This window comes from Leptolyngbya sp. BC1307 (assembly GCF_002286735.1).
Classification (GTDB): Bacteria; Cyanobacteriota; Cyanobacteriia; order Phormidesmidales; family Phormidesmidaceae; genus Phormidesmis.
This window is the reverse complement of sequence record NZ_NRTA01000014.1, coordinates 56,630-101,198: the sequence shown is the minus strand read 5'-3', so window position 1 is coordinate 101,198 and position 44,569 is coordinate 56,630. Positions and strand designations below refer to the sequence as shown.

Sequence of the window (44,569 nt, the reverse complement as noted above, 5' to 3'; positions counted from 1 at the left end):
TATTTTAGAGAGATGGTGCTAGAGGTTCAATCCTGGGGCCTGAAGCCGTCGTGGGTGACCGGAGACAGTTGGTATTCGAGCCTAGAGAATCTGAAGTTTCTCAGAAACGAGAAAGTGGGTTTTCTATTTGGGGTAGCGAATAATCGGCTGGTCTCGGTAGAGCGTGGAACGTCAGTGCAGATAGGGACTCTAGAGATTACAGCTGATGGCTTGATGGTCTATCTCAAGGCATTTGGCTGGGTCAAAGTGTTTTGTGCGCCGTTCAAAAACGAGCAGCGATATTACATCTTGTATCGACCAGACTTAGAGGCTTTGAAACAGCTCTCACGAGAGACCTTTAAGCAAGTTCATAGTGAGCATTGGCAGATTGAATGTTTTCATAGAGTGATTAAACAGGTGTGTAATATCGAGCGCTTTTATGTGCGAGATGAACAGGCTATTCGTAATCACGTTTTTTGTGCACTACGTGCTTTTTGCAAGCTACAGACGATGTGCATCAAAGGGATCATCAACAACTGCTATGAGATATCGCGTCAGCTATTTGTGCCGGTCATTCGCCAGTTTATTCTAGAAAACGTGGAGGAAACTGCTTTCGCCTAGCATTGTCACACTGTATTTGTCAATGCGTAACTCCTATTAATATCTACCTAAAGCTCAAAACCTGTGCTGCGTGAGTCTGAGTGCATATGCGGTTATCTTATTGGCCTGTCAAAACCTATATTTTATTTGTTATCCGAGGTCTAAATCCTAATATGCAGTCATCAGAATTGTCGTCAGCTCAATCGAGGGTAAAGCTAACCCTTTGGAACGCTGAGGTAGAGAGCTTTAGTAGCCGAGACTTTTATATTTGGCTGCAAGAGATGGGACTCCCAGAAGCAGTAGTGACAAGGCTGCACGATTTAGCTGGTAAGACTATTCAGCTTGGAAAGAAACTCATCTCTATCGGAAAGGTTCTTTTATTCAGGATTATCAACTTTGTGAAGGAGAATCCTTGCCTTGTTGCTGGGTCTGGTATAGGAGCAGTAGTTGGAGCAGCGATCTACAGCCTCTTAAGTTCTTTGCCAATGGGGATCGGCAGGTTCCTAGAACCCCTCGCTAAGATTTTAGGATTAGGTGCCATTTCACTCGGTGCAAGCGTAGGACATTCTCTCGATAGAGAACTTAAAAGCTTCAGCCAAGATTTGCAGGAGGCTGCGAGTAGCTTCTTCAACCTTCTAGCAAGTGTACTGCGTTCGCTCTCTAATCAGTTCGTTCCTGCCTGAATACAATTATATTTGGCAAGTTAAAGCTAATCTATGTCTAAACAAAATCGCAGCAAAGAAGACCTCCTTAAAGCTATTAGCAAGCTTAAAGAAGGGGGCGATAGTTTTACATTTTTAACCGATATTGGAGTCGTCGGAGTTGGGGCTGTGGGTGCTGGTGCAGCAGCTTTCGCATTTGGAGGCGCTACAGCTTCTGTCCTATTTGGCTTAGTTGCTATTCCTGTCGCCGCTCCTCTTGCAGTCGTTGCTGGTGCTGCTGTTTTAGGTGGTGGTGCCTTACTTGGAGTGAAGAGGGCTTTGTTTGACGGCACTTACACAGAAGGTAAGAAAGCCGAACTCATTAGACAGATGGAAGACGAGTTGCGTGAGATGAAAGCAAAAGAACGAAAAGATAGAATCGGCAAAGAAGATAAAACGAAATTTCATCTTTTTCTAGAAGAACCTATCCAGTTCGATTTGATTACACCTGAAGATGCACGAAAACTTATGGAGCTAGTCGAAACTGGAAAACTTGAAATTAGCGAAGCATATAGAATGATTATTGATATGCTTGCAGAAATGAAAGCATTGCCATCAGCCTGAGTTACTTCTTGTTTCCCAACTGGCAGATCATCTTCAGTGTCTCGTCCCGGAGATGTTTGGGTTCACATGCCAAGGCAGTATCCTTCAACATGTGAACCCGGTAAGAGCCGTTTTTGCTCGGGCAGATACGATCTCGACCGCTTATACGAGGTTATTCAGAACCGTAACTTTCTGCTCGAATGCCTCTACTAATTTACTAAAAAGTACACCTCAATCCCCTGCAAAAATGAGCAAGCGGAACTGGGAAAGGCTAAAGAAGAGACTTTATCATTTCCCAGCAGGATGACCTAATAAATCTGACTACTCAACCCTCACGCTTTCACATCGAAGCGATCAAGGTTCATCACCTTGTTCCATGCGGCTACAAAGTCATTCACAAACTTCGGCTGCGAGTCTTCACAGCCATAGACTTCTGCGATCGCTCTCAGCCGCGAGTTCGACCCAAAGATGAGATCAACCCGGGTACCTGTCCATTTAAGGTTGCCGGTAGTGCGATCGCGCCCCTCAAACAGCTCATCAGCCTCAGAAGTCGCCTTCCAAGTCGTGCCGAGGTCAAGCAGGTTGACAAAGAAGTCATTGGTCAACGTCTCTGACTGATCAGTGAAGACGCCGTGTTTAGTCGCTTCGAAGTTTGTTCCTAAGACGCGCATGCCGCCCACCAGAACTGTCATCTCAGGGGCTGACAGGGTCAGCAATTGAGCCCGATCAATCAGCAGCTCTTCGGGAGATTCGCTGTGCTTGCCACTGGAGTAATTGCGGAACCCATCCGTGGTCGGCTCCAGAACCGCAAAAGATTCGACATCCGTTTTTTCTGGCGACGCATCCGTTCGACCTGGCGTGAAGGGGACCCTGACATCGTAGCCAGCGTTCTTCGCCGCCTGCTCGACCCCGACGCAGCCGCCCAGCACAATCAGGTCGGACAGAGAAACCTGCTTCCCGCCAGATTGCCCACCAGATTGCCCGCTAGCTTGGGAGTTGAACTCTTGTTGGATAGAGTCTAGCGTTTGCAGCACCGTTGCCAGTTGCTCTGGCTGGTTGACCTCCCAATCCTTCTGCGGTGCCAGCCGAATGTGCGCCCCGTTTGCCCCACCGCGCTTGTCAGAATTACGGAAGGTCACCGCCGCCGCCCAGGCTGTTGAAACCAGTTGCGAAACAGACAGCCCCGAGGCCAGGATCTTGCCCTTGAGGGCGGCAATGTCTTGCTCGTCAATCAGCTCATAGTTAACTTCGGGAATGGGATCTTGCCAGAGAAACTCTTCCTGCGGTACTTCTGGGCCGAGGTAGCGCGATCGCGGACCCATATCCCGATGGGTCAGCTTAAACCAAGCCTTGGCAAATTCGTGAGCGAACTCGTTCGGGTTCTCCTGGTAACGCCGCGAAATCGGCTCGTAAACGGGGTCCATTTTCATGGCCATGTCCGCCGTCGTCATCATCGGGGCATGCCGTTTAGAGGGATCGTGCGCGTCGGGTACCGTATCTGCGCCAGCGTCGCCCTTCGGCTTCCACTGCCACGCGCCAGCCGGGCTCTTCGTCAGCTCCCAGTCATACTTGAACAGCGTATCGAGATAGCTGTTGTCCCACTTGGTCGGCGTGGGCGTCCAGGCCCCTTCAATGCCACTGGTAATCGCATCGACGCCGACGCCAGAGTTGAAGGTGCTCTTCCAGCCGAGACCTTGATCCACGAGACTACTGCCCTCAGGCTCAGGGCCTACGTGAGCCGCATCGCCCGCCCCATGGCACTTGCCAAAGGTATGTCCACCAGCGGTAAGCGCCACCGTCTCCTCGTCGTTCATCGCCATGCGGCCAAAGGTCTCGCGAATGTCTTGCCCTGAGCCGACCGGATCAGGCTCGCCATCTGGCCCTTCTGGGTTCACATAGATCAGGCCCATCTGCACAGCAGCGAGAGGATTCAGGAGCACCCGATCATCCTCATACCGCTCATTGCCAAGCCAGGCTTTCTCAGAGCCCCAGTAAATGTCTTCTTCTGGCTCCCAAACGTCCTCGCGCCCGCCAGCAAAGCCCAGCGTTTTGAAGCCCATCGACTCTAGGGCGCAGTTACCAGCGAAGACCATGAGGTCGGCCCAGGAGATTTTCTTACCATATTTCTGTTTAATGGGCCAAAGCAACATGCGCGCCTTATCAAGGTTGGCATTGTCGGGCCAACTGTTGAGAGGTGCAAAGCGTTGTGAGCCGGAGGAGGCCCCGCCGCGACCGTCGCCGATGCGGTACGTGCCAGCACTGTGCCAGGCCATCCGAATGAAGAGCGGCCCATAGTGTCCGTAGTCGGCGGGCCACCAGTCCTGGGAGGTGGTCATCAGCTCAAAGATATCCGCCTTCAGGGCGGCGAAGTCAAGACTCTTGAACGCCTCCGCGTAGTTGAACGCCTCACCCATCGGATCCGCCTGGGGTGAATGCTGGTTAAGGACGCTTAGATTTAGCTGATTCGGCCACCAGTCTTGGTTAGCCGTCGCAGGCCGCGTCGTAAGCTTCTGACCGCCGCCCGAAAATGGGCATCCGCTTTCGCTACTCATGGGTATCTCCTAATTGGATTGAATTATGTATGCTGTGTTTTGCTTGCCTCTGTGTGTCGCTTTCCCTAAGTAGAAAGCATTGCCCGACACATCTGCATCAGCGTAGCCGTCTGTTCGGGTCTCTCAGCCGCCGGGTTAATATAGTTCAACAGGGTCTCGGCATTAGAGACAGCGGGCATTGCCTCAAAGCCGTTTCGTTCTACAAACATTTTGTCGATCACGCCGTTCTTGACCAGCATGGAATAGCGCCAGGAGCGCTGCCCCATCCCTTTATCAGAAAGGTTCACCAGCATCCCCATCGCGCGGGTAAAGTCGCCATTTACATCGGGGATAAAGCGTACCTGGTCGGCCTTTTCTTCTTTGGCCCAGTTCGCCAGCGAAAAGGGATCATTCACCGAAATGCAGATAATCTCATCGACGCCGTTCGCCCTGAAGACGCCTGCATACTCGTTATAGCCCAACAGCTGAAGGGGAGAATACGGGCAGGTAAAGGCACCCGTCACCGCAAACACCACCACTGTTTTGTGGTCAAAGAGATCCGCCGTCGAAAGGTTGTTACAACCCTCCTCTAAAAACATCCGAAAGGTTACGGCAGGGACACGCTGGCCCTCAAGATTGAACAACATTTTTCCAGCTCCTTACTCACAGTCAAAATCCGTTCCGTTCACTCAGAACGATAAGTCGCGACTCATCCGCTTGCGCATCGTGTTAGAAGAAGACGTGAAAAGTTAGAAATGCGCTCTCGGTTGAAGTACGCCAGCTTTGCCTTCAAACTTTACTTTCAAATGGAGGGGCTAAGCACGCAAGATGGATGCGCCCTTAGGGGGTTCTCTGGGGAAATTTCCTGCTTCTGAAGCAAGGTCTTAGCAAAGCTTCGGTCAAGTCGTAGTCATTACCAGTTTACTTATCTAGCATAGTGATTACTCTTTGGAATGCGGGCTAGCAACTTAGATTCTGTCGCAAAAGTTTACGCTCAATGGGTGGGTGGGAGAGAGGCGATCGCCCCTGCCTTGGTCGCTGCTGACAACCCGTATAAGACTATGGTAAAACTCACCCGGGTCACTAGGCTTAGCTGCTCTATAAAAGTTAGCCAAGCTAACAAGCGACTCACCACTGGCGCTAAGAACAAAAACAGCGCCAAAGTCACGCTAAGGTCAGGCACTACAGTCACTTTGCCCGTTGCAACATAAGGCTTTCAGCCGGAGTGATGGACCTCAGCAAAGTGACCAACGCTATCTCTAAAGTCACTTAGAAATTCGCGCCGCCGTGCGTAAGATTTGCCCCGCCAAAATCGCTGCGCCGAAGCCATTGTCAATATTCACAACACCAATGCCGGTCGCACAAGAATTTAGCATGGTCAACAGCGGCGCTAGCCCCTGAAAGCTCGCGCCATAGCCGATGCTCGTCGGCACGGCAATCACTGGGCACTGGGCCAATCCGGCCACGACACTCGGCAAAGCCCCTTCCATACCCGCCGCGACAATTAGCACATCAGCTTGATCGATGACATGACGATTGCTCAGCAGCCGATGAATGCCCGCGACGCCAACATCCCACAGGCGCGTTACCTGAAAGCCGCACAGCTCTGCCGTAACAGCCGCTTCTTCGGCAACGGGCAAGTCGGCAGTGCCCGCTGTGAGAATGCTGAGATTACCCGGTTGGACTGCTAAGGATGCTTGGGGTCTGATCGCGCAGATGCGGGCCGTGTCGAAATAAGTCGCCTGTGACAGAGCAGACTGCACATCAGCGCCTTTATGCGCATCTACCCGTGTTGCCATCACTACCGGATGCAGCGGCTCCATCGCCAGCATAATTTCGATGATCTGTCCGGCAGTTTTGTCTTGCCCCCAGATCACTTCAGGAAAGCCTGTGCGAATTGTCCGCTGATGGTCGATCTTGGCAAACCCGCCAACTTCTTCGTAGCCGGATACTTTCTCAGAGGCTTGCAGCTTATCAATAGCAGCTTCCGGGCTGAGGCGACCTGCGGCTACGGCTTGAAACAATTCACGAACGGCGTCAGGCTGAATCACGGCGATAATCGTTAGGGTGAAAGAAGTTCAACTGTAATAGGCTAACGTGATTTAGTTCGTCTTATTTTTAGTTTGTCAGGTTCTCTTGTTGGGGTTTATGACTACTGCGCCTACTGACATCGTGATTTTGTCCAATGGGCCAGGGGAGGTAGCTACCTGGGTAAAGCCAGTGGTGCGTTCACTTCACCAAAAAGCCGCTGACACCGGCAGTCTTCGCATCTCAGTCATCCTCTCCCCCTGCCCGCACGCCTCTGGCCAAGAGCCTACCATCTTGCAAAACTACCCCGAAGTAGACCGGGTTCAGAGTGCGCCGTACTTCTTTAAGTTTTTACTGACGGGCAAAACCGCCGATGATTGGGACTGGCATCCGCAGGGCGTCGTGGTCTTTCTCGGTGGTGATCAGGCGTTTACCTGGCTAGTCGCTAAGCGCCTGGGCTATCGCACGGTTATCTATGCCGAATGGGAGGCCCGCTGGTCTGGGTTGATCGACCGCTTTGGCATCATGCAGTCTGAAGTGGTCAAAAAAGCACCCGCTCGCCATCGAGACAAGTTTACTGAAGTAGGCGACCTGATGGCCGATGTGCAAACCACGGCTGACCGCACCGAAATTTCCGCTGCCTTAGACATCTCCCCCGACACCGATTTGATCGGCTTTCTGCCGGGATCAAAACCGACCAAGCTGGGGCCGGGTATCCCGCTATGTCTGGCGATCGCCCAAAGCCTTTACGCTCACAATCCCAACACTCAATACGTCATCGGCGTTGCCCCCAACCTCACCCTGGCAGACCTTGCCCGCTATACCGACCCCACTCACAATCCATTAGTGCCCATCATCGAAGGGCCAGAGACCACTCTAGTCACCCCACCCACAGGTCTACCCTATTTACAGATATTAGATGGCCCCAGGATCTTGCTCTGGCAGCGTTTTCCAGCTTTGGATCTGTTCTCTCAGTGCAAGCTGTGCCTGACAACGGTTGGGGCTAATACTGCCCAGCTTGGCGCACTGGCCGTCCCCATGATTGTGCTGCTGCCGACTCAGCAGTTTGACGGGCTTAAGCTGTGGGATGGGGTGCCTGGGCTATTAGCGCAGTTGCCGGGAGTGAGAGCGATCGCCCGCAAGTACATCAACCCGCTAATTATCAAAGGCGTTCAAAAATCAAACCGACTATTTGCCTGGCCCAATATCTGGGCGAAGCGCGAAGTCGTCCCTGAGCTGCTCGGCCCGATCACCGCTCAGCAAGCTAGCGAAGTCGTGCGAGACCATCTCGCCCATCCCGAAAAACTGACCGCCATGAGCCAAACCCTACGCGAGCTGCGGGGGCCTGCTGGCGCTGCTGATAAGATGGCCAACCTGATATTAGAAGTCGTTAACTATCCCGAACAAGGGCTGGCGGATACGACAAGCGATGAATGAAGTGGGCTCGTGAGATCACCGCTATATGCCCCATCTGGGTTTAAAAAGAAAAAAGGAGAGCCGTGCGGCTCTCCCTACCATCAGGGTGCATCTACATGTACACAGTATTGCACGCTCGGGGTGAGGGGTGTAACCCCCCTTTGTACTGATCCTAGAACCTTTGCGTTCGTATTCTAGAATTTGATGATTTAGCGGGTAACTGTCTGTGATCTGGAGCATACTTTGCTCACTTTTTACTCTAGCGTTGGGCGCTTTGATGAGGTTCATCACACCGGCTGAAAGCCTGATGTTACAACGGGATATTGCAAAGGGCAGAGTGGCTCGCGGTTCTCGAACGTATGCGGGAACCGCCATAAACGGTTAGCCGTTCAGCTTTTTCCCGAGGAGCTGATTGGTCAGCTTAGGGTCGGCGCGTCCGCCTGTGCGCTTCATCACCTGACCGACAAAAAAGCCTTTGAGCTTAGTTTTCCCAGCGCGAAACTTGGCTAACTCATCGGGGTTAGCGGCGAGCACTTCGTCGATCATCGCCTCAATCTCAGCCGGGTCAGAAATCTGGCTGAGCCCTTTACTCTCCACAATTTTCTTGGGCGATCCGCCATTATTTAGCAGATCGGGCAACAGGTCTTTACCGATCTTATTGCTGATGGTGCCATCTTCAATGAGCGCTACCATTTCGGCCAGGGCCGCTGGCGTTAGCTTGAGTTCGTCAATACTGATCTTCTCGGCATTGAGATAGGCAGCAATGTCGCTCATAATCCAGTTGGCAACGAGCTTGGCAGACACGCCAGAGGCGATCGCTGCTTCAAAATATTCGGCCACTGTGCGGTCGTCAGTGAGCACTGCCGCATCGTAGGCCGACAGCCCCAGCTCTGCCTCATAGCGCTGACGCTTTTGGGCGGGCAGTTCGGGCAGGTGCGATCGCCATTCACTGAGCTGATCGGCAGTGACCTCTATCGGCGGCAGGTCAGGTTCCGGAAAGTAGCGGTAGTCGCTCGCGCCTTCCTTCATGCGCATACTTTTGGTGCGCTGCGGGCCTTCTTCCCACAGCCGCGTTTCCTGATAGATCGGCTCACCCGCTTCAACCGCTGCAATCTGCCGCTCAATTTCGTAGTCAATGGCTTTGGCGATCGCGCTAAACGAATTCATATTCTTAATCTCTACCTTGGTGCCAAACTCAGCCTGGCCCACCGGTCTGACAGAGATATTCACATCGCAGCGCAGCGATCCTTCCTGCATATTGCCATCGCCTACGCCCAAGTAGCGGATGATCCGGCGAATCTCTTCAGCGTAAGCTGCCGCTTCTTCTCCAGAGCGAATGTCTGGCTCGGAGACAATTTCTACCAGGGGCACGCCCGCCCGGTTGTAGTCTACTAGAGAATACGAAGAGCCCGATAGACTATCGCTGCCCGCATGTACCAGCTTGCCCGCATCTTCCTCCATGTGGAGGCGCGTAATCCCAATGCGCTTACGCACTGGCTCACCGTCTTTTACCAGCTCAATTTCTAGCCAGCCATGCTCAGCGATCGGCAGGTCAAACTGAGAGATCTGATAGTTTTTAGGCAGGTCAGGGTAGAAATACTGCTTGCGGTCAAACTTGCTGTAGGGCGCAATCTGACAGTTCAGCGCCAGCCCCGCTTTCACTGCATACTCCAGCACTTTTTCATTGAGTACAGGCAGCACACCCGGCAGGCCCATCGTCACCGGGTCGATATAGGTGTTTGGGTCAGCGCCGAAAGCTGCCGAGCTAGTCGAGAAAATCTTAGTCTCTGTCCCTAGCTGACAGTGAGTTTCCAGGCCAATAACGGCTTCGTATTTAGCGTTTGCAGAAGATTTAGCAGGCGCGGCAGCAGTCATAAAAGCGTCGAGGTAGGTAGGTGAATTCTATAAAGCAGGGCAATTACACGGGTAATTGTAGCCCTATTATCCAGTGTGGGGAACGCCGGTAGCATCAATTGACAGACGCTAAAAACTCGCAAAAGTCATTGAGCTGTTGAATGAGAGAGTCGTAGCCGTTCTCTAATAGTTGGAAATTAGCATCAATTCTGGCAGGTTCGAGCCGGTAAGCATAGTTGCTGCGAACAACATAACGAAGGGCAAGTCCCATACGGCCAGGTCAATATCTGAACCCAGGTGAATGTCATTGACCGAAAGCATGGAGCCAAACAGCACCACCTGGGTAGCGCCAAACTCTGCTTTAAGAATATCGGCGAGAATTTTGGCTTGCTGTAGGCCAGCCTGATGACCGGCTTGCAGGCGCGATCGCATCTCAGCTTTGCGCCGCTGCCGCTGCGCCACATAAGGCTGAAGCTCAGATATTACAGAGTTACGCCAAGAAACTTCCATATCATCCATTATATAAGCGCTGATCAAGCGCCCATTGCGGAGAACCGTTCAACCTTCACCACTTGTTAAAACGAAGTCGTTACGAGTATGATATAGGAGTTCGGGCGAAGGTGCTAAATTTACAGTAGCGGTGACGACTGCTCTGGTTCGTCCTTTACAGTGCTTTGTATCAGTCCTTTCTCTAAAGACGTTTAGACCCTCTTTAATTCTGGAGACTCCTATGGTTTCAACAACTTCCAAAACTGCCTTTTATCCTACCCGGATTGACTTACCGCTAGATACCCGTCAGCCGGTAGTCGCTATGCTCAACGGCACGCTGGCTGCGACTACAGACTTGCGCACTCAGACCAAGCAAGCTCACTGGAATGTGAAAGGCAAAGACTTTTACCAGCTTCATCTGTTGTTTGATGAAATGGCGGGCGAGCTAGAAGAGTACAGCGATATGGTAGCCGAGCGCGTCACGGCCCTAGCTGGCACGGCGATGGGCACGGTGCGCATTGCTGCTAGCGAATCGATTTTGCCTGAGTACGACTTTGACGCCGTCGGTGGTATGGAGCACGTCGCGGCTCTGGCTGACCGCTATGCGGCCTATGCCAAGCACCTGCGTGAAAGTATCGACAAAGCCGACGAGCTAGGTGACCAAGACACCAATGATCTCTATGTTGAGATCTCTCGGACTATTGACAAGCGCCTCTGGTTCTTAGAAGCTCACCTGGTGGGCTAGTGCTGGCGTCATCTCTAGCGCGACCGTTTGAATGCCTGCCATAGCTGTCGTCGGCTGCATTCGCACGCTAGCTGGCCAAGTGACCAACGCTTAAAATGAGAAAACGAGGAAAGTTCTAAAGATAGCGTTACCCGGATGCATTCGGGCGACGCGAGTCACTTGGCCTGTTGTTATGCAAAGGTTTTGCCTGCGTTGCTGTATTCAAGCCAAGTGACCAACGCTATAAGACTTCCTCGTTTTCTCATAGGCGGCTATTCTGAGCCCGTATCGCCAACAGATGAGTCGGCTCCGCCGCCTGGCAGCAGCAACTCTTCAACACTATCGCCTTCGTTGGCTTCTCTGAGAATGGCAGGAGCGAGGGTATCTGGGGTATTAAAGATAGCCTGTAAGCTCTGCTCCAGAGTTTCGGCCATCGCGATCCTGTTCTTGTAGGCCACGATCACCCGAGCGAGAATCGGCAGTGGATTTTGCTCAGCTTCTAGATACAGCGGCTCTACGTATAGCAGCGATCGCTCAATCGGAATCACCAGCAAATTGCCCTGATTAGCCCGCGACCCTTGCGTGTCCCAGAGCGAGATGCGCTGAGAAATCTCTGGCTCCTGGTTAATTCGGGCCTCGATTTGTTCTGGGCCAAAGACCAGCTCCTGCTTAGAAAACTGGTAGAGTAGCTGACGGCCATACTGTTCGCCGTCGGAGCGGGCAGCTAGCCAGGCTACCAAGTTAATGCGCTGGGCGGGCGTAAAGGGGCGCAGCAGCACAAATTCGCCATCATCCTCACCCGGCAGTTCCATAATCAGATAGTAGGGTTCGACGACCTGTTCTTCGTTGGCGTAAATTTCATTGGGTGCGCGCCACTGGTCTTCGCGGTTGTAGAAAACCTGCGGGTCGGTCATGTGGTAGGTAAGCAGCTCGTCAGATTGAATACGTGAGAAGTCTAAGGGGTAGCGAATATGAGACACTAGCGCCGGCGGCATATCCGACAGTTGCTCGAACATGTTAGGAAATATTTGCGCCCAGGTGCGAATAATCGGGTCGCTTTGGTCGGCAATGTAGAAGTGAACCGAGCCGTTGTAAGCGTCAACGATGACCTTGATAGAGTTGCGAATATAGTTGAACTCATTATTGCCCGGATCGGCGTAGGGATAGCGATCGCTCGTCGTGTAGGCATCGATCATCCAGTACAGATAGTTTGTTCCTGATTCTGCGCCAGCGATCGCAAACTCATTGCCCGCATCGGCCACCACTAAGTACGGATCGCCATCAAACTGTAAAAAAGGCGCAATCCGGCGCACGCGCTGCTTAATATTACGCCGAAACATCAGCCGGGTATCAGCCGTAAAATCGCGGCTGAGCAGCATTTTCCAATCGCCCAAATGCTTAGCAAACAGCAGCCGCTTCCAGAAAGGGGCAAGGCTGAGCCCGCCCTGACCGTCATAGCGGTTGTAGATATTCTCGCTGCCGCTGGGAAAATCTAGCTCAGGCACTTGAGCGCCCGTCATCACGTAAGTATTAGTCAGCTCACCAAAATAAATGCGCGGCTTACCGACCGGAATCGAACGCTCTACAACCGGAGAACTAGGGACGTGATCAATGTCTTTGACAAAGTACGTCGGCAGACCGCTGGGCCCTGCTGTATTCACCGGGCTCATGGTGAAGCCATAGCCATGGGTGTAGGTAAGATGCTCGTTGACCCAGGTCTGAGCCTCAGCGGGTACCCGCTCATAGTTGAGTTCGCGAGCAGAAATCAGCACCTGCCTGCGATCTACTACTTGGTCAGTCTCATTCACCAGGTCGTAGCGATCTACATCGGCATCGGCAAATTCGTAGTACAGGCGAATCTGCTGGAGCTGCCGGTTGGATTCCAGCAGCGGGCGCGTATCCCACAGGCGAATATTCCGAATGGTCAGGTCATTTTCTTCTAGGTCAGCGGCGCTCAGGTCGCCTTGCGGGTCAAACTGGCGGGTTTCGATATCGGTCAGGCCAAAAGCGTCGCGGGTGAAGGCAATCGTGCGCTCGATATAGGGCAGCTCGCGCAGAAATTCGTTGGGCTGTACTACAATGCGCTGAACTAACCAGGGGGCCAGCGTGTTGCCGACGATGGCAAAGAGTAAGTAGATGGCGATCGCCCCGACCACAGGCCGGGCCCGCAGGGGCCGAGTAGACTGAGTCCATCCGACTTTGGGCTGCACAAAGGCTCGCCACATCAGTGTGAGTGCCAGCCCTAGCGAGATCAAGCTGAGGGCTCCATTCACCGGCAACCCTACTTGAATATCGGTGTAGCTAGCGCCGTAGGTGACTCCCTGCGGCGAGTAGAGCAATTCGTAGCGATTGAGCCAGTGCCCTAAAGCAGTGACCATCAGCAAACTAGCCGCGAGGGCATAGAGATGGCGCTGCTGCGGCAGAGAAAACCCGGCAAAGTGTCCCTGGCTCAAGGTATTGCCTGCCAGCAGATACCTTAGAGCCACCGCCATCAACATAAACAGCAGCAGCCCCGAAAGCCAGAATTCAAACAGCTCCCATACTGGTAGCTGGAAAATATAAAAGCTCAGATCCTGTTGAAAGAGCGGGTCTAGCTGGTCAAAGGTAACGAAGTTGAGCGCGGGTAATATTCGCACCCATTCCTGAGTCAGCACAATGCCAAAGCTCAGGCTTAATACCACCGCGCCCACTCGAATCAGCGTTTGCGGGGCGGCAGCCAAGGCGATCGCACAGCCAAGCACAATGCCGATGCCCACGGGCTGCGCCACTAGCTGCTGTACCAGACCCCAGTCAGCATTAAAGCCCAGCCCCAGCGGTATGGGAATAGACGGACGCGGCGTTAGCAGATCGGTGACTGCCAGATAGGTGTGGTAGAGCAGATCTGCCCCAATGCCGATGCCCAGCCCTAGCATTACCGGCAGCAGCCACTGCAAACCCAGCCCGGTGCGCAGATTGGCCTGATTGGGCAGCAGACAGTTTTGGTTGTACTGTAGCCGGGTAGCCAGGTTCAGGTTGAAAAAAGCAATGGCCAGGCTAGCGAATAGCGTAAAGAGACCGAGCACTAGCTGAGTGAGCGATCGCAGCCAAAATTCACCGAGGAAATTGAGTTCGTCAAACCACAGCCCTTCGGCCCAGTAGTAGGTGACAATGTAGGTAGCCGCCAAAAGCATCAAGCTAATGACGATCAGCTTTAAGCCCACAGGCGATCGCACCCGGCGCAGTAGGCGATCACCCGGGTAGCGACTCAGACGCTTTTGAGGAAGATTATCAGCCTTAGCCATGGCCTATCGGCCCCAGAAATCAATTGCGCGGTAGCCCAGCTCTGCCATCATCTGCCGCAGCATCGGAATGCTCAGGCCCACCACATTAGTATGGCAGCCCTCAATTTTTTCAACAAACATGCTGCCCTTACCGTCAGTAGCAAACGCGCCTGCGCATTGCATGGGTTCACCCGTAGCGATGTAGGCTTCTATCTCTTGGTCGGAGGCATTGGCAAAAAATACGCGCGTCATCCGGTAGTTCACTAAAGGATCGCGGCCTGGGGCGATCAGTGCGTAGCCAGTGTAGAGTTCACCTGTGCCGCCACGCATTTGCTGCCAGCGCGCTGTAGCCTCTTCCCGGCTTTCAGGCTTACCGTAGATCACCCCATCAATCGCCAGCACCGAGTCACAGCCCAGCACCAGCGCTTTGGGGAACTGAGGCGCTACCGCTGTGGCCTTGCCCTTAGCCAGCACCTGCACCAGCTGCTGCGGGTCGCGAATTTTTACCTGATCCTCGTCAAAATTACTAGGGCAGACAAAAGGCTGAATGCCTGCCTCTACCAGTAGCTTGCGCCGAGCAACCGAAGCCGAGGCCAGCACAAATTGAATATCGGCCATAGGGTTATGAAGTCAAAAAATCAAAAGATTAGTAAACCGAAAAAGAAGCGACTGTTTGCTTCACTGTATCTTTGAGCTTTTCCCATCTAAACTCAGAAATAGACGCATTGAACGTGTAAAGCTGACCGCGCCGCACAATCACGCTAGCCAGATCGTGGCGAGTTCCCGAAGGCAAATTAGCAATATATTCCAGAATGTAATACAGCTTATCGCCTGCTTCAAAAGACTGAGCGTTTACCAGCTCTACGTTACGATCATCTGTGCTCTGCGAGGTGATGCTTTTAGAGAGCTTATAGCCTACTTCAGAGGGCGTACCAATATCAGGCAAGGTTTTACCGCCCGACACGGGGCTAATTACCACGCTGACGTTTTCGCTGGCATTGATAATGTCGTGGAAAACAACATCTGGCCCACCCGGCACTTCGGCAGCGACCCAGCCCGTTGGATATTTGAACTCGTAGCCCTCATAGCTGTCATTGTACGACTGCAGGCTGGTACCCGCAGCGCAGCTTTGCAGTCCCAGCGTAATGACAACTAGTAAGAGCGCGGCAAATCGCTTCAACATCTCAAGATTCCTTTCATCCTCGGGCTGCTTCAATTGTGCCATGAGCCGGTGAATCCCAAAAATTCCGGTCGCAAAATTCCGGCATGTTCCAGGACGTGCCCGAAGCGTCACCTAGAATTGTACTCTGCGTTGAAACTTCGGTCACCCGTACGGGTCTAGCGGCCATGGCTACTTCAGACGCTGCTGACTAGTCATGCTGTAACAAACACAAAAAAGCGAAGCAGCCCCTAAAAAGAGCGCTTCGCCTACCAAAATATTTAGCTGACGCTTTGAGGGTACCTATCGAATAAGCTAAGCATGATCCAATAGATACACTTTAGATTCAGCTGCCAATCTAGCGATTGGTAACCACATCATTAGCGCCATCAATATCTAGCTCTTCACGGCGAATGGTTGCTTGCTCATTGACCATCTCTTCTTCGGTTTCCTTGCGCACGCTGACTTCCTCACGCACAAAGGCTTCTTTGCGAACGTTGGCTTTCTCTTCGTACACTTCTACGCGAGCAACTTCACCATCTTCGAAAGCGTGATTAACGTCTGTAGCAGCCGTCTTTCCGGTTGGCGTGGTTCGCTCTACGACAACTCGCTCCTTATTAACCGGTACAGAGACATTGGCTGTCTCTGTTTTGACGCGCTTACCAACCACTACATCGCCTGTCTTGCTCCGGGTCTTATCGGCGATTAAACGCTCTTCGTAAAGGCGAATAGGCTGAGTGCGATCTGCGGTATCTCTCATTTGATAGAGACCGGGATCGCGGTCGTAGGTGTAGTCGTCACGGCTGTAGTCACCGCTAGTTGCATAGGCAGCGGTTCCGCTTACTGGCGCAGACTGGCTAGCAGTCGGCTCGCGATACACACCGCGCACGTTCTCTTCGTAGTCATAGTCAACGTCTGCGGTACCGTTGTATTCAGGCAGATCTTCGACTTGCTTCTTGGTCAAGCCACTAACGTAGACGCGCTCTTTGCTATTGTCAAACTCAGCGCGACCAATAGGTAGCAGTACTTTCTTACCGAAGATCCACGGGCCGGTATCTACAATCAAATAGCGAAATTGACCACTGGTATCGTCAAACAGTCCGTCTTCTACAGACCCGACTTTGTTGTCAGCATCTACATAGACGCTGTAGTCATCAAGGTGACTCAGGCTATTGTCGCTGAATGTGTTTCGATAGTCGGGGTAGGTTTTTTTGAGGCTAACTAATGCCATATACTCTAAGGCTCCATTACTAAAATTTATCTGACAACTTAATGTCACTTTCTAGCTAAAGTGTATCGACTCTTACTAAGTCTTTCATTGAACAAGAGAGGGAGATTGAGACAGCTATCCTACCTAAATGGTCGGATCAAGAGAGCGCCAAAAGATGTGACTGGAAACTTGTTTGAGAGCGGCTATCAAGTCAACAGTTAGCAAGACAGCAAAGGGGGACTGCGATCGCTCACAGCCCCCACTAAACCGAAGACCCATTGATTTAATTAGCTTTCAGCTTGTTTAAGCGATCGCTCCTGGCAACCACATCCTATCGAACAACAGCTCTGGGCTTCTTGGCACCTACTGTAGAGCCAATCAGAGAAGCCGCTAAGCCCAACAGCGAACCCACTATAAAAGATAGTCCTGCCTTTGAAGCGTTGGCCGCATATTCAGCAGCCTGCTCGGGGCTCACATTCGGAATAGCCTGAGTCACTTCGTCTTGGCTAGGTAGCGATACACCGGCTGACTCCTGCACCTGATTGAGCACATCACCTGCATTGGCAGCGATGATGCCAAAGGTGCCAGAGACACCGCTCGCCAGCAGCCAGCCGCTGATCACCAGCGTCGTAGCCCACAGAATCGTGCCATTGAGCAGCGCCGTCTTATTGTTCATCGGGCCACAGGAAGCCGCCATCACCCATCCACCCAAGAAGAGAGAAATCAGCAGGCTAATAATTGCCCAAATGCCCAAGCTCGTACCAATGGTGCCAGGAGTTGCCTCACCTGCAGCAAAGCCACCGATGGCCGCGCCCAAAGCACTCAGCATTAGTTGGGCAACAATTGAGACGACAATACCTGCGAAGATAGGCCCCCAGCGAACCGTATCATGGTATTCCACAATCGGGCCCGTAGGGACTGGGGCCGGACGAACACCCACATTGGACACATCCGTTCTTTCTGTATACGCCATAGTTCGTGTTCCTTAACTAGAGATATTTCTTACGCTCAGCGTGGCTTAGTGTAGCCGCACAGAGATCGACATAGGCCACCCCGCTACCAGCCGTGGTCTGCTATGGCTGATGACGCTGTTAGCTGGGGCTTGTATAAGCACTATTTCCTAATAGATTACGGGGCGAATTGCTGTTGCGAACCTACCAAAAGATAGAGAGAAATCAAAACAAGAGATAGAGCTTTCGAAGCCGACAGTTCGTCATATCTTAGTTCTTAAAACTTTACACAAAAAGCTTTAGCTGTAGCGCCCAAGATTTTCCAAACATCTATAGCGTTTACCTCCTCCCTTGTGCGTCTCAAAGCTCTTTCCCTTGATGGAAGAAGTTTGCCTGTCAATTCGGTCATTATGGAGCAATCAGCAATTAAAAGTATATGTTTAAGGCTTGGCTGCTATGGCTCTGTATAAAATCGGCGATATTCATCCCAATTATCGAGAGACTTACTTTAATGGGCAAGATCTCAAGGGCAAACCTGTCTATAGCGCCGAAAGCCATAAGGTCGGTACAGTTAGCGACGTTCTGATTGACGAGGCTAGTCAGCCCCAATATCTAGTCGTAGAAGCGGGTTCGCGCAAAAAAGTGCTGTTGCCTGTCAGCCGCTGCGCAGATCTCTCTGGCACAGATCGCATCTATGTAGGCACGCTCAACCGGGACGAGTTCGGTACGCTGACTACATACGATGACCGGTTACAAGCAGAGCCAGGGCAAGCCTTCGAAACTTACCAGATGACATCGCTTGAGCAATCGGCGAATGTAGAGATGTCACCTCCGGTAGAGAGGGCAGGTGTCGTGGCCGTTCAGCCAGAAGCGATCGCGCCCCCACCTCACACTCTTCAGAGAACTGAATCCCCATCAATAGTTGAAGAAAGCGTTGCCATGCCGGAGCCGCAAGATCGGCCCATTCAGCTATACGAAGAACGCTTGTCTACCCAAAAGCATCGGGTAAAAACGGGCGAAGTGAGAATTTCTAAGCGGACGATAACAGAGTCAGCCAATACAGCCGTACCGGTTACTAAAGAGAAAGTCATCATTGAAATAGAGTCAGTTTACGGCGGTGAGACCCGAGTTGATTTTGGCGATGCTCAAGTCGGTGAAGATGGCTCTGTCCGCATGGATATCTACGAGGAGCAGGCAGAGGTCTGCCGCCGCGTGGAGCCCTACCAAAACGTGTCCGTTCGCAAAGAAGTGGTGCAAGACGTGGTGAGAATACAAGAACCGCTGCGCCGCGAAGAGTTAGCAGTCTCGTCTGACGGCAATCCTCAAATCGATTGGGTGAATGAAGCCGACTCTTCTACAGTCAACGTGGACAGAAACCGGGAAGATGAGATAGTCGATAATCAACGCTAGCCTGGCTAACACAAGCCTATCTAGTTTTAGGGTGCGATCGCCCCGCTCGAAAGATTATCTAGCGCGCCCGCAATTTGCTGAATTACCTGATTACCACAGTCGCCTAGCCGATGCCGACCGCCCAGATAGCGCGGATCGTTGTAGGCAATCTGCACTTGGCCCTGCTCATCCTCCCAGATCAGCATTTTCTGCGGCAGGTCAATGGCCACACTCTGCTCGCACTGCATTAGCGGCGTCCCCAGTTGAGGATTGCCAAAAATCATGACTCTGGTTGGCCGCAGGCCCAGCCCCGCGCCTTCAGCATTTTGAGCATGATCGACGACAGCAAACACGTTTAGCCCTTCCTCTTCTAATATGCTGACAAACCTTCGTTCGGTCTCTACCACGCTGTGAGGACTGGCCTTAATCACCAAACCCGTCGGCGTCGGTACCGGCAGTGACAGCCCCGGTCGCGATAGCCCCAGCGCCACCGTCAGCAGAATGATTGCCCCGCCTACCCCTAAAAGCTGTCGGGCAGACAACCGACTTCCGCGTAGTTTGTTCATAGCTACTCTAGTTTTTTACTCACACAGCCCTAAAACCATACCAATTTACAGCGGTTGCCGGATGCATTCGGCAACCGCGAGTCACTTTGCCCGTTGCAGCATAAGACTTTTAGCCGGTGTAATGGACCTTAGCAAAGTGACCAACGCTATAGGTTCAGTTAGCGCCGTGGATATGAAACGAACGTTGGCATAGCGCTATGCAATTGGATGAACTCAGACGCAAAAAGATCGGGTTAAAGAATGATTTTCTGACCGGAGAAAGGTTCCTACAGTGGGGAAAGTGTTTCGCCGTAGGCAGTATGAGTGTGCTAGATTTTGTGACTTCAACGTCTACAGATACAACTGTAGAGAGAGCTGTAGATGGACTGTATCTGTTCACCCGGTTTCCTCTGCCGGGGCAGACTAAGACCCGATTGATTCCGGCATTGGGCGCGGTTGGGGCGGCTGATTTGCAGCGGCAGATGACGGAGCATTTGCTCAGGCGCTTTCAAGGGTTTTGTCCTGAGCGATCGCTCTCGCTGGACGTTCACTTTACAGGCGGCACCTATGAGCAAATGTCAGGCTGGCTAGGCGATGAGGCTAAACTAACACATCAGTGCGAGGGGACTCTAGGAGAGCGGCTAACGTTTGCCTTGCAGAGCGGATTTGCCGCGGGCCTAGAGCGGATTGTCATTGTCGGCAGCGACTGCCCGGACGTTACTGAAGATCACATCGACCAGGCAATGACCTTATTACAGTCTCAAGACGTGGTGCTGGGGCCAGCCGTAGACGGCGGTTACTATCTTGTTGGGCTCAGCGGTCTATATCCGGCTCTGTTTGAAAATATTCCCTGGAGTACAAAGCGAGTGTTGGAAACGACGCTGGAGATCGCCCATCGTTGCGGGCTCTCAGTCGCACTGCTAAACTGGCTCTCAGACGTAGATCGCCCCGAGGATTTGCCGCTCTGGAACGACCGTAAGAGCGCTTACTCGGTCGGCTTTAACAGCAGTTGCCATAGAGGGCTGTAAGGATGAACCTGACGGGTGGGCTGACCAGCGGCGACGAGCGATCGCCCCTCATTTGCCCACTGAAAAAGAGAGCCTTCCAAATTGATTGCCCGGTAGCCCGCCGCCTGAAGCTTTTGCCCTAGCCGCGCTGAGCGATAGCCGACTGAGCAGTAGAGCACTATGGGCAACTCTTTAGCAATACCCGCCGCTTCAATCGCTTCTACGGTGCTGGCGTGGCGGGCCTGAGGCAGATGGCTGACGGCGTATTCGGCTTCTCGACGGGCGTCGATGAGCAACGGTGGATCATCCTGCGCTAGCCAGTCTGCTAAAGCCGCTGTAGAGATACTTTCTACCGATGGAAAGCTCTGGCCGACCCAGCGCTTCACCCCTTTCCAGACGAGCGGTCGTAGAGGACTCAAAATAAAAGACAGCCAGACCATAGAGAATTGTAGTAAGCGACTTGCAGGAGGTTTCAGCCTTGATAGACTTCGAGCCTTGGGACCAGATGTTACAGGAATATGTAGATGATGGCAGCGTAAACTATAGCCGCTGGCAAAGGGAGTCGGCGCAGGAATTAGATCAGTGGCTAGCTAGCGTGCAGTCAGTCGATCTGGAGACGCTGGATAGAGATAGTGCGATCGCCTTCCTAATCAATCTCTACAACGCCCTAGTGGTGCAGCAAGTCCTGCAAAAATACCCGATCGACTCCATTCGGCCCGAGATTTTAGGCATTCCCAACTGGGTGAGCTTTCTCCTATTTTTCAAGCGCAGACGCTATACGCTTAACGGTCGCTCTCTCAGTTTAGACGGGATTGAGAAGGGGATTTTGCGATCGCGCTACGACGAACCCCGCATTCACTTTGCCCTGGTTTGTGCCTCTCAGGGCTGTCCGCTGCTGCGAGCCAACGCCTACCGACCAGCACAATTGCCCACGCAGCTAGAAAAAGAGGCCGCTCGCTTTATTAATAACCCCGATAAAGTCCACTACAGCGCTGCCAATCGCACCCTCTCCCTCAGCAAAATCTTTAAGTGGTACCGATCTGACTTTCTCGCTCAGGCCGATTCGATTCCCGCCTACCTTCAGCCTTATTTAACCAACATCGAACTGCCCACAGACCTCGACATTGCCTACAAACCCTATAGCTGGCAGCTCAATCAGCGCACGTCTTCATAAAAGCGCTTGAGCGTAGCCGCCGAGACACCCATGCCCCAAAGAAAGCCAATGCCCAGGTAAATAGCGTTCGCCTTGAGCGGCCCCCAGCGGGCGACCCGGCGGTCAGAAGACTGCACAGTCCGGTTCACCTGCCGAATCCGTCCCCGCTGAGAGAGCTTCACGCACAAGTCGGCCTCTTCCATCAGCGTCAGATCGCTGTCAAAGCCGCCACAGTCAGCAAAATCTTGCCGCCGACAAAACATCACCTGATCGCCAAACAGCAGCCGCAGCCCGTTTTGGAAGAATAGCCGAGGTCGAAACAGCAGCGGCGCGTAGTAGGTCTTCAAGGCGTTGTGCAGCGAAGTGCCCCAGCGCGTAGTCAAGGGGCCTGCCATCAGAGAGATAAAGCCACCGCAGGCAATTTTGCGATCAGCTAGCGTCGCCGCAATTACCGCGATTAGATCGTCCGGAACTAAAGTATCTCCGTGTAGAAAGCACAGTACATCTCCAGTCGCCTGCGCTGCCCCTAGATTCATTTGCAGCGATCGCCTGCCCTGCTCAGCGAAAATGACCGTAGCCCCGGCTTGCTGAGCGATCGCCACCGTCTCATCAGTACTGCCCCCATCGACTACGATCACCTCTTTGGCAGGCGGATGGAGCAATGCTAGGCAGCGCAGCGATCGCGCCAAATAGTCGGCTTCGTTTAGCGTCGGCACAATAATGGAGACTTCGGTTGAATCTTGCAAAGCGGCCTCTTCAAACCCTATCGACTACCATCTGATGACAAAAAATAGCCTTAGCAGGCAGTAACAGGGTAGGCTAACGACTGGCTATTCAAACCAGCTAAAGATCTACCTCAGCTAATGACGTTAGGCGATCCCCAATACTTAATAGTGAAATGAAGTATAGATAAAGGCCATAAAAGCACCTGAATAAAGCTGTACGCTTGGTAAAACCTTAAGGCCAGTGGTTGCCTCCGTGATGATTTTGTCAATTGATTTGGTCTAGCGCCATCGCAAAGTTTTTTATGAAAAGGCGCATCCTTCACTTTTGCGTTGCTATCACGCTAACAGTAGTTTGGGGAGCCCTGTCTCCAGCGATCGCCCAAACCGAACTTGCCACCTCTCCGGCAGAGATCGTCCCCGTAACAGGGGCGAGCTGCCCCGCCATTCCCAATGCCCGTAGCTACGATGTGATTGTCTTTGGCGATGAGGTCCCGGGCGTCATGACCGCGCTGCAGGTACAGCGAGAACTCAAAGCGCGTCAGCAAGGCAGCCGGGTCGCTATTGTCACAAGAGGCAATACGGACAAAGGAATTGGTGGGCATCTGGTCAGAGGGGGTCTAGCTTACCTGGATCGCAATCAGGTGCCGGCTAATTTGCGATCGCGCTACGGCACATTTGGCCGGCCCAGTCGCCTCTATCAGGAGTTCCTCAGCCTCGGCCAGGTCAATACCATTGCCCTAGATCGCTTCGTCATCTCTCAAAACTTTGCTAGAGCGTTACGCCGCAACGATATCGACGTGGTCGGCAGCGTTAGTTTGGGCAGCGTACAAACAGCCGGTTCACTCGTCTGTGCCCTCACCGCTAGCGGCCAAACCTACACCGCAAAAGCATTCGTCGATGCCACCCAGAGCGGTGAACTTGCAGCCGCCAGCGGCGTCAAGATGATGGCAGGGTTAGAAGCTTTGGGCTTTCCTAATAGCACCCTGAGTATCGGGCTGATGATTGACCTGTATGGCGTGACGGTCGATCAGTTTGCCAGTATGGAAGCCGATCTGATTGCTCGTTATTTTGATCCCCGAGATACGGCTGCCCAGCGATGGCTAAATACGGCTAGTGGCAATGACGCAGCCAAACGACAGGAACTACTCAAAAGCCTCTTAGACTACCACGGCAATCCGAAGCTGCTCTACCGGGGTACGTCCGATTCGGCTGACGTGCGCTCTCTGGCCTTTAGCATATTGGTGCACGGCTATTTGGGGCGAGAGTACGACATTAAATCCTCTGGCTTCTTGTTTGACCGCGCCAATATCGCAGTTTTAAATGACCGACTGAGCTTTAATGCGCTGCTGTTTTACGCCGATGCCGAAACCGCGCAGCGGCTCAGCATTTCTGGAGCTAAGCCGACAGCGCAAATGCAGGCCGTGGCCGCTGAAGTTAAAACGCTGTTTGAAAAGATCGGCGTGCCTCGGGTAGAAGTGATGGACGAGCTGTACATTCGCAATGCCGGACAAATTGCCAACCCCGTTGACGAACTTTCAGCCACGCTGATGGCAGCCGGTGGCGTTGGTTCTGAAGAAGCCCTGGGCACCTTTGGCTATCACTTAGATGATCGCGGCGGCATTGAAGGGCTAGATGAGCGCGTCGGTGAGAGCGTGCTACGACTGTTCGATTTTGAACAGATGCCCGTGTTTAATTACGGATTTCGCCATACTTTGCCGCGCGAGCGCAGTAATTTAGCTGTGCTTGGCCCGGCTTCTGGCTTTGGTGGATTGGGAACAACGGCTGGGAGAATTGTTGAATTCAATGTCAGCGTCGGCGAAGGGCTGGCGATCGCCCTGGCCAAATCTCTCGGTGAGCAGCGATCGCTCCAAACTATCACTAACAGCGAAGTGCAGCAGGCAATGGGCACCGTGCCGCAGGTCTATGGCTATCGCACCGACAGCTTCCGCGCCATTTCCACTCTAGAAAGGCGGTTTAGAGGGGTTGACTATGAGCGAGACTATCTACAGCGCGCGCAGACCTTTTTTGATGAGCGCAACTATAGCGAAGCCACCCGTGAGCTTTCTCGGGCGCTCACCCTCAATCCTCGCAGCGCCCCGGCCTACTATCTGCGAGGGCTGATTCAAGTGGAGTCGGGCAATCGCGTTCAGGCTCAGGCAGACTTAGAACAGGCGATCACCCTCTACCAGGCTCAGGGCAATGCGTCCGCTGCGGGTACTACCCAGGGCACACTAGAAACGCTGCTAAATTAAAGGTCGCGACCAATTCCAGTTTGACTAAAACCGACTGGTGAATCAGTTAAGCGGGGGCTGCCATCGGGCTGGGTACCAATTCCTCGCTTCAAAACAATCCTTAAACGGGAGAATTAATCAGTCCCGGGTGGTCATCAGGACGGGGGCCGGGAGCAGACCAGCGAAAGCGGCGATTGCTCTCTTTAATCGGCATGTCGTTGATGCTCGCTTCCCTGCGCTGCATTAGGCCCTCTGCATCAAATTCCCAATTTTCGTTACCGTAGGCCCGGTACCATTGCCCCGAGTCATCGTGCCATTCGTACTGAAAGCGGACGGCAATGCGGTTATCGCCAAATGCCCATAGCTCTTTGGTCAGCCGGTAGTCTAATTCCTTGTCCCACTTGCGCTGCAAAAACGCGCGAATGGTTTCTCTCCCCTGAAATACTTCTGCTCTGTTTCGCCAATGGCTATCTTCGGAGTAGGCCATCGACACCCGCTGCGGATCTCTGCTGTTCCAGGCATTCTCCGCCATCCGCACCTTTTGAACGGCACTCTCATAGGTAAACGGGGGGACTATTTTGGGTGGTGACATAAGCGCGCTTTCCCTGTCGAGAAGTATCGTCTCTATCTTATGCAGATAAATCAGCCGGCCTTGTAGGACAATCTTTTGAAGAAATAGGACTTTTCGATAGAAAACTTCTCTATTAGTCTCTCAGCAACAGCGGCAACCTGACTCGAAACATCGTGCCCACACCCAGCTCACTCTCTACTTTAATATCTCCCTTCTGCAGTTCTACAAACTGTTTGACAATGCTCAGGCCCAGACCCGTCCCTGGAATATTACTCGCATTTTTCCCGCGATGAAACGGCTCAAACAAATGTGGATGATCTTCTGGGAGAATGCCTATGCCGTCATCTTTGATGGTGAATACGGCCTGGTGCTGACGCTGAGAGAGCGATAGCTGAACGACGCTATCTTCGGCGCTGTAGCGAATCGCATTGGATAGAATATTAGTCAAAATGGAGCGTAGTAAGGTCTGGTCAGTCTGTGCTATGAGCGCTTTGAACCTGCCGGTAAATTTCAATCGCTTTTGAATGGGCTGCATCTCTAGCAAGAGTTCGCGGCAAAAGTCCACCAGGTTAATAGGCTGCGGGCTCAGGACGAGCCGTTTGGCTTCAATCTTACCCAAAACTAAAATATCGTCAATCATTTGCGTCATCCGCTCGACATTAGCGGCAACACCTAGTAAATACTGCTGCTTTTCCACCTGAGACATCTTTTTGTCGTAGCGTCCCAAAGAGGAAACCGACAGCGCAATATTGTTCAGCGGATTGCGAAATTCGTGGCAGACCATTGAAACAAACCGAGACTTTAAAGCGCTCAGCTCTCGTAGGTGCTCATTGGCGGTGTATAGTTCGGCGGCGCGCGATCGCACCTTCATCTCCAACTCTTCATTAGTCTGCTGCAGCACAGACTCTGCCCACTTACGCCGAGTAATATCGCGAAAGGTGACGACCGCCCCGATCACCTGCCCTTGCTCGTCCCGCATGGGCGTACTGATATATTCCACTGGGAAACTCGTCCTGTCTTTCCGCCAAAAAACCTCATCGGTCACCCGCTGGGTGCTGCCGTCTTGAAAAGCCGCGTAGATCGGACAGCTTTCGCGCGGATAGTGAGAGCCGTCCGAATGAGAATGGTGCAGTACCTGATGCATCGACTTGCCGATCAGATCTTCCATCTCCCAGTCGATCATGGTGGCCGCCGCTGGGTTTACAAAGGTGACGTTGCCCTGCAAGTCCAGACCGTACACCCCTTCACCCACCGCGTTGAGAATAAGCTGATACTGACGCCGCAAGGCTTCTAGCTCTGACTGTTTTGACTGAGTGTTCTTTGACTGAGTGTTCTTTGACTGAGTGCTCAAGTCACCTTTCCCCCAGCAGCGGGTTCATACTGTAATGGATTACACCACAGACTACGCCTGTCACCCTGTAGATATAAGAGGAGAGCTACATAAAAAATAATATTGCTCATTGATAGGCGAGCATAGAAGAAGATGTCTACCAAGATTCTTGTCATCGAAGATGAGGACGAAACAAGAGAGATTTTTCTCCGCTGTTTAGCCTTTGAGAAGTTTAGCGCTATTGGTGCAGAAGATGGTGAAACGGGCATCAAATTAGCCGCGCAGTATCAGCCCGACCTGATTGTCTGCGACATTATGATGCCAGATATGGATGGCTACGGCGTGCTGAGGGCGCTCAGACAGCAAGAGAGAACGCTGCCGGTTCCCTTTATCTTTTTGACTGCGAAGGTCACGATGGCAGACCTCAGGCAGGGGATGGCGCTGGGCGCAGATGACTACCTGACCAAGCCCTGCACAGTGGAGCAGTTTTTGAGCGCGATCGCCACCCGACTCCAGCGCCACCGAGAAATTCGCCGCAGCGATCACAATAGGCAAACACACTCTATTAAGGCCGCTGCCTCACCTAGCATATTCCCCGACTGCCCTAAACTAGCGCCCGTCTTCCAATTCATCGACACTCACTATCAGCAGCCCATTTACCTGAGCGATGTCGCCCATGCGGCTGGCTATTCTCCGGCCTATCTGACCAGTCTCGCTCAAAGCCACACCGGACGAACCATCAAAAAATGGATTACAGAACGGCGAATGGCACAGGCGCGCCAGATGCTCAAGACCACGGCCCAGTCGGTCAGGCACATTGCTGAAGAGAGCGGCTATACCGACGCCGGATACTTCACGCGCCAGTTCCACAAGCTGCACGGCGTCACGCCTAAAGCCTGGCGAACTGCTGAAACAAAAAAAATGGAACGGTAACAACCATTACGGAAAAAACAATCCCGTAGCAGTTGTTACTAAATGGATTCAACAGCCAGGAGAGATCATAGAAAAAGTTCCATTTTATCCCCGAAATTGTCCTATGCAACGATCTCTTTTAACCGATATAAGTTAGAGAACAACAGCTTAAAGGCTAGTTCTTCGCACGCCTCAGGCGAATAAATTTATGGTTTCAACATCCGCGTATAGTCAGCAAAATTTGCGCAGTCTCAATCGCGACTGTAGCAGTCTCCTGAAGCGCCCGCCCGCAGCCTGTGATTGTGGTGTTTGCGGGGGAACTCACCTGTCTATGGGCCACTGGGAATTTTTACAGACCATGCCTACCGACCCGTTAGACATGGTGAGCGATCTGGTCAAAATGGGGCTCTACAAAGATCAGCAGCTACAGGTCGCCGATAAGGTCAATGCCTATGAGTTGCGCAAGGCCCTTCTCCTCAAAGCCGCTGGCAAGGGCGACCCCAAGCGAGAAAAGCTGGTGCTGGCATTGGCAAAGCAGGCAGGCGGAATCGAAAATGCATTTGCCGCCGCTTTTGGCCCCGAAGCCGGACTCTTTTTTGCCGATACCGTTCGCACCAGCGGTGCCACCCGCCGCGAATTTCTCCGCAACATTGCGATCGGGGCGGCGATGGTCACCCTTACCAACTGCGCTAGGCCGGAGGATCCTGGGACCGAAGCTGTTGATGAGGCCGCTGCTGTTGATGTCTCTAATCTAGAGAAGACGGATCTCAAAATTGGGTTTATCCCAATTACTTGTGCTACGCCCATCATCATGTCTGAGCCTTTGGGCTTTTATGAAAAGTATGGGTTTAACGCTGAAGTCGTGAAAATGCCGAGCTGGGGCGCTGTGCGGGATTCGGCGATCGCCGGAGAACTCGACGCCTACCACATGCTTGCCCCGATGCCGATTGCCATGACGCTGGGTCTCGGTTCAACAGCCTTTGGGATGAAGCTCGCCAGCATTGAGAATATCAACGGCCAAGCGATTACGGTGGCCAATAAGTACAAGGGACAAATCAACGGCCCCGCCGACTTTAAGGGCTTTACCCTGGGCGTACCGTTCCCGTATTCTATGCACAACCTGCTGCTGCGCTATTACCTGGCAACCGGCGGCCTCGACCCGGATGTCGATGTCAAGATTCGCGCGGTTCCCCCACCGGACAGCATTGCTCAGCTGATCGCGGGAGATATTGACGCCTATCTTATGCCCGATCCCTTCAACCAGAGAGCGGTGTACGAAGACGCCGGATTTATCTTCAAGCTCACTAAAGAGCTTTGGCCCGGTCACCCCTGCTGCGCCTTTGCCGCTAGCGATCAGTGGATAGACACCAACCCCAACACGTTCAGAGCGCTCAATAAGGCCATTATCGAAGCGGCAGGCTACGCTAGCGACCCGGCTAATCGCTCGGAAATTGCCCAGGCCATCTCTGATCGCGCATTTCTCAATCAGCCGACTGAAGTCGTCGAAGCTGTCCTCACCGGCAAATTTGAAGACGGACTCGGCAATACGTTAGATGTGCCTGACCGGATTGATTTTGACCCTTATCCCTGGCAGAGCTTTGCCAACTGGATCTCTTCCCAATTGGTGCGATGGGACTTGCAGGGCGACGGTCAAGCCGCTAAAGCGATTCCCGAGAAGGGCTACGACACAGTGGGCGAAGAAGTATTTCTGACCGATCTGGCTAGAGAATTGGCTCAAGAGGTTGGGCTGAATCCACCGTCGGATATCTACCGTACAGAAGAGCTGGAGTTTGACACCTTCAACCCTGAAGCGCCCGATGAATACGTTAAAGAACAGATAGACAAGTACGGCGTATAAGGCTGAATTTAAGGGGATCTAAAACTGTACATATCCTATTAGGAGGTTCCAAGCGCATGACCATTAGCAAATCAGTGTCGGGTAAGCTGACATCGCCAGACAGCAAATCTCTCTGGCAAAACGAAAACGTTAAAGCGATCGCCCTATTCCTCATCTCACTAGCGCTGTTCCTGGCGTTTTGGGAAATTGGGGCAAACATGAAGTGGTTTGCGAAGGGGATGCCGCCTGCTTCTATAACCCTGCAAGAACTGTGGTGGTGGTCAACGCATCCCTTCTTCGATAACGGGCCAAACGACTTAGGAATTGGCTGGAACCTGCTGATCAGCCTGCGTCGCGTGGCGATTGGCTACACGCTAGCCTCGATCGTTGCCGTGCCTTTAGGCATCTTGCTCGGCATCTCTTCAGTTGCCTACAAAGCGTTCAATCCGTATGTGCAGCTCTTAAAGCCCGTATCGCCGCTGGCCTGGTTGCCGCTGGGTCTTTACATCTTTCGAGACTCTGAGCTGACAGGAATCTTCATTATTCTCATCTCCAGCATCTGGCCCACCCTGACCAATACGGCCTTTGGTGTTGCTAATGTCAGCCCCGAATATTTAGATGTGTCTAGAACGTTGGGCGCATCACGGCTGCGAACCGTTTTCAAGGTGATCATCCCGGCGGCGCTACCCAACATTGTCTCTGGCCTGCGTATCAGTATGGGTATCTCCTGGCTGGTAATTGTGGCCGCAGAAATGCTTTTAGGCACAGGGCTGGGCTACTTTATTTGGAACGAGTGGAACAATCTCTATATTCCTAACATTTTGGTCGCTATCTTTATCATCGGCCTGGTAGGGCTGATTCTCGATAGCATTTTCGCCGCTTTAGAAAAGTTTGTTGAATTTGGTCGTAAATCATGAGTCTTCCTTCTGTCGATTCTACCTATCGTTCAGCCCACTCGCCCGCCACTCGTCCTGTGCATCCAGAACCTACGATCCCGTCAGCGCAGCTTTCTATCCGCAACGTCACCAAGGTTTTTACCGGCAAGCAAGATATTTTTAGCAAGCTGTCGCGCAAAACGACTCGTGACTTTACAGCAGTTGAAGACATTAGTTTAGATATTGAACCCAATACCTTTGTCTCTATCATCGGGCCTTCTGGCTGCGGCAAATCTACCTTGCTAAACATGATCGCGGGCCTCTCCGATATCAGTGAAGGAGAAATACTGCTCAACAATCACCCGATTCAAGGGCCGGGGCCAGATCGCGGCATGGTGTTTCAAAACTATGCGCTCATGCCCTGGATGAGCGTGGAAGAAAATATTCGCTTTGCGGTTGAAACCGTATACCCGAAGCTGCCCGCTAAGCAGATGACCCGGCGCATTAAGGAAAATATTCAGCTAGTCGGGCTGACCGGCGCTGAGAGGAAACATCCTCACGAGCTCTCAGGCGGGATGCGGCAGAGAGTCGGGATTGCCCGCGCTTTGGCCATCGATCCGCAGATTTTGTTGATGGATGAGCCTTTTGGGGCGCTTGATGCGCTGACGAGAGGTTTTTTGCAGAGCGAAGTCGAGCGCATTTGGGAGCAGCAGCGCAAAACTGTGATTATGATTACGCACAGTATTGAAGAAGCGCTGCTACTGTCAGACCGAATTGTGATGATGACTCGGGGGCCTGCTGCTCAGGTCAATGAGATTTTGGAAGTGCCTTTTCCGAGGCCGCGCGATCGCGAAACCATCGACCAGCATCCGGCCTACCACGCCCTCAAAACCGAGATGGAACGCCATCTATTCCGCGAAACTCAGGCGGTAGAAGAATCTCGCATTCGCTAATTGACGATTTGTCCAAGACAGTTCTAAACCCGTAATTACTCAACCTACAAGGTGTTTACTATGATCACTCCAGAAATCACTGCAAAACTATTGGCCGCTAAAAAGGAGAAAGAATTGAGCTTCGCCGACTTGGAAGAAAAGCTAGGCTTTGACGAAGTTTGGATCGCCTCTGTTTTCTACCGTCAGGCGAGCGCTTCTGAAGAAGAGGCCAGCAAAATGGTCGAAATGCTCGGGCTCGGGCCAGAGTTTGCCGAAGCACTGACCGAATGCCCCCTCAAAGGCGGCCTTGATCCGCTGGTGCCGACCGATCCGCTGATCTATCGCTTTTACGAGATTATGCAGGTGTATGGCATGCCGGTCAAAGCGGTGGTTCATGAGAAATTTGGCGACGGCATTATGAGCGCTATTGACTTTTCAATTGATGTAGAAAAAGAAGAAGATCCGAAGGGCGATCGCGTCAAAGTGATCATGTGCGGCAAGTTCTTACCCTACAAAAAGTGGTAGCAACGTGACGTGAAGCCTTCTGATCAAAAAGCGCTATTTTCCTAAAACTGCTATTTTCCTAAAACTGCTATTTTCCTAAAACTATAGAGCTCAGGCATCGCGTCTGAGCTTTTTTATATGGCAAAATTATAGACGCTGCCAAAAGGCTATTCCTGAACGTAGATATGTACGTAGCCATTGACATTGCGTTCGACTGTGCCAGAAAAGCCGCTGTTTTTGAAGGTGAAGCGATCGCGATCTCCTTTTCTCACTGCCTCCAGGCCGTCTTCAATCTTCTTAGTCGAGCGACCGTCCAGCATCCCTAAAAAAGCAGCAAGCATCACCAGTCGGTCTGTCGCCGGAGAAAACGCCGCTTCTGACTGACGTACGCGGGTTGAGTCTTCGTTATAGACGTAGGCCAGCGTCACCCGGTTCGGCACAACGGTATAGACGCTGGTGTAAAAGCCATCTTGAGATGATTCTCTCGTCGGTGAACCCAGCCGGGCACGAATGTCATCTTCGGAAGCACCTGGCGGAAATCCAGGAATCGCGACTATTCCGCTGCCCGTATTGCCAGGCTGGGCATTCGCCGGATTGCCGCTGTTGGTCAGCAGCAGCGGTGGCTCAGAACTGTTTGATTTTGGCGGTTTTTCTGGCTTAGCACCCTCATCACTGTCAGCCTCTCCATCGGACGCGGCATTGCCTTCGTCATCAGCTGAGTCGGCGCTGTCGGGTTCTTCTGGTTCGGGCTCTTCTACGGCGACTGGCTCATTTTGCTCGCCTTCAGCATCATTGGGGGCAGGTAGTTCTACTTCTGGCAAGGAGACTTGAGGAAGATTGCCCGCCCCGTCGCTGAGCTGTTGATATAGCCAAAACCCGGCTCCGGCTACGATACCGGCGATCGCCATCAACCCAATGCCCAAAGTCGCCGCGCAGCCGCCCCCCTTGTTCTTAGTTCGCATCGGAGTTCGCACCGAAGGCTGATGCACAGTATCAGCGCCATAGCCCGTCGGCACAGGCAGCGCCACCGTGCCGTTTTCTGTTGCTGCTGGCGCTGACTGATAGGCCGGAGAAACGACATGTGTTGGAAATTCTGAAGGGCTAGGCGGCGGCATTTTGCTAGCTGGCGGCTGCGTGCGGCTAAAGAAACCGGTTCGCTGACGGCTCTCTAGTAGGGTCAGCCAGCGGCCCACGGACTGAGGGCGATCTTTTAGCTCTACTGCCATGCCTTGAGCGATCGCCTGCGCCACCCCTTCGCGCACATCTGGCCGGAGTTGCTGCACGGGTGTCAGCAGCTCCCGATTGCGCAGCACTGCCGCCACCGGAATCTGAGCCGTCAGCAGACTGTACAGCGTCGCCGCTAAGCCATATACATCCGTCGCAGCCGAACGATGGGCCTTGGGCAAGTACTGCTCTATCGGCGCGTAGCCCTCAGAGACAATGCTGGTGTGCGTTTGAGTGGGGTTCTGGCTCAGCTCTCGGGCAATGCCAAAGTCGATCAGCACGGCTTCACCCGTGAGCTGATGGAGCATAATGTTTTGCGGCTTCACATCGCGATGCAACAATCCTTTGCTGTGTACCGCCTGTAGCGCCCGGCCAATCTGCTGCACGTAGCTGACTGCGGTCGCCTGAGGCAGCGGATTTTCGGGGAAGACGATATCGGCCAGCGATCGCCCCGGAATGTAGTCCATCACCATGTAGGGCAGTCCATCTTCGACGAAAAAGTCACTCACCCTTACCACGTTAGGATGGCTGCACAGCGCCAGCCTGCGAGCCTCGTCTTGAAACTGCTGCTGCAAGTCGCTCAGGTTGGGCGATCGCCAAAACGACTCATTCAGCGTTTTAATCACCACCACCTGATCGAGGTAAGTCTGATGCGCCCGAAACGTCAGCCCAAATCCGCCCCGGCCTAGGACTGCCTCTAGCCTGTACTTTCCCCCTTGCAGGGTCTTACCGATTAAACTACTCATAGTCTGCCTTGTGCGAGCCGGGTGATGAGCCGATACCATTGTGTATGCTTCCCTCACCGCCGACAAGCCGCCCTGTTCCGGTTAATACGATGGTTCAAACTGCTCAAGCCAAAGACATCAATTTAGAAACGCTGAAAGAGAAGTTTAGTCTGCAAAGATCATCCGACAAGGATTTCTTTAACGAGTGGCAGGAAGAAGTACCCGCTTTGTCAGAATTTGAGCAGCAGCAGTTAGCGCGAGTTCAGCAGAACTATATGAACTTAGCTGAGGATAAGCCATTTTCGGAAGAGTCCGTCAAGATGGTGGTGCTTTCCCCGCTGCTAGACTTGGCCGAATTCTATCGGGCTCCTTTCAATCTCTTAACGGAAGAGTCAGTCGAAATCGCCGCAGAGGATGAAGGTACTATCTTCAGAGGCAAAATTGACGTTTTGGTAACGCTAGAGCAGTTTTGGGTATTGGCGATTGAGGCTAAAAGCACGCGGTTTGATGTGCTGTTAGCGCTACCCCAAGCGCTCAGCTATATGCTCGGTGCGCCGAACCAGGAAAAGCCAGCTTACGGTCTTTTAGTCAACGGACGTGAGTTCGTTTTCGTTAAACTTGTTCACCTTCCTACGCCCCATTACGCCCGCTCCTTTGCGCTATCGATTGAGCAAGATGATGAATTCACCCGAGTACTCGGTATTCTCAAACGCATTCGTCGCGAAATTTTAGAGTCTAACTAACACCTGACAAACCGACAAACCATGCAAACTACCGTTCGCCCGCCTGCTTCAGCTTCTTTTCCCCAAACTTGGAATAATAGTCAGTTCTTTAGCGGTACTGACGATCCGGCGATCGCCACCACTATAGAAACCCTCAAATCCGACATCACCAGCATCGGCACCGCCTGCATGCCTTTCATGGCCGTAATCGAAACTGCCGACGCCCTCGATTCGAGCGAATTTACTGCTCTGATTGACCAAGCCAACACCGTTTACCAGCAGCGCAAAGATATCCAAAAGCGCCTCGGCAACGTCAGCACCTACATCTACACTGCCCTCAGCACCGACACCCAAGACGCCAGCGCTAATGCCTGGATGCCCATCCTCCAAAAGCTCAGCGCCGATCTCTCAGAAGCCCTGACGCCCTACAATGTCTTTTTGCTCCGCGCCAGCGAAGACTTCATCACAGCATTGCTCTCTAACCCTGATCTCTCCGAAACCGCTTTTTCTATCCACCACAGCCGCAAGCTTAAAGACCAGCTACTGAGCGTCGCCGAAGAACAGCTAATCACGGGTCTCGCTACGAACGGACTGCACGCCTGGGGCAACCTCTACAGCGAATTGGCCGGCACATTAAAGTGCGATATTCAGGGCGAATCTACGGGGCTAGCACAGGCCGCTAATTTGCTGAGCCATTCGCGCTCAGAAACTCGCCGCGCTGCCTGGGAAGGGATTCGCAGCGCCTGGAGCGGTCACCAGCCTGCCGTCGCCGCTGGGCTCAATGCCATTAATGGCTGGCGGTTAGAAGAAACTCAAAAACGTTCTCATCATCGCAAACTTCACTACCTCGACAAAAGCTGTCATCAGAGCCGCATCGAGAGGGAAACGCTCGACGCGCTGATGGAAACCACCTACCAAAATCGTGACATTGGGCACCGGGCACTGGCGGCGATGGCAAAAGCCTTAGGGCAGGAGAAAATAAACCCCTGGGATACGATGGCCCCTGCGCCTGCGGCTGGGAAAGAGGCAGTGATTGAGTTTGAAGAAGCGATCGCTCTCATCTCAGACGCCTTCACTCAGCTCACCCCAGCAATGGGCGAATTCGCCACGATGATGGCCCAGAAAGGCTGGATCGACGGGCAACCGACCCCCAACCGAGCGACGGGCGCTTACTGCACCAAATTTTCTGACCCTCGCGAGCCGCGCATCTTCCTCACCTACGAAGGCACCATGGACAACGTGATCATCCTGGCTCACGAGCTGGGCCACGCCTGGCACAACTGGGTGATGCGCGATCTCTCCGCCATCGAAAGCCGCTACCCGATGACCCTGGCCGAAACCGCCAGCATCTTTGCCGAAACCCTGGTCCGCGACGCGCTGATGAACCGTGCCACGACGCCCGCTCAGCAGCTAGAAATCGCCTGGCAAGATGCCCAAAGCGCAGCGGTCTTTTTGCTGAATATTCCGGCTCGCTTTGAGTTTGAGAAACGCTTGGTGGAGGCGCGTAAAGTGGGCACTGTTCGTCCGGCGCAGCTCTGTAAAATGATGGATGCTAGCTGGCAACTGTGGTTTGAAGAGAGCCTGAGCGAATACGACGATCTCTTTTGGGCCAGCAAGCTACACTTTTCTATCTCTGGCCTGGGCTTTTACAACTATCCCTATCTATTTGGCTATCTCTTTAGTCTGGGCATCTACGCCCAGCAAGCCGCCTATGGAGACCAGTTCAATCAGCGCTATACAAATCTCCTGCGTGACACTGGCACCCTGACCGCCGAAGAGTTGGTACAGCAGCATCTACAGAAAGATCTCCGACAGCCTCAGTTTTGGCAAGACAGCCTAACCATTGTCGAAAAATCGGTTGCTCACTTCGAGCAGCTAGTCGCGCAGGTCGAGGCTGGTTAAGCAGCCAAGTGAAATCACCCGCGCAGCGTTTGGTCTAGAAAGCGTTCGATGAAGTGTAAGGCAAGCTGGTTGCTCACCCCATTAAATACTTGGTCAAATGCGTGCTCGGCCCAGGGAATCTTCACCCAAACCGCTGTGTTGCCGCTGCCAATGATTTCCTCATATAGCCGCCTGCCAAACCGGGCCTCAACGACGTGATCGCGCCCGCCATACAGTAGCAACATGGGCGGCAGCGTATTGGCCTCAGCCGACTCTACGTAGGTGATGGGTGAGGCTCGGGCATAGGCTTCAGGTAGTTCGGTCGGTGTTCCCCCGATAAAGGCGGCTAGTGCCTGCTTAACATCAATCGGATCAGGGATGGGCGGATCGGTATAGCCTGCGGCTAGGTCGATGGGGCCATAGTAATCGACGATGCTCTGCACCGCTGGGCTTGCCTGAAAACCGGTTAGCATGGCTAAATGTGCGCCCGCTGACCAGCCGAGTAGACCAATGCGATCGCTATCTATCTCATATTCATCAGCGCGATCGCGCACAAAAGCCAGCGCCGTCTGCACATCTTCTAACTGAGCAGGGAAGCGATAGGCCGGAGCATGGCGATAGTCAATTGCCGCCACCACATAGCCCCGCGCCGCCAAAAAACGACTGAGATCGGCACTCTCCGCCGGGTTACCCCGCGCCCAGCTACCGCCATAGATGGTCACCACAGCCGGATATTTACCCGGTGTGGCTGGCTGATACAGGTCTAAACTTAGCGATACCCCATCTGGCGATGCAAAGGGAATATTCGCTTGATAGCGCACCTCCCCTGATGGGATGCCTCGGAAAAAATTGCGCCAGCTAAACGGCGGATAACTAGCGGCTTGACTAGGAGAGGCAAACGCCGCTGACATAGAGGCATCAGCTCGGGCGACGGTATTGGGCAAGCCGAGCAGCGGCCAGCTACTTAGCAGCAAGGCAGCCAGCAGCATCGCCGTGAGTAAGCGTGGCGGTTTATATCGCCACAGTTTCAGTCCCAGCGTTATGCCCAACGTCGCTAAACCGATTAATCCTAGTAGCGGGCTAATTTCGGGCGCACCCACCGCCAGCCTCAGAAAAAATAAATTGGGCGCAGGCAGCACGATCCACAGACTCAAGAAAAAAGTCATGCCCCCTACCAACCAGACGATGATTCGCCCGATTAATGCCGCTCGCTTTCGTGTTGTCCGCTGGGTCAAACCCCTCACCCCATGCTATCGGGTCATCGGCAAACTATAGCAAGATATAGCGTTACTCGGATGCATTCGGGTAACGCGAGTCACTTGGCCTGTTGTTATGCAAAGGTTTTACCTGCATTGCTGTATTCAAGCCAAGTGACCAACGCTATATGCGGTAGTCTGTTCGCTGCTATGATTCGTAACCGTTGTGTATTACGTCGCTCAACAGGTGGCTAGCTAAAAAAATTTGCTAAAGCGACTGACCCGCACTCGTTACTACCACTTAGGGCTAATTGCTGTCGTTGGCCTGAGCTTCGGCCTGCGCTTTTGGCAGCTCTCCCGGTTTGATGCGCTGGTATTTGATGAGATTTACTTTGTTAAATTTGCTCATGCCTATCTGACGGGCGTGCCACAATTTGACGCTCATCCGCCGCTTGGTAAATATCTGATTGCCGCTGGCATTTGGCTGAGTGCGCACTGGCCCTTCTCAAACTGGCCTTTTACAGCAGCGCCTGAGGGGTTAGCGCCTTTTAGCTATCGCTGGATGAATGCGCTAGTTGGCAGTTTTGTTCCTCTGGTTGTGATGGGAATTGCATATACGCTGGGGCGCAGGCAGCGGGAGGCTAAGCGATGGACTTTTACGCTTTTGGCGGGTGGTTTTGTTGCAATAGATGGCCTGTTTGTCACCGAGTCTCGCTACGCGCTGATCAACATTTACATGGTGTTTTTTGGGCTGTTGGGTCATTGGCTGTGGCTGCAAGCAAGCATCGGTTCAGGTAAAGGGAGAGTTTTTAAAGGTATTTTACGAACGTTGGCGGCTGTGGCTTTGGGGGCGGCTGTGGCGGTCAAATGGAACGGGTTGGGCTATTGGCTCAGTTTGTTGATTTGGGAAGCTTGGCGGGGGAAATGGTTTAAGCGATCGCAACCCCTAAAAGCACTATCGAAGAAAGCACTATCGCAGGCACTACTCTACGGCGGCTTCATCCCGGCGCTGACCTATAGCCTGATCTGGTGGCCCCATCTCTATCTAAGTGGAGAACGCCTGCTCTCTCTCCACGCTGCGCTGTTTACCTTTCACCAACGGCTAGCGGCTAGCGGGCACCCCGACTGTTCTCAGTGGTATACCTGGCCGCTGCTGATTAAACCGATTGCCTACTGGTATGAAACAGTGGGTTTACAAGCGTATACCGTGAACAATCTGGGCAACCCGGCGCTGTGGTGGCTATCTAGTAGCGCGGTGATTCTCCTATTTATCGTGCGAATGCGGCAGGTAAAAAACCTGCTTATGCGAGCAAAAGCAACGCCTGCCAATCCTACGGTTCAAAATCTTAGCGCCTATTTGCTGATCGGCTATGCCGCTAACTGGCTCCCCTGGATGGTGATCAGCCGCTGCACGTTTATCTATCTCTATATGCCTGCTGCTGCGTTTAGCTTCATCATGCTGGCCTGGCTGTTGAGTGAATGGCTGCATTCACCGCAGAAGTGGGTGCGGGTGATGGCGCTGGTGATGTTGGGTGCGATCGCTCTATCCTTTTTCTTTTGGCTGCCGCTCAGCCTGGGCTCACCGCTCACCCCAGCAGACTTAAAGCTGCGCTGGTGGCTAAAAACCTGGATCTGACTGGGCGATCGCAGCTTCAAGCTGGAGGGCATCGATCATGACATCAGTATCAATGAGACACATTTGCTACCTAAGCACGCTCACAGGTTTCAGGTTTCTGCTGATTTTCAGCGCTCTCCTCTATATGTGGTTGATGACATGTGGTTGATGACAGACGGCTCAAATCAGCGGCACTCGTAATTTTTGCTATCTCACCAAGAGGTCTCAATTGTCCGCTGCATTTGAATTGTCAGCCTGTACTGCTGGTACAAGCGCCTGGTTATCTCGCATAATTCTAATCAAGAATCGAAGCGCCTCATTAACCGCATCAGCATCAGGAAACATATCTGCAACATCAGGTTCTAGCCGTATGGTTGCTCCGTCAAAACTTTTTCTTCCAGAGCCTAACTTCCTGACTCGCAGACTCTTCAAATCATACTCTGTTCGTAGATCATCTTCCATTTCTAACTCATCCATCTTCATAGGTTTCTCGCTCAGTAAGTTAAAGGTAGTGAATTTCATACCGCTATGCAAGTCTCTGACCATCGGCCCCAATTGAGGGCTGAACAGCAGACCTTTCTGACAAACAATTCTGTACTGAGTTTTCAGTTTACTTAGTCAGTGATGCTTATCCACCTAACGCCGCGCTCACCGGCAATTTTGAAGCGTAGCGGAAAAATTGTCCGAGTGCAGCGCTTTGTCAGAACACTCCTGCACGGACTCTCTGATAAATTTTTCAGCGTCAACTTTATCCATTCTGAGAGTAGATGCTACCGACAACGCTTGAGAACAGATTATGACAAACTTGTCTCCTGAACTGAGCGTACGTCCAATTGCCTCAAAACGCTTAACGTAGTTACTAACTCTTTTTTTGACTTCAATATTCCCGTTTTTAATAACTGGTGGTTTATTTTCCTTTTTACATACCAATATTGCATCCAGATTTATGGGTTCTTTTGCAGCGCTTTTTGGACTTGCCACAGACATTTCTGCCTTGACCGGGTGCGAAGCCACAATATCAAACCCCGCTTCAGTGACAGAATTATAAATAGCCATCCAGCCATCGATAGTAGAATGATGATAACTGAAACATAAAAGACCATCTTGCTTGAGTACTCGATTGCATTCTCGGAAAATACTGCAAATTTTCTTTGTAAAACTTTCATTGTCGCGATCCTGAACTTCGTTCTTGTGGGAAGAATCCTGTCTGTTTAAATATTTATACTCCCCCCCAAGTGCATTGGTTAGCCAAGCATAGAAGAAGTCGCTTAATTCGCTGTAATGAACAAAATCAAAATATGGAGGGTCAGTTACAACTGCATCAACAGTGGAGTCAGGAATAGGAAGTGACGAACTGTCGCCATTAAGTATAAGCGCGCCTTGTTGCGACTTGGCAAATTCCTCCCAAGATTGAGAAACATTTAGCCTAATTGGGTCGCTGCAAATAACTTTCTTTGAAGACTGTTTAGTGCCACTGTAATCAATCAAAATTTCAAATGGCTCATCAAGATATATTTTTGCTTTAATCAAGCGACTTTTAAAGAGTGTTGAAAATGATCCACTGCTTTTTCCGGTAGCTCCCCATACAGTATTTTCAAGCGGTGTCCTTTCTGGCTTCAATATGTGATTAGAAAACATATGCCTTACAGCACCAGTTCCCTCACCTTTAAAGCTGCAAAAAAGGTTATTGAATTCGAGGGTGCCACTAAACAAACAAATGAAATGATCACGAATTACTTTGTTTTCGATTTTAAGTATTCGCTGTAAAAGTAAACCCAGGCAAAGAAGCTGTCTGTCATTGAAAAAGTCACGCCATAATTTATAATTGTAACCTCGTGCTTGGTTTGTATTATAACCAGGTCGAACTTCCATTGTCGGCAAAGGAAGGACGCCATCAAGGTCTTTCAAGTGGTTACGGGCTTCTTTCAAAATATCAAAATCAAACTTTGATGGTTTAATGTAGACCTTCTCACCAGATTCATCCAAAGCCATAATGGCATAAAGTTTATGGCTGGGAGCACCCTTTGAATTAGTAATTAATTCCTTAATCTTGTATGAGTTGCCTTCGCTGTCAGTGACCTTTGTTCCTTTCGCTGATCCATTCTGGGGGTTAAACATATGTGAGCAATATGGGCATTCAACATTGGTACTGTTATATTTTTCAACAAATATAGATTCACAGGAAGGGCACCAAATTTGTGAATCCGGCTTTTTGCTGGGATATGCGTTTTTGCTGAAAACGTAGCTTGAAAACAACGGTACTAATTCACCGGCTGGGGTAGTGACAGTTTTTACCCAAAAATAATATAAGGCTTGAGTGGGTTTAGTAGCATTAGGAACTTTCGTTGTGTAGTAAGAAACTATTTCTTCTTTTACATCCTTTTCGATTAGCTTGAATTCAGATTCAAGCTCGTTCACCCCAGCTTTTGTAATCGCTTGAGTGACAAGAAAGGTACTAACGGGATTGACATCGCAGCCGATTATACTTGCACCAAGTTTTGCGGCTTCACCGAGTGTCGTTCCTGATCCCATAAACGGATCAAGTACAATCTTTCCCGCATTGTTTTGGTTTTCATAAAAATCTTTCCACTGCCCTTCAGCTAATGCCCCTGAAACAATTGACCGAAAAACACTACCAAGGCGCTTAGCCCACCATTTGTGGATATGATAGATCGGTCTGTTTATTTCTTTCCTATAGCTTTCTATTTCAGCAATGGGATCGATTTCTTCGAAGGGAAAATCACGCTCAATAGCCTTCATTATTCGTTTTCACTCTTGAGTGACACTCTTGGCCCTTTGTCAGACGACACACGGTAAGCTACGAACCTATGCTCTAGACCTGAGTTTGGATTATCTATTTTCTTGGCCTTTATTTCGTTTGCGATAAGATCAAACTCATAACCTACTATCAATTTTCCTGTTTCAACTCGCACCAATTCACCAATAGCCCTAAAACCCGCTGGAGCAACTAGGCCAACAGGTACAACTAGTGTGATTTGATTCTCAGTACCTTCAGTCAATGCATATGGTGTTGGTGCAACATACATTTTTCTGTCACGAATCATTATATCTCCATAACTACCAAACCCTTTCACGCTTTTGTTTTTGTGGATATATTCGTGATCAGAGTTAATAAAATTACCGTGACATATAATGAGATCGTGAACAGGGTATTTCTTCGGGTTTAATGGCTCTTTCGGATACCTACCAAACACATAAAATACCGTTCTACCATTATGCAATCCTGTTGGAACCTGACTGTTCGAATCGTAATTAGTGATTCTTCCAGGATATTGTAACCCCTTCAGCTCGAAGCCTAATGCATCACCGACCATACGAAAGTCAGGGTAGCTGTTTCTTGATGGTTCATCAAAGTTGCTTTTTAATTCTTCTAATCGAGACTTGAACCAGTCCTGGAAATGGTATTCCTTATCTCTAGAGTTCTCTTTTTCAATAAGCTTTCCTTCTCTAATCGAATTGTAGCAATGTTCAAATATCTTAAATACAAAACTCATTTATTACTCTAATTCTGTGTTTAGTGTTCTAACGTTCCTGGTCAGCGATTGCCAGAGACTTTGCAACATCACAGGTGGTTTCGGTCAATCCGCTACACCAGGGTTGTTATGCCGCACCTCTACAACGACTTAACTATTGCTAGCTCAACCTGCAAACATAAGGCATTAGATTACATACAGCTTAATAAAAATCAATGCAATAGCTACAGTATAGCCAACACCAAAATAAGCTAATAATGTTGTCGGATGTGATCGTCCTAATCCCTTCCTTCGTTCAGCAAAAAATCTGTTAGCTTCTGTCCTTACATCATATTTGACCAAACCTTCTTTTTCCATTTTTAATAGATATTCTCTGTAATATTCTGTCAAGTTATATAGGACAAGATGAGTTTAAAACGCAAACCAGTAAATAACACAACCAACTAATTGAGGAGTGATTATAGGCAACTTGGGATTGCTTATGTTGAAGGAAAATCCAAGGATTGCAAAGCTAATGCTAATAAAGAATGTTACTACTGTCCATCTAATCTGAATATAACTTTGCTCCTTCTCCCAGACTTTGAGATATAAGTCTTTTGCTTCTTCTTGCGATAATTTATTGCTTTTCTCCGACATATTTTTCTGGTTTTAGCTGTGGTTCTTGGTAGCTTAGAAAACTCAGACGAGCTTTTAAGTCTTTAATTTTAAGTCTTTAAGCTGATTGACTGACAAAACATGCACTAGAAATCCTGAATTCCTTTTACATCAATGCTTTCAGCTTAATTGCAGGAGTAGTCGCCTATTTGGGCTGAAATCTTTGTAGAAAGCGGCTTTCAGAAGTTCCCATCAAACTTTTGTTAGTCAATCGGGTCTTTAAGACTACAGATAACTTTTCAGTTGCTCCCTCACTAACCGCCCGGCGGCATAACTATGTATTCAACGTCAGATCTGCTGCATAACAACCTATTTTTCAACTTGCTTGACATTTTTGCGGGATAAAGCCCCCTTTACAGAAGTTATCTGATGTTTCTGTGGTATGAGTCCTTAGAAACGGGCGTTATCTACCATTTTCGCGATGTTGAGTAGGGGCATGAGGTGCTTATTAGGTGTAACTGCTGCATAAGTACCTATATTTCAGACTTACTACATGCATTAAGTATGCCGCCATCTAAATCACCTCGTCTGCTAGGTCGGGGTCGAGAAGCAATCAGGCTCAAATACTTTATCCTGTCGGCTGAGAAGGCATACGTCTATTACATTCGCGATTTTGTCTTTCACAACTGAAAAATAATTCGCTTTTCTACCGCTTGACGAAAGCTGGAAATCGGCTTATGCTCTGTAGCTATTGGTTGTGATGCCTATCACAGTCTCTCTCTGTCAGAACTCAATCGACTTAGCGCCATCGACGGGTGTTACAAGCACCACGCCGACGGCTAACTCCCAAACTGATTCGCGCAGCCTGGAAGCTGAGGTCACTTTACCTTAGCCACCCTGATTTGCACTAGCTTTTGTGGGGTGGCTAAGCTTTTGAGTTCTGGTTTTCTCGCTAATCCTATTCGCGGAGACCAGATCTCATGTTTATCCCTTCTACTGCGGGCGCTTTTGCGTCCACTGCTTCTGCTGATGGCAGCTCACCGACTGAACCTGTGCGCCATATGCTGTTTGGTAGCCCTAGCGCGGTGCAGGTAACCATTCAGCAATTGCATCATCTGAACTATGCTGAGCCAAATGACTGGAGCCAATTGCTGCCGACGGGCAGGCCCAATGAGGTAATGGCGATATTGACTAAGCGAGTGAGGGCGGCTTAGGGAGGCTCGTGTTCAGTGAACTTTAGTTTGCGAGGGTGTTAGCTGCGATCGCCCGCCCAACTCTTCCATTCAGCGGCGCGATCGCTCCTTTCACCCTCTGCTTTCTTCCATCACTCAATACAAAACTCAATTTGCATAAATGCAATGTTTGGCTTCATCGTGCAGAACTTCAGTTTGAAGGGGCGATCGCTGTTTAGAGCGAGAAGAAACTCAACTAGCGAATAATAAGAGCTAAGGGATTGTTGCATCTAAAGGAAAGTCAATAGCGATCGCCTCAACTTGCGCTGAAGACGGTGCTGAGGGAGACCAGCTTTTTCGCAAATGCCATAGCGTGTCGTATAGCGCCACCGTATGCGGCCAGCCGACAAAGCCCGCAAAGAGACAGTCACCACTAGGGCTCGACAAATAGACATGATGAACATTCAACCGACTGCACCAGGTTTGTAGCA

General features: G+C 51.5%; 41 protein-coding genes (1 of these 41 only partly in view). 19 read left to right on the top strand and 22 right to left on the bottom strand.

Annotated features, from left to right (window positions below):
* The 3 genes from CKL79_RS10495 to CKL79_RS10485 all read left to right on the top strand — a co-directional run.
* Positions 1-600, top strand: a 600-nt coding sequence (locus tag CKL79_RS10495; protein ID WP_141242174.1) for a transposase, incomplete at its 5' end; no start/stop codon positions are given.
* A gap of 86 nt (positions 601-686) precedes the next feature.
* Positions 687-1,262 (top strand): hypothetical protein, encoded by a 576-nt coding sequence (locus tag CKL79_RS10490; protein WP_205879051.1) that lies wholly within the window; start codon positions 687-689, stop codon positions 1,260-1,262.
* A 33-nt stretch (positions 1,263-1,295) separates the two neighbouring features.
* On the top strand, positions 1,296-1,844 hold the full coding sequence (locus tag CKL79_RS10485; protein ID WP_121969529.1) for a hypothetical protein: 549 nt from the start codon (positions 1,296-1,298) through the stop codon (positions 1,842-1,844).
* Positions 1,845-2,155: 311 nt separating this feature from the next.
* Here the strand turns inward: CKL79_RS10485 and katG are convergent, their stop codons facing one another.
* From katG to larB, 4 genes are all read right to left on the bottom strand, one after another.
* The gene (katG, locus tag CKL79_RS10480) at positions 2,156-4,375 is read right to left on the bottom strand and encodes a catalase/peroxidase HPI (protein ID WP_121969528.1); all 2,220 of its coding nucleotides are present in this window, start codon (positions 4,373-4,375) and stop codon (positions 2,156-2,158) included.
* A gap of 65 nt (positions 4,376-4,440) precedes the next feature.
* A complete protein-coding gene (locus CKL79_RS10475; RefSeq protein ID WP_121969527.1) occupies positions 4,441-5,001 on the bottom strand; it encodes a redoxin family protein in 561 nt (186 codons plus the stop codon).
* Between the two features lie 347 nt (positions 5,002-5,348).
* A complete protein-coding gene (locus tag CKL79_RS22870; protein WP_141242190.1) occupies positions 5,349-5,546 on the bottom strand; it encodes a hypothetical protein in 198 nt (65 codons plus the stop codon).
* A 73-nt stretch (positions 5,547-5,619) separates the two neighbouring features.
* Entirely contained in the window at positions 5,620-6,405 is a 786-nt protein-coding gene (gene larB, locus CKL79_RS10465; protein WP_170944028.1) for a nickel pincer cofactor biosynthesis protein LarB, read from the bottom strand.
* A gap of 97 nt (positions 6,406-6,502) precedes the next feature.
* Here larB and CKL79_RS10460 point away from each other — a divergent pair, with 97 nt between their 5' ends.
* The gene (locus CKL79_RS10460; RefSeq protein ID WP_121969525.1) at positions 6,503-7,819 is read left to right on the top strand and encodes a lipid-A-disaccharide synthase; all 1,317 of its coding nucleotides are present in this window, start codon (positions 6,503-6,505) and stop codon (positions 7,817-7,819) included.
* Between the two features lie 360 nt (positions 7,820-8,179).
* Here the strand turns inward: CKL79_RS10460 and gatB are convergent, their stop codons facing one another.
* Both gatB and CKL79_RS10450 read right to left on the bottom strand, forming a co-directional pair.
* Complete coding sequence (gatB, locus tag CKL79_RS10455; RefSeq protein ID WP_121969524.1) at positions 8,180-9,673, bottom strand: Asp-tRNA(Asn)/Glu-tRNA(Gln) amidotransferase subunit GatB; 1,494 nt, start codon at positions 9,671-9,673, stop codon at positions 8,180-8,182.
* Between the two features lie 162 nt (positions 9,674-9,835).
* On the bottom strand, positions 9,836-10,162 hold the full coding sequence (locus CKL79_RS10450; protein WP_141242189.1) for a nucleotidyltransferase domain-containing protein: 327 nt from the start codon (positions 10,160-10,162) through the stop codon (positions 9,836-9,838).
* Positions 10,163-10,382: 220 nt separating this feature from the next.
* Here CKL79_RS10450 and dps point away from each other — a divergent pair, with 220 nt between their 5' ends.
* The gene (gene dps, locus CKL79_RS10445) at positions 10,383-10,886 is read left to right on the top strand and encodes a DNA starvation/stationary phase protection protein Dps (protein WP_121969522.1); all 504 of its coding nucleotides are present in this window, start codon (positions 10,383-10,385) and stop codon (positions 10,884-10,886) included.
* Positions 10,887-11,137: 251 nt separating this feature from the next.
* Here dps and CKL79_RS10440 read toward each other — a convergent pair whose 3' ends face one another.
* The 5 genes from CKL79_RS10440 to CKL79_RS10420 all read right to left on the bottom strand — a co-directional run bounded on the left by CKL79_RS10440 (position 11,138) and on the right by CKL79_RS10420 (position 17,467).
* Entirely contained in the window at positions 11,138-14,146 is a 3,009-nt protein-coding gene (locus CKL79_RS10440) for a UPF0182 family protein (RefSeq protein WP_121969521.1), read from the bottom strand.
* Positions 14,147-14,149: 3 nt separating this feature from the next.
* Positions 14,150-14,743 (bottom strand): nucleoside triphosphate pyrophosphatase, encoded by a 594-nt coding sequence (locus CKL79_RS10435; RefSeq protein WP_121969520.1) that lies wholly within the window; start codon positions 14,741-14,743, stop codon positions 14,150-14,152.
* 28 nt (positions 14,744-14,771) lie between these two features.
* Entirely contained in the window at positions 14,772-15,350 is a 579-nt protein-coding gene (gene psbP / locus CKL79_RS10430; protein WP_240518790.1) for a photosystem II reaction center PsbP, read from the bottom strand.
* 292 nt (positions 15,351-15,642) lie between these two features.
* Positions 15,643-16,515: a DUF2382 domain-containing protein gene (locus CKL79_RS10425; RefSeq protein WP_121969518.1), complete on the bottom strand. Its 873-nt coding sequence runs from the start codon at positions 16,513-16,515 to the stop codon at positions 15,643-15,645.
* Between the two features lie 310 nt (positions 16,516-16,825).
* Positions 16,826-17,467 (bottom strand): hypothetical protein, encoded by a 642-nt coding sequence (locus CKL79_RS10420; protein ID WP_121969517.1) that lies wholly within the window; start codon positions 17,465-17,467, stop codon positions 16,826-16,828.
* 433 nt (positions 17,468-17,900) lie between these two features.
* Between CKL79_RS10420 and CKL79_RS10415 the strand changes: the two genes are divergently transcribed.
* The gene (locus CKL79_RS10415) at positions 17,901-18,854 is read left to right on the top strand and encodes a PRC and DUF2382 domain-containing protein (protein WP_121969516.1); all 954 of its coding nucleotides are present in this window, start codon (positions 17,901-17,903) and stop codon (positions 18,852-18,854) included.
* 26 nt (positions 18,855-18,880) lie between these two features.
* On the opposite strand, the gene CKL79_RS10410 is transcribed toward CKL79_RS10415, so the two are convergent.
* On the bottom strand, positions 18,881-19,399 hold the full coding sequence (locus CKL79_RS10410) for a DUF302 domain-containing protein (RefSeq protein ID WP_121969515.1): 519 nt from the start codon (positions 19,397-19,399) through the stop codon (positions 18,881-18,883).
* Between the two features lie 299 nt (positions 19,400-19,698).
* Between CKL79_RS10410 and CKL79_RS10405 the strand changes: the two genes are divergently transcribed.
* A complete protein-coding gene (locus CKL79_RS10405; RefSeq protein WP_121969514.1) occupies positions 19,699-20,406 on the top strand; it encodes a TIGR04282 family arsenosugar biosynthesis glycosyltransferase in 708 nt (235 codons plus the stop codon).
* Here the strand turns inward: CKL79_RS10405 and CKL79_RS10400 are convergent.
* Entirely contained in the window at positions 20,364-20,825 is a 462-nt protein-coding gene (locus CKL79_RS10400; RefSeq protein ID WP_121969513.1) for a rhodanese-like domain-containing protein, read from the bottom strand. The two genes, CKL79_RS10405 and CKL79_RS10400, sit on opposite strands and share 43 nt — an antisense overlap.
* A gap of 65 nt (positions 20,826-20,890) precedes the next feature.
* Between CKL79_RS10400 and CKL79_RS10395 the strand changes: the two genes are divergently transcribed.
* Positions 20,891-21,559 (top strand): DUF547 domain-containing protein, encoded by a 669-nt coding sequence (locus CKL79_RS10395; RefSeq protein ID WP_121969512.1) that lies wholly within the window; start codon positions 20,891-20,893, stop codon positions 21,557-21,559.
* Here CKL79_RS10395 and CKL79_RS10390 read toward each other — a convergent pair.
* On the bottom strand, positions 21,541-22,284 hold the full coding sequence (locus tag CKL79_RS10390; RefSeq protein WP_121969511.1) for a TIGR04283 family arsenosugar biosynthesis glycosyltransferase: 744 nt from the start codon (positions 22,282-22,284) through the stop codon (positions 21,541-21,543). The genes CKL79_RS10395 and CKL79_RS10390 overlap by 19 nt on opposite strands.
* Before the next feature lie 281 nt (positions 22,285-22,565).
* Here CKL79_RS10390 and CKL79_RS10385 point away from each other — a divergent pair, with 281 nt between their 5' ends.
* The gene (locus CKL79_RS10385) at positions 22,566-24,515 is read left to right on the top strand and encodes an FAD-dependent oxidoreductase (RefSeq protein ID WP_121969510.1); all 1,950 of its coding nucleotides are present in this window, start codon (positions 22,566-22,568) and stop codon (positions 24,513-24,515) included.
* A gap of 100 nt (positions 24,516-24,615) precedes the next feature.
* On the opposite strand, the gene CKL79_RS10380 is transcribed toward CKL79_RS10385, so the two are convergent.
* Entirely contained in the window at positions 24,616-25,086 is a 471-nt protein-coding gene (locus CKL79_RS10380) for a nuclear transport factor 2 family protein (RefSeq protein ID WP_121969509.1), read from the bottom strand.
* Between the two features lie 112 nt (positions 25,087-25,198).
* Positions 25,199-26,416 (bottom strand): PAS domain-containing sensor histidine kinase, encoded by a 1,218-nt coding sequence (locus tag CKL79_RS10375; RefSeq protein ID WP_121969508.1) that lies wholly within the window; start codon positions 26,414-26,416, stop codon positions 25,199-25,201.
* 132 nt (positions 26,417-26,548) lie between these two features.
* On the opposite strand from CKL79_RS10375, the gene CKL79_RS10370 reads away from it, so the two are divergent.
* The 5 genes from CKL79_RS10370 (at position 26,549) to cynS (ending at position 31,476) form a co-directional block, all read left to right on the top strand.
* Positions 26,549-27,328 (top strand): response regulator, encoded by a 780-nt coding sequence (locus tag CKL79_RS10370; RefSeq protein ID WP_121969507.1) that lies wholly within the window; start codon positions 26,549-26,551, stop codon positions 27,326-27,328.
* Between the two features lie 310 nt (positions 27,329-27,638).
* Positions 27,639-29,165, top strand: a complete 1,527-nt coding sequence (locus CKL79_RS10365; protein WP_240518792.1) for a CmpA/NrtA family ABC transporter substrate-binding protein — start codon at positions 27,639-27,641, stop codon at positions 29,163-29,165.
* A gap of 56 nt (positions 29,166-29,221) precedes the next feature.
* Entirely contained in the window at positions 29,222-30,061 is an 840-nt protein-coding gene (gene ntrB, locus CKL79_RS10360) for a nitrate ABC transporter permease (RefSeq protein WP_121969505.1), read from the top strand.
* Positions 30,058-30,972, top strand: coding sequence for an ABC transporter ATP-binding protein (locus tag CKL79_RS10355; protein ID WP_240518789.1), 915 nt, complete (start codon positions 30,058-30,060; stop codon positions 30,970-30,972). Before ntrB ends, CKL79_RS10355 begins: the two co-directional genes overlap by 4 nt.
* Positions 30,973-31,032: 60 nt before the next feature.
* Positions 31,033-31,476 carry a cyanase gene (gene cynS, locus CKL79_RS10350; protein ID WP_121969504.1) on the top strand — a complete coding sequence of 148 codons (444 nt, stop codon included), beginning with the start codon at positions 31,033-31,035 and terminating at the stop codon, positions 31,474-31,476.
* A 146-nt stretch (positions 31,477-31,622) separates the two neighbouring features.
* On the opposite strand, the gene CKL79_RS10345 is transcribed toward cynS, so the two are convergent.
* Positions 31,623-33,425 (bottom strand): serine/threonine-protein kinase, encoded by a 1,803-nt coding sequence (locus tag CKL79_RS10345; RefSeq protein ID WP_121969503.1) that lies wholly within the window; start codon positions 33,423-33,425, stop codon positions 31,623-31,625.
* Between the two features lie 89 nt (positions 33,426-33,514).
* Between CKL79_RS10345 and CKL79_RS10340 the strand changes: the two genes are divergently transcribed.
* Both CKL79_RS10340 and CKL79_RS10335 read left to right on the top strand, forming a co-directional pair.
* On the top strand, positions 33,515-34,147 hold the full coding sequence (locus tag CKL79_RS10340; protein ID WP_121969502.1) for a type I restriction endonuclease subunit R: 633 nt from the start codon (positions 33,515-33,517) through the stop codon (positions 34,145-34,147).
* A 21-nt stretch (positions 34,148-34,168) separates the two neighbouring features.
* Entirely contained in the window at positions 34,169-36,028 is a 1,860-nt protein-coding gene (locus CKL79_RS10335) for a M3 family oligoendopeptidase (protein WP_121969501.1), read from the top strand.
* A gap of 14 nt (positions 36,029-36,042) precedes the next feature.
* Here CKL79_RS10335 and CKL79_RS10330 read toward each other — a convergent pair whose 3' ends face one another.
* Complete coding sequence (locus CKL79_RS10330; protein ID WP_121969500.1) at positions 36,043-37,173, bottom strand: alpha/beta hydrolase; 1,131 nt, start codon at positions 37,171-37,173, stop codon at positions 36,043-36,045.
* A gap of 295 nt (positions 37,174-37,468) precedes the next feature.
* Here CKL79_RS10330 and CKL79_RS10325 point away from each other — a divergent pair, with 295 nt between their 5' ends.
* On the top strand, positions 37,469-38,839 hold the full coding sequence (locus CKL79_RS10325; protein WP_121969499.1) for a phospholipid carrier-dependent glycosyltransferase: 1,371 nt from the start codon (positions 37,469-37,471) through the stop codon (positions 38,837-38,839).
* A gap of 204 nt (positions 38,840-39,043) precedes the next feature.
* On the opposite strand, the gene CKL79_RS10320 is transcribed toward CKL79_RS10325, so the two are convergent.
* The 3 genes from CKL79_RS10320 to CKL79_RS10305 form a co-directional block, all read right to left on the bottom strand.
* Complete coding sequence (locus CKL79_RS10320) at positions 39,044-39,301, bottom strand: hypothetical protein (RefSeq protein WP_121969536.1); 258 nt, start codon at positions 39,299-39,301, stop codon at positions 39,044-39,046.
* Between the two features lie 165 nt (positions 39,302-39,466).
* Positions 39,467-41,578, bottom strand: coding sequence for a DNA methyltransferase (locus CKL79_RS10315; protein WP_121969498.1), 2,112 nt, complete (start codon positions 41,576-41,578; stop codon positions 39,467-39,469).
* On the bottom strand, positions 41,578-42,333 hold the full coding sequence (locus tag CKL79_RS10305; protein ID WP_170944027.1) for a hypothetical protein: 756 nt from the start codon (positions 42,331-42,333) through the stop codon (positions 41,578-41,580). The genes CKL79_RS10315 and CKL79_RS10305 overlap by 1 nt, the downstream gene beginning before the upstream one ends.
* A 1,137-nt stretch (positions 42,334-43,470) precedes the next feature.
* On the opposite strand from CKL79_RS10305, the gene CKL79_RS24180 reads away from it, so the two are divergent.
* Together CKL79_RS24180 and CKL79_RS10295 are read left to right on the top strand one after the other, a co-directional pair.
* Entirely contained in the window at positions 43,471-43,596 is a 126-nt protein-coding gene (locus tag CKL79_RS24180; protein WP_276299819.1) for a hypothetical protein, read from the top strand.
* Positions 43,597-43,886: 290 nt separating this feature from the next.
* A complete protein-coding gene (locus CKL79_RS10295) occupies positions 43,887-44,120 on the top strand; it encodes a hypothetical protein (protein ID WP_121969495.1) in 234 nt (77 codons plus the stop codon).
* Between the two features lie 231 nt (positions 44,121-44,351).
* Here the strand turns inward: CKL79_RS10295 and CKL79_RS10290 are convergent, their stop codons facing one another.
* Positions 44,352-44,569, bottom strand: partial view of an alpha/beta hydrolase gene (locus tag CKL79_RS10290; RefSeq protein ID WP_121969494.1) — the end only. It continues 748 nt past the right edge of the window; the window shows 218 of its 966 coding nt (coding positions 749-966); its start codon lies beyond the right edge, outside the window; the stop codon is at positions 44,352-44,354.

What these genes read in the sequence shown, in the direction of transcription:
- CKL79_RS10460 (WP_121969525.1), top strand. Translation starts at nt 6,503, where the DNA reads ATGACTACTGCGCCTACTGACATCGTGATTTTGTCCAATGGGCCAGGG.
- CKL79_RS10435 (WP_121969520.1), bottom strand. Translation starts at nt 14,743, where the DNA reads ATGGCCGATATTCAATTTGTGCTGGCCTCGGCTTCGGTTGCTCGGCGC.
- CKL79_RS10410 (WP_121969515.1), bottom strand. Translation starts at nt 19,399, where the DNA reads ATGAACAAACTACGCGGAAGTCGGTTGTCTGCCCGACAGCTTTTAGGG.
- ntrB (WP_121969505.1), top strand. Translation starts at nt 29,222, where the DNA reads ATGACCATTAGCAAATCAGTGTCGGGTAAGCTGACATCGCCAGACAGC.
- psbP (WP_240518790.1), bottom strand. Translation starts at nt 15,350, where the DNA reads ATGGCACAATTGAAGCAGCCCGAGGATGAAAGGAATCTTGAGATGTTG.
- CKL79_RS10315 (WP_121969498.1), bottom strand. Translation starts at nt 41,578, where the DNA reads ATGAAGGCTATTGAGCGTGATTTTCCCTTCGAAGAAATCGATCCCATT.
- CKL79_RS10400 (WP_121969513.1), bottom strand. Translation starts at nt 20,825, where the DNA reads ATGGTCTGGCTGTCTTTTATTTTGAGTCCTCTACGACCGCTCGTCTGG.
- CKL79_RS10345 (WP_121969503.1), bottom strand. Translation starts at nt 33,425, where the DNA reads ATGAGTAGTTTAATCGGTAAGACCCTGCAAGGGGGAAAGTACAGGCTA.
- CKL79_RS10420 (WP_121969517.1), bottom strand. Translation starts at nt 17,467, where the DNA reads ATGGCGTATACAGAAAGAACGGATGTGTCCAATGTGGGTGTTCGTCCG.
- CKL79_RS24180 (WP_276299819.1), top strand. Translation starts at nt 43,471, where the DNA reads ATGCCGCCATCTAAATCACCTCGTCTGCTAGGTCGGGGTCGAGAAGCA.
- cynS (WP_121969504.1), top strand. Translation starts at nt 31,033, where the DNA reads ATGATCACTCCAGAAATCACTGCAAAACTATTGGCCGCTAAAAAGGAG.
- CKL79_RS10415 (WP_121969516.1), top strand. Translation starts at nt 17,901, where the DNA reads ATGGCTCTGTATAAAATCGGCGATATTCATCCCAATTATCGAGAGACT.
- CKL79_RS10440 (WP_121969521.1), bottom strand. Translation starts at nt 14,146, where the DNA reads ATGGCTAAGGCTGATAATCTTCCTCAAAAGCGTCTGAGTCGCTACCCG.
- CKL79_RS10490 (WP_205879051.1), top strand. Translation starts at nt 687, where the DNA reads ATGCGGTTATCTTATTGGCCTGTCAAAACCTATATTTTATTTGTTATC.
- CKL79_RS10405 (WP_121969514.1), top strand. Translation starts at nt 19,699, where the DNA reads ATGAGTGTGCTAGATTTTGTGACTTCAACGTCTACAGATACAACTGTA.
- CKL79_RS10320 (WP_121969536.1), bottom strand. Translation starts at nt 39,301, where the DNA reads ATGAAGATGGATGAGTTAGAAATGGAAGATGATCTACGAACAGAGTAT.
- CKL79_RS10365 (WP_240518792.1), top strand. Translation starts at nt 27,639, where the DNA reads ATGGGCCACTGGGAATTTTTACAGACCATGCCTACCGACCCGTTAGAC.
- CKL79_RS10370 (WP_121969507.1), top strand. Translation starts at nt 26,549, where the DNA reads ATGTCTACCAAGATTCTTGTCATCGAAGATGAGGACGAAACAAGAGAG.
- CKL79_RS10305 (WP_170944027.1), bottom strand. Translation starts at nt 42,333, where the DNA reads ATGAGTTTTGTATTTAAGATATTTGAACATTGCTACAATTCGATTAGA.
- CKL79_RS10425 (WP_121969518.1), bottom strand. Translation starts at nt 16,515, where the DNA reads ATGGCATTAGTTAGCCTCAAAAAAACCTACCCCGACTATCGAAACACA.
- CKL79_RS10475 (WP_121969527.1), bottom strand. Translation starts at nt 5,001, where the DNA reads ATGTTGTTCAATCTTGAGGGCCAGCGTGTCCCTGCCGTAACCTTTCGG.
- CKL79_RS10330 (WP_121969500.1), bottom strand. Translation starts at nt 37,173, where the DNA reads ATGACTTTTTTCTTGAGTCTGTGGATCGTGCTGCCTGCGCCCAATTTA.
- gatB (WP_121969524.1), bottom strand. Translation starts at nt 9,673, where the DNA reads ATGACTGCTGCCGCGCCTGCTAAATCTTCTGCAAACGCTAAATACGAA.
- katG (WP_121969528.1), bottom strand. Translation starts at nt 4,375, where the DNA reads ATGAGTAGCGAAAGCGGATGCCCATTTTCGGGCGGCGGTCAGAAGCTT.
- CKL79_RS10485 (WP_121969529.1), top strand. Translation starts at nt 1,296, where the DNA reads ATGTCTAAACAAAATCGCAGCAAAGAAGACCTCCTTAAAGCTATTAGC.
- CKL79_RS10380 (WP_121969509.1), bottom strand. Translation starts at nt 25,086, where the DNA reads ATGTCACCACCCAAAATAGTCCCCCCGTTTACCTATGAGAGTGCCGTT.
- CKL79_RS10295 (WP_121969495.1), top strand. Translation starts at nt 43,887, where the DNA reads ATGTTTATCCCTTCTACTGCGGGCGCTTTTGCGTCCACTGCTTCTGCT.
- dps (WP_121969522.1), top strand. Translation starts at nt 10,383, where the DNA reads ATGGTTTCAACAACTTCCAAAACTGCCTTTTATCCTACCCGGATTGAC.
- CKL79_RS10395 (WP_121969512.1), top strand. Translation starts at nt 20,891, where the DNA reads ATGTTACAGGAATATGTAGATGATGGCAGCGTAAACTATAGCCGCTGG.
- CKL79_RS10355 (WP_240518789.1), top strand. Translation starts at nt 30,058, where the DNA reads ATGAGTCTTCCTTCTGTCGATTCTACCTATCGTTCAGCCCACTCGCCC.
- CKL79_RS10340 (WP_121969502.1), top strand. Translation starts at nt 33,515, where the DNA reads ATGGTTCAAACTGCTCAAGCCAAAGACATCAATTTAGAAACGCTGAAA.
- CKL79_RS10335 (WP_121969501.1), top strand. Translation starts at nt 34,169, where the DNA reads ATGCAAACTACCGTTCGCCCGCCTGCTTCAGCTTCTTTTCCCCAAACT.
- CKL79_RS10450 (WP_141242189.1), bottom strand. Translation starts at nt 10,162, where the DNA reads ATGGAAGTTTCTTGGCGTAACTCTGTAATATCTGAGCTTCAGCCTTAT.
- CKL79_RS10385 (WP_121969510.1), top strand. Translation starts at nt 22,566, where the DNA reads ATGAAAAGGCGCATCCTTCACTTTTGCGTTGCTATCACGCTAACAGTA.